Annotated in this window: 40 protein-coding genes and 5 pseudogenes; 26 read left to right on the top strand and 19 right to left on the bottom strand. The window is 37.8% G+C overall.

Annotation, left to right across the window (positions count from 1 at the left end; genetic code table 11):
- The first annotated feature begins 86 nt into the window (after positions 1-86).
- From P20480_RS00560 to P20480_RS19985, 3 genes are all read left to right on the top strand, one after another.
- Positions 87-635 (top strand): GNAT family N-acetyltransferase, encoded by a 549-nt coding sequence (locus P20480_RS00560; protein WP_008133077.1) that lies wholly within the window; start codon positions 87-89, stop codon positions 633-635.
- 198 nt (positions 636-833) lie between these two features.
- Positions 834-1,067, top strand: a complete 234-nt coding sequence (locus P20480_RS00565) for a hypothetical protein (protein ID WP_008133075.1) — start codon at positions 834-836, stop codon at positions 1,065-1,067.
- A gap of 157 nt (positions 1,068-1,224) precedes the next feature.
- Entirely contained in the window at positions 1,225-1,485 is a 261-nt protein-coding gene (locus P20480_RS19985; RefSeq protein ID WP_050547956.1) for a DUF6419 family natural product biosynthesis protein, read from the top strand.
- Between the two features lie 213 nt (positions 1,486-1,698).
- Here P20480_RS19985 and bktB read toward each other — a convergent pair whose 3' ends face one another.
- The 6 genes from bktB to P20480_RS00600 form a co-directional block, all read right to left on the bottom strand.
- Positions 1,699-2,889 (bottom strand): beta-ketothiolase BktB, encoded by a 1,191-nt coding sequence (gene bktB, locus P20480_RS00575; RefSeq protein WP_008133069.1) that lies wholly within the window; start codon positions 2,887-2,889, stop codon positions 1,699-1,701.
- A gap of 386 nt (positions 2,890-3,275) precedes the next feature.
- Positions 3,276-3,878 carry a hypothetical protein gene (locus P20480_RS00580; protein ID WP_008133067.1) on the bottom strand — a complete coding sequence of 201 codons (603 nt, stop codon included), beginning with the start codon at positions 3,876-3,878 and terminating at the stop codon, positions 3,276-3,278.
- A 196-nt stretch (positions 3,879-4,074) separates the two neighbouring features.
- Positions 4,075-4,779: a metal-dependent hydrolase gene (locus P20480_RS00585; protein WP_008133065.1), complete on the bottom strand. Its 705-nt coding sequence runs from the start codon at positions 4,777-4,779 to the stop codon at positions 4,075-4,077.
- A 75-nt stretch (positions 4,780-4,854) separates the two neighbouring features.
- Complete coding sequence (locus P20480_RS00590; RefSeq protein ID WP_008133063.1) at positions 4,855-6,486, bottom strand: sensor domain-containing diguanylate cyclase; 1,632 nt, start codon at positions 6,484-6,486, stop codon at positions 4,855-4,857.
- A complete protein-coding gene (locus tag P20480_RS00595; RefSeq protein WP_050547955.1) occupies positions 6,479-6,946 on the bottom strand; it encodes a type 2 periplasmic-binding domain-containing protein in 468 nt (155 codons plus the stop codon). Before P20480_RS00595 ends, P20480_RS00590 begins: the two co-directional genes overlap by 8 nt.
- A gap of 2 nt (positions 6,947-6,948) precedes the next feature.
- Entirely contained in the window at positions 6,949-8,178 is a 1,230-nt protein-coding gene (locus tag P20480_RS00600; protein WP_008133058.1) for a hypothetical protein, read from the bottom strand.
- 267 nt (positions 8,179-8,445) lie between these two features.
- On the opposite strand from P20480_RS00600, the gene P20480_RS00605 reads away from it, so the two are divergent.
- The 4 genes from P20480_RS00605 to P20480_RS00620 all read left to right on the top strand — a co-directional run bounded on the left by P20480_RS00605 (position 8,446) and on the right by P20480_RS00620 (position 14,173).
- Positions 8,446-9,261 carry an ABC transporter ATP-binding protein gene (locus tag P20480_RS00605; protein ID WP_008133055.1) on the top strand — a complete coding sequence of 272 codons (816 nt, stop codon included), beginning with the start codon at positions 8,446-8,448 and terminating at the stop codon, positions 9,259-9,261.
- Positions 9,261-10,709 carry an ABC transporter permease gene (locus tag P20480_RS00610; protein ID WP_008133053.1) on the top strand — a complete coding sequence of 483 codons (1,449 nt, stop codon included), beginning with the start codon at positions 9,261-9,263 and terminating at the stop codon, positions 10,707-10,709. The genes P20480_RS00605 and P20480_RS00610 overlap by 1 nt, the downstream gene beginning before the upstream one ends.
- Positions 10,706-11,977 carry a DUF3526 domain-containing protein gene (locus P20480_RS00615; protein ID WP_008133051.1) on the top strand — a complete coding sequence of 424 codons (1,272 nt, stop codon included), beginning with the start codon at positions 10,706-10,708 and terminating at the stop codon, positions 11,975-11,977. Before P20480_RS00610 ends, P20480_RS00615 begins: the two co-directional genes overlap by 4 nt.
- A gap of 84 nt (positions 11,978-12,061) precedes the next feature.
- Positions 12,062-14,173, top strand: a complete 2,112-nt coding sequence (locus P20480_RS00620; RefSeq protein WP_008133050.1) for a TonB-dependent siderophore receptor — start codon at positions 12,062-12,064, stop codon at positions 14,171-14,173.
- A gap of 69 nt (positions 14,174-14,242) precedes the next feature.
- On the opposite strand, the gene P20480_RS00625 is transcribed toward P20480_RS00620, so the two are convergent.
- The 3 genes and pseudogenes from P20480_RS00625 to msrA form a co-directional block, all read right to left on the bottom strand.
- The gene (locus tag P20480_RS00625; RefSeq protein WP_008133049.1) at positions 14,243-14,986 is read right to left on the bottom strand and encodes a substrate-binding periplasmic protein; all 744 of its coding nucleotides are present in this window, start codon (positions 14,984-14,986) and stop codon (positions 14,243-14,245) included.
- Positions 14,987-15,119: 133 nt separating this feature from the next.
- The gene (locus P20480_RS00630; RefSeq protein ID WP_008133048.1) at positions 15,120-16,034 is read right to left on the bottom strand and encodes a 2OG-Fe(II) oxygenase family protein; all 915 of its coding nucleotides are present in this window, start codon (positions 16,032-16,034) and stop codon (positions 15,120-15,122) included.
- Positions 16,035-16,211: 177 nt separating this feature from the next.
- Positions 16,212-16,812 (bottom strand): annotated as a pseudogene (gene msrA, locus P20480_RS00635) (peptide-methionine (S)-S-oxide reductase MsrA).
- Between the two features lie 214 nt (positions 16,813-17,026).
- On the opposite strand from msrA, the gene P20480_RS00640 reads away from it, so the two are divergent.
- Entirely contained in the window at positions 17,027-17,221 is a 195-nt protein-coding gene (locus tag P20480_RS00640; RefSeq protein WP_008133045.1) for a CPXCG motif-containing cysteine-rich protein, read from the top strand.
- 57 nt (positions 17,222-17,278) lie between these two features.
- Here the strand turns inward: P20480_RS00640 and P20480_RS00645 are convergent, their stop codons facing one another.
- Positions 17,279-17,479, bottom strand: coding sequence for a hypothetical protein (locus tag P20480_RS00645; protein ID WP_008133044.1), 201 nt, complete (start codon positions 17,477-17,479; stop codon positions 17,279-17,281).
- Between the two features lie 91 nt (positions 17,480-17,570).
- On the opposite strand from P20480_RS00645, the gene P20480_RS00650 reads away from it, so the two are divergent.
- Together P20480_RS00650 and P20480_RS00655 are read left to right on the top strand one after the other, a co-directional pair.
- Complete coding sequence (locus P20480_RS00650; protein WP_008133042.1) at positions 17,571-18,059, top strand: GNAT family N-acetyltransferase; 489 nt, start codon at positions 17,571-17,573, stop codon at positions 18,057-18,059.
- 15 nt (positions 18,060-18,074) lie between these two features.
- The gene (locus P20480_RS00655) at positions 18,075-18,956 is read left to right on the top strand and encodes an alpha/beta hydrolase (protein WP_008133040.1); all 882 of its coding nucleotides are present in this window, start codon (positions 18,075-18,077) and stop codon (positions 18,954-18,956) included.
- A 209-nt stretch (positions 18,957-19,165) separates the two neighbouring features.
- Here P20480_RS00655 and P20480_RS00660 read toward each other — a convergent pair.
- Positions 19,166-20,373, bottom strand: a pseudogene (locus P20480_RS00660) (porin).
- Between the two features lie 518 nt (positions 20,374-20,891).
- Here P20480_RS00660 and P20480_RS00665 point away from each other — a divergent pair.
- The 5 genes from P20480_RS00665 (at position 20,892) to P20480_RS00685 (ending at position 28,364) form a co-directional block, all read left to right on the top strand.
- Positions 20,892-22,481: an ABC-F family ATPase gene (locus P20480_RS00665; protein ID WP_083830945.1), complete on the top strand. Its 1,590-nt coding sequence runs from the start codon at positions 20,892-20,894 to the stop codon at positions 22,479-22,481.
- A gap of 205 nt (positions 22,482-22,686) precedes the next feature.
- Positions 22,687-23,169 (top strand): 5-(carboxyamino)imidazole ribonucleotide mutase, encoded by a 483-nt coding sequence (gene purE, locus P20480_RS00670; RefSeq protein ID WP_006792966.1) that lies wholly within the window; start codon positions 22,687-22,689, stop codon positions 23,167-23,169.
- Between the two features lie 2 nt (positions 23,170-23,171).
- Positions 23,172-24,320, top strand: coding sequence for a 5-(carboxyamino)imidazole ribonucleotide synthase (locus P20480_RS00675; RefSeq protein WP_008133035.1), 1,149 nt, complete (start codon positions 23,172-23,174; stop codon positions 24,318-24,320).
- 259 nt (positions 24,321-24,579) lie between these two features.
- Positions 24,580-25,743 carry an endonuclease/exonuclease/phosphatase family protein gene (locus P20480_RS00680; protein WP_008133034.1) on the top strand — a complete coding sequence of 388 codons (1,164 nt, stop codon included), beginning with the start codon at positions 24,580-24,582 and terminating at the stop codon, positions 25,741-25,743.
- 119 nt (positions 25,744-25,862) lie between these two features.
- Entirely contained in the window at positions 25,863-28,364 is a 2,502-nt protein-coding gene (locus tag P20480_RS00685; protein ID WP_008133033.1) for a S9 family peptidase, read from the top strand.
- 44 nt (positions 28,365-28,408) lie between these two features.
- Here the strand turns inward: P20480_RS00685 and rrtA are convergent, their stop codons facing one another.
- Positions 28,409-28,999 (bottom strand): rhombosortase, encoded by a 591-nt coding sequence (gene rrtA / locus P20480_RS00690; protein WP_008133032.1) that lies wholly within the window; start codon positions 28,997-28,999, stop codon positions 28,409-28,411.
- A gap of 96 nt (positions 29,000-29,095) precedes the next feature.
- Between rrtA and ggt the strand changes: the two genes are divergently transcribed.
- The 3 genes from ggt to P20480_RS00705 all read left to right on the top strand — a co-directional run bounded on the left by ggt (position 29,096) and on the right by P20480_RS00705 (position 33,620).
- Positions 29,096-30,874 carry a gamma-glutamyltransferase gene (gene ggt, locus P20480_RS00695; RefSeq protein WP_008133031.1) on the top strand — a complete coding sequence of 593 codons (1,779 nt, stop codon included), beginning with the start codon at positions 29,096-29,098 and terminating at the stop codon, positions 30,872-30,874.
- Positions 30,875-31,011: 137 nt separating this feature from the next.
- Positions 31,012-32,706, top strand: a complete 1,695-nt coding sequence (locus tag P20480_RS00700; protein WP_008133030.1) for an NAD-dependent malic enzyme — start codon at positions 31,012-31,014, stop codon at positions 32,704-32,706.
- Between the two features lie 188 nt (positions 32,707-32,894).
- Positions 32,895-33,620 (top strand): SIMPL domain-containing protein, encoded by a 726-nt coding sequence (locus P20480_RS00705; protein ID WP_008133029.1) that lies wholly within the window; start codon positions 32,895-32,897, stop codon positions 33,618-33,620.
- Here P20480_RS00705 and P20480_RS00710 read toward each other — a convergent pair.
- Entirely contained in the window at positions 33,608-34,975 is a 1,368-nt protein-coding gene (locus tag P20480_RS00710) for a DUF2254 domain-containing protein (RefSeq protein WP_008133027.1), read from the bottom strand. The genes P20480_RS00705 and P20480_RS00710 overlap by 13 nt on opposite strands.
- Before the next feature lie 152 nt (positions 34,976-35,127).
- Between P20480_RS00710 and P20480_RS00715 the strand changes: the two genes are divergently transcribed.
- From P20480_RS00715 to P20480_RS00730, 4 genes are all read left to right on the top strand, one after another.
- Positions 35,128-35,502 (top strand): MAPEG family protein, encoded by a 375-nt coding sequence (locus P20480_RS00715; protein ID WP_006792956.1) that lies wholly within the window; start codon positions 35,128-35,130, stop codon positions 35,500-35,502.
- 14 nt (positions 35,503-35,516) lie between these two features.
- Complete coding sequence (locus P20480_RS00720; protein ID WP_008133024.1) at positions 35,517-36,152, top strand: sulfotransferase; 636 nt, start codon at positions 35,517-35,519, stop codon at positions 36,150-36,152.
- Positions 36,153-36,258: 106 nt separating this feature from the next.
- A complete protein-coding gene (locus P20480_RS00725; RefSeq protein ID WP_008133023.1) occupies positions 36,259-36,831 on the top strand; it encodes a MiaE family protein in 573 nt (190 codons plus the stop codon).
- 271 nt (positions 36,832-37,102) lie between these two features.
- Positions 37,103-37,888 carry a DNA/RNA non-specific endonuclease gene (locus P20480_RS00730; RefSeq protein ID WP_008133021.1) on the top strand — a complete coding sequence of 262 codons (786 nt, stop codon included), beginning with the start codon at positions 37,103-37,105 and terminating at the stop codon, positions 37,886-37,888.
- A 280-nt stretch (positions 37,889-38,168) separates the two neighbouring features.
- Here the strand turns inward: P20480_RS00730 and P20480_RS00735 are convergent, their stop codons facing one another.
- The 6 genes from P20480_RS00735 to P20480_RS00760 form a co-directional block, all read right to left on the bottom strand.
- The gene (locus tag P20480_RS00735) at positions 38,169-39,128 is read right to left on the bottom strand and encodes a sugar-binding transcriptional regulator (protein ID WP_008133018.1); all 960 of its coding nucleotides are present in this window, start codon (positions 39,126-39,128) and stop codon (positions 38,169-38,171) included.
- Positions 39,129-39,304: 176 nt separating this feature from the next.
- The gene (locus P20480_RS00740; RefSeq protein WP_008133016.1) at positions 39,305-40,315 is read right to left on the bottom strand and encodes an ABC transporter ATP-binding protein; all 1,011 of its coding nucleotides are present in this window, start codon (positions 40,313-40,315) and stop codon (positions 39,305-39,307) included.
- A 10-nt stretch (positions 40,316-40,325) separates the two neighbouring features.
- Positions 40,326-41,156, bottom strand: coding sequence for a carbohydrate ABC transporter permease (locus P20480_RS00745; RefSeq protein WP_008133015.1), 831 nt, complete (start codon positions 41,154-41,156; stop codon positions 40,326-40,328).
- Between the two features lies 1 nt (position 41,157).
- Entirely contained in the window at positions 41,158-42,030 is an 873-nt protein-coding gene (locus tag P20480_RS00750; RefSeq protein WP_008133013.1) for a carbohydrate ABC transporter permease, read from the bottom strand.
- A 138-nt stretch (positions 42,031-42,168) separates the two neighbouring features.
- Positions 42,169-43,476 carry an ABC transporter substrate-binding protein gene (locus tag P20480_RS00755; RefSeq protein WP_008133010.1) on the bottom strand — a complete coding sequence of 436 codons (1,308 nt, stop codon included), beginning with the start codon at positions 43,474-43,476 and terminating at the stop codon, positions 42,169-42,171.
- 107 nt (positions 43,477-43,583) lie between these two features.
- Positions 43,584-44,912 (bottom strand): hypothetical protein, encoded by a 1,329-nt coding sequence (locus P20480_RS00760; protein ID WP_033025922.1) that lies wholly within the window; start codon positions 44,910-44,912, stop codon positions 43,584-43,586.
- Positions 44,913-45,358: 446 nt separating this feature from the next.
- On the opposite strand from P20480_RS00760, the pseudogene P20480_RS18895 reads away from it, so the two are divergent.
- The 4 genes and pseudogenes from P20480_RS18895 to P20480_RS18890 form a co-directional block, all read left to right on the top strand.
- Positions 45,359-45,743: pseudogene (locus tag P20480_RS18895) on the top strand (response regulator).
- 12 nt (positions 45,744-45,755) lie between these two features.
- Positions 45,756-46,661, top strand: a complete 906-nt coding sequence (locus tag P20480_RS00765; RefSeq protein WP_008133000.1) for an AAA family ATPase — start codon at positions 45,756-45,758, stop codon at positions 46,659-46,661.
- Positions 46,662-46,666: 5 nt separating this feature from the next.
- Positions 46,667-47,656, top strand: a pseudogene (locus P20480_RS00770) (DUF58 domain-containing protein).
- Positions 47,653-48,010 (top strand): annotated as a pseudogene (locus tag P20480_RS18890) (transglutaminaseTgpA domain-containing protein); the annotation flags it as partial. The pseudogenes P20480_RS00770 and P20480_RS18890, both read left to right, overlap by 4 nt.

The following is a 48,010-nucleotide window of genomic DNA, read 5'->3' as shown; positions in this document are numbered from 1 at the left end:
AGTTTGTGTGTATTTTGGCATATTACGAATTCAAATTTAGGTTTGTATTAACAAACGCACAATTATAAGCATTGAATAGGAATGAAATGGATTTTCCAATATTAAACACCTCACGCATTGTGCTTGACCAAGTCACAGCAGCAGATTCTATGGCCCTGTTTGAGCTTTTTTCAAACCAGTCTGTTATAAAATATTACGATTTAGAAGCAATGACTGAATTAACCCAAGCGAGCAATTTAATCACGTTATTTAATGATCGTTTTAATGAAAATTTAGGAATACGCTGGGCTATTCGGTTAAAAAAATCTAATAAACTGATTGGTACTTGTGGGTTTAACTCATGGAATGCCAAAATGCAAAGTGCTGTTATTGGTTATGATTTACACCCCGATTATTGGGGGAAAGGGTATGTAACAGACGCAGTAAATTGTATTGTAAAAACAGCTTTTGAAGGTAAATTACCGTGTAGCATACACCGAATACAAGCCGATACTGTTTTAGGTAATGCCGCGTCTGAGGCGGTATTATTAAAAGTAGGTTTTAAAGAAGAGGGTATAAGGCGCCAAAGTGGCTATTGGAAAAAACAATTTCACGATCTTAAATGCTTTGGGTTGTTAAAAACAGAGTACATGTAAATGTTTAGGGACCTAATAAAAGCTTAGTAAGGAACACATATTAAGATTTTTTTAAAGCTATTGTTATTACTGCTTATTGTATATTAATAAGTTAGAGACTTTGTTCGTGCTCAAAAACGAGTAGCCTTTTAAAATACAGACAGCCTACAAGCTAATTTATTTTTAAGTTAAATTTAAAGGAATACAAAGGAAATTTTTATGAAAGACATTAAACGTATTTGGTTTTGGTTTACGCTAGTTGTGTGCCCATTATTAATAATTTTAGGTGTAGCGACTTTTGCACAATTATTAGGGGAGTATGTGTATTCGCCTCAATATAGCCTTTCTTCGTTATCTAGCTTTCAAATTGTGTTTATGGCTGGTGGAATTTGTGCATTTTCTATATTTTTAACCACAATAAAAGAAGCCAAAATACGCTTTTTTACAACATGAGTTCGTTAACATTAGAAATTGCGGATGTTAAGCAGACCCGGCAAAGTTAATTTGGTTTAATCCTCTTTTAATTACTTGGATTAAACGCCACTTATCATTGAGGTTATTATGTTTAAAATAATAATTGGATGTGCTGTTATATTTTCTATTCGTTTGCATGTTACTCGCCGTTGCACCATTTACGCCTGCGATTTTAGGTTCATTTTTTATGTTGTTGTTTGCAGGGGCTATAGGGTACAAAGGCTACCTTCAATCAAGTTTAATATTGCTACTAATTAATACGCTGGCAGTTATTGGCAGCCCAGCTATAAACATTGGTAACAACAATACATTACTGTTTTTACCGGTTTTATTTTTAATATCATTTGGTGGTGCTTTTTTGGGGGTAAGAAAGTTAACTTGTAAACACGGTTTATAAACCGAGTTTTGCCAACGATAATAGTTAAACTATAAGATGAGGTAGCTCTTATTTTTCTGTTTAAAGAGTTTTTAAATAATTAATTTTCGCAAATAAAGACTCAAGAGGAAGTTCGCGAAACATATAGCCTTACACGTTTTTAATTCCTCTCAAAGCAAAGTGTCTTTTGCTCTATGTGAATACAGCTTTTTATTGAACTAACGAGGCCTAAAATTAAATCGCTTCAAAAATGGCTGCTATGCCTTGTCCGCCGCCAATACACATAGTAACTAGCCCATATTTACCGTTAATGCGTTTTAGTTCGTATAAGCATTTTGTTGATAAAATAGCGCCTGTTGCGCCAACCGGGTGGCCTAAGGCAATGGCGCCGCCATTCGGATTTAATTTATGCGAAGGAAAGTTTAACTCGTTCGCTACGCATAAGGCTTGCGCTGCAAAGGCCTCATTAGACTCAATTATATCAATGTCGTCGATTGTTAAGCCCGTTTTTTCAAATACTTGCTGTACAGCTGGAATAGGTCCAGTTCCCATTAATGAGGGTTCAACACCAGCACGAGAATAGCCAATAAGTCGTCCAATAGGTTGAAGCCCTTGTTCGTGGGCTTTTTGTTCAGACATAAGTACAAGCATAGCTGCGCCATCGTTTATACCTGAAGATGAAGCAGCTGTTACTGTGCCATTTTCTTTAAAGTAGGGCTTAAGTGTGGCAAGTTTGTCAGTTGATGTGTCTGCACGAACATGTTCATCTGTATCAAATATTTGGCTCCCTTTACGCGATTTAATTTCGATTGGCACTATTTGAGACTTAAAAAGACCTTTTTCAATTGCTTTAGCTGCTTTAACGTGACTTTGCGCTGCGTAATTATCTTGTTCTTCGCGGCTGATTTTATATTTTTCTGCGACATTTTCTGCGGTGATCCCCATAGGATTGTTATCCCACGGATCTTGTAATGTTGTTGTAAGCTCGTCTAACATTACGCTGTTGCCCACTTTTTGTCCCCAGCGGTTACTTTGAAGTGTATAAGCTGATGTGCTCATACTTTCTGAACCACCAGCAAGGGCTGCATCCACATCACCTAATTGAATTTGTTGTGCTGCTTGTATTATTGCCTCTAGGCCTGACCCACATAAGCGATTAAGTGTAACTGCATGGCTGCTGATAGGTAGCCCGGCATTTAAGCCGATAACACGAGATAGGTAGGCATCTTTTGGGCCATTGTGTATTACCTTACCAATCACGGATGAACCTATTTGGTTTAAGGGAATATGTGCTCTTTTAATGGCTTCTTTAGCGCAAAGCGTACCAAGCTCTGCAGGGGTAAAGTTTTTAAGGGTTCCGCCAAAGCTGCCAATTGCTGTTCTTACGGCACTTAATACAACAACACCGGTGTTAGATTTTGTCATTTTTTCTCTTTATTATTAATCTATTAGCGAAGTAGGGGATGCTAAATAATTAAATTTAGCTTGTATTGGCACTTTAGCATACTAATGAGGTGGGTAAAAAAGCAATGTTATAAATAATAAATAGTGCTACCAATTTAAAGCCTACAGAAATATAGCTTTGTTTACGTTTATATTTTATTTAATAGATTCAGGGTCTCTTTTACAGGCGATTTAAATAAACATGAAGGCAGTTATATTTTTTTAGTCAATTGGATAAATAGGTTTAGAGATAAACAATTTGGAATACGTTGGGCGAATGGGTTAAATGTAAAACATCGGCCCATATAAAATATTAGCCGATGTTTATAACCTATAAATTATATACCTTGCTTGTAAGGTATTAGGCCTTAGTCTGCTTTGCGGTAAAGGCTTATTAAGCATATTGATAAAAGTAATGTTGCAACCATGCCTGAAGCACCAGCAACGCCTGATGGTAGAAATCCATCACGGCCAAAAATAATTAATATAGCATTGGCAAGCATTGCAACACCGCCTGCAAGGGCTGTAAGGCTACCAATGGCTTTGCCACCTTTAGCAATAAAAGATAGGCCAAATACAAGGGCTGCTAAGCCTAATAATAATTTAGCTGCGTAGTAAATCATGAATGATAAAGACACTACACCACCAATTAATGGTTGTGCGCCTTCTACTGCGCCCGCTACTTTTCCAAATGTTGAAAATAAAGTTAGGCCAATACTTACTTGTATTATGTTAAGAACAGCGCTAAATGTGATTGCCGACCAGCCTAGTTGAGATTTTTTTGCTTGCAGCATAGCTGCACCTGAAAATGCAACAAGTACTGTGAACAGCACCGCTTCTAGACCCCATGCATACTGCCTTGAAAAGCTAATTCCGCCACTATAAAGCGCTGTAAAAATAGCCTGTGTTATCGCTAACGCCAACAATAAAGATGCTGCAATTAGGGTGGTGCGTTTATTCGTAAATTCCATTAAGGACCTCTTATAATTTATATTTGACGCTTTAAATGATGCAAAAGCTTTCGAACTTGCAGGTATAAGACAGGTGAAACTATTTAATAATTTCGTTTAAAATTATAAAAATATTTTGTATCAAATAGTGGCAACTAATTTAGCAATGTTATAACTAGTTAAAGTTAGTAACATTGCAAACTGCCCTAATACTAAACTAACTAGATAAAAGCCTAAAATGAGACCAGTCACTCAAGGCCGATATAGTTTGCGCTGTAGGAGGGGCAACATAGATTAAACATGTAATAGCTATAATCGAAGCCAATGTAATTAATTTATTATCAAATTCAGCCACTTTTAGAGCCGATCCAAATGACCGTTTTATTTCCACATTACTTAAATCTACGCTGTAAATTTCATCAAGCAATAAATGAATGAAGCCGCCGAGTAAAATAAACCCACCTGTTAACCAGGCAAAAGTTGCCGAATAAAGGGTTGATTGGTCATTCAATTGCCATGTTACTTGAGTTGTTAACAACGCGCAAAGCAGTATAAATAATAAAGAGTGGCAACTGCCTCTATGTACTGTGATCCATTCAAAAATGGGCCTGACAATATATTTCATAAATCCATACACTAACAAAGGCACTACAATTAACTCGACAAAACTAATTTGAATAGTTAGCTCTGTGGTAATGTAATGCATTACTATTAATACAGTACTTAGCGCAAATAAGTTAAAAATAGTATAGAGTGATGTGGAGTTATCAGAGTCTATGTCTGGTAATAAGCCGCCAATGGAGCCTAAAAACCACAACCAAAGTGCGCCGTTTAAATCAATGTGATCTGCAGATAATAATGTGGCTGAGCTTAAGCCGGTGATGATAACAGCAGTATTTAGATGAGTATTGAAGTTTGCCATTGTATATCTTGATAGGAAAATAGGTTTGCATTTTAGCAATTGAAAACTTAATTATTCAATATACTTAAGAGGATCTTATTTTTTTAACTCGTCATAAAAGGCAACATTTCCGCGGCCTGTTTCTTTTACCTGGTAGAGCATTTGATCTGCGTTGAACATTAATTCAACTAGTTCATTGCCATCGTTAGGGGCCACTGCAATACCTATGCTTGCTCCTACTGCGCATTTTTTAGTTTGAGAAATACTAATGTCCTGCTGTAGCTCATCGATAAGAGCTATGGCTTGGTTCTGTGTTGCGGTTTTATCGTAAGTATTAATTTGCTGCGCAATAATGAATTCGTCACCGCCTAGGCGGATACATATGTCAGTATTGTTATTAAATCGCTTTTTAAAGCGGTTTGCTATCTCTATTAATACTTTATCACCGGCTTCGTGACCATAGGTATCATTAATGGGTTTAAATTTGTCTAAATCAATCATCATAAGCACAAGATGTTGGCCGTGTTTAGCGCATTCACGCAGTGCTTTTTTTAGGCGCTTTTCGCCGGCACGGCGATTAAATAGGTCAGTGAGTGGATCGTGATCGGCTTCAAATTGGGTTTGAAATTCACGTTCTGCTCGTTCGGTCACGTCATGTAAAATCACTTCTACTAATTGTTCTTGATGGGGACTTCGGTTGTTTTGTCTTTGGTCTGTTAACCTTACAAATAAGCAGTGAAACCAAACCGTTTTGTAGCCTATTTTACATTTAACATCTAATGTTGTTTGAGGTGGATTTATATCACTGCGAATATCTAACAGTAGACTTTGTAATTTTTCAACGTTATTTAATAATTCAGGGAAGTGCAAGGTTGATAACTTTTCTTCACCGGGTAGGGTAAAGTAATGTTTAAACGCAGGGTTAAAGGTAGTGATAGTATTTTTATCATTCAGTAAACAAATGCCAGCACTGGCTTGTTCAAATATAAGTCTAAATTTTGCTTCCAGTTCTTGTGTTTTTTTTCGTAGGGTTTGTTCATTGCTAATAGTTAAATGCAGCTCGTGCATTAAAGCATTTATATTTTGTGTTAATCGACTTATTTCATCTCGTTTACCCTGTTTAAAGCTTAACATTTTAAGGGTTTCAGGTTTAGATGGATTAATTTTAGCAAAGCTATCAGTAAGGTTTTGAATAGGTTTCGTAAGCCACCTTTGTACAACAAGCGACACAAAAAAAGCAATGACGATAGATTGTATTAGCATTAATATGAATTCTTTTTTTAGTGCGGCTTGTGCTTGTTGCTGTATAAATTTATCGTCGGGGTATATTGATAAAACGCCTATAAAAGTGTCATCTAGAAAAGGGTGAACAAGCTTAACTAATACTGCTTCTTTTTGTTTATTAATAGTTCCATTTGCAACAAATAATTCCATTTCTCCTTTTGTGTTTGATTTACCCTCTATGCTTGCGCCTTGCACAATATCGTTACTTAGCAAGCCATTAATTATTTCTTGGCTTAATTCCTGATCGTTTAGATAAGCAGCTATAGTCGCTGCTTTTTCAACGGTATGGGCTAACTGCTGGACAAGTAGATAGTTGGTGTTTTTCTTTTCTTTAAGGTCTGAGTAATACGACAGCATTGACGACACTATTGATACAACAATAGCAACTAAGGCAATAGATAAAGCGACTCGTAAGTAGAGTTTTTGGCTAATAATTTTAATCAAACGTGTATACCACTTTTACTGTATCTGTAACGTGCGACAAGGGGATATAGCCAATTGCATATTGCGATGATGCAATTGTTTTTAATGCATCTTCCAAAGAGGCTGATGGTGTGGGGGGCTTTCCTCTGCCCGAAAATAATAACCTGGCCCAATACGCATTTATTTGCTGCTCATCTTTATTAACCAATTTTAAGTAAAAATCGTTTTTGAATGCTGATTTCGCGGGCAGATCGAGTGGCTTTGATATTTCACCATCAGGGAAAGTTGAATATCGGCCCATATAAATATCTATTACTTCTCGTTTCGATAAGGCATTAATAGTATTATTTTTGTTTACCACTACAACAAATTCAGTAGATTCAGTAGATTCAGTAGATTCAGCAGATTCAGCATACATGCTAACAACTAGCAGAAACATGGAAAGTATTAAATTAAAGCAAAGGTTACGAGCGATTATCATAACTAAAAAACCATGCTAGCATTTAAGCTGAGTACATGTACTTTGTGACCTTTATCGACATCTGCAGGATTACTTAAGCTCCATAATCCCGCACCAACTGGTTTTATATCAAAGCGATCTAGTTGAGCTTTTAGAGCTAATCGCTCTGATAGTTGCCATTTTACACCTATGTTTATCGAATGCTGATGTACATAGGGAATCTTAATTGAAGCTTGAGCAGCTAGAGCAAGTTGTTGTATTGGTCTTGATATTTGTTCGGGTGTACCGGGTGAAAAAACAGGGTCAATTACTTTAATTACATTTTGGCGGTTTTTTGCTGCAGAAAAGCTAGTGTAAAATATTGCATTGTTTACTCGGTAACCTGCGCTAATGTAACTGTTGAGTACTGATGGTGCAATTATCCAATCGGACTCTGAAATACCCATTTCAGATTGAATAAGCCAATTATCATAATCGTAAGTAAGCCCAAATGCAGCGTACCTTATACTATTTCCCTCGGTATTAAATTTGTTCGATATTGTTTGCGCTTGTGGCCATATACTTTGCGGCACAGAGTCTAGTGAAGATATAAACTCATCCAATGCTGTTAGTTTGTAATCGCCAAAACCGGACCTTGATAATGAAAAACGCATTGTCCATGCATCTAAAGAGTATGTTGCACTAAGGGTTGTTAAGTTATCAAAATCAATAAAAAAATCGTCATTATAGGCCTTTATTTTTGCTGTAGAGCCACCATAAGCGAGTTTTAAGCGTAAGAAGCCATCGTTAATGGCTTTACTGTATTCAACGTCTATTCCATCAAAATTACCTGCAATGTTTGCAAACGAGTAATACGAATGAGGCGGGCGCACCCACAAGTAAGCGTATCCAACGTAAGGGTACTCAGAGAGTAAGTAAAGGTCGCTGTTTAACCTACCTGCGCGGATGGCCCAGTTACGTGATGGCCGGTAACGTACAAATGCAAGTTCTAAAAAATTATCAAAGCTTTTGAAGGCATGATCTTGTATCACTATTTGAACTACAGAATCCCAGTTATTTGACAAATATATATTTGCCTGGCCACCTAAAATTGAATCACGCGTAGCTGAAAAACCAGACTTGTTTACATTTGAATAATTAGATGCAAAGCCAATATCTGAGTCGTCAGTGTAACTAAGGGCAAAAGATGCAAATCCGCTAAATTGAACATCAATGTCATTTGCATAGCTTCTATCAGTTGCAGATATTGCCATTAATACGATGATAATGAAGCCTATGATCCGCATGTTATCCGGTATTTATTTAATTAAACATAATAAAAAGATAGCACAATATCTTAAATTACCAACTCGCCAGAATGCTAGGGTTGACGGACTGTGATCACCCTTTCAGTGCCATATTATTTTACACGCTCAGCTGCATGAAATATTGATTAAAAATACAATGTTATATTGTTGCAATTAATGGTTGTTATAGTATAACATTCTTCGCATTGAATATTTCTTAAATAGAGTGTGAATGTGACAACACCTACTGCAATTAATAAAACATCACAGATAAAACCTCAACCAACTGAAAATAATAGCAATTCTTTATTAAATAGTACTCATAAAAATAAAGGTGAAGCCATTATTGAAGTGGACTCGCTAAGTTTTAGTATTAAAAATAACGCCATTTTAAAAAACTTAAATTTTACTGTGGGCTCAGGCGAAATTTATGCACTACTTGGCGGTAACGGTGCGGGTAAATCAACCACGTTAAAAACGTTACTAGGTTTTAATAAACCAACGCAAGGGTCGGTAAAAGTAGCGGGTAAAGAGGTGAGCAAAGCACTTGACTCTGTTCGTACTAAAACGGCGTACTTACCTGAGTCTGCAACGTTATACCCGCATTTAACAGCACGCGAAAACGTAAAATACTTTTTATCACTTGCTGATATTAATAAAACAGATGAGCAAATTAATGCCGCGTTTAACCGTGTAGCGCTGCAACAAGCTGCATGGGAGCGTCCTATGCAAACGTATTCTAAAGGCATGAGGCAAAAAACCGCAATTGCTTTGGCTATTTTACGTGAAGCCCCGATATTTTTCCTTGATGAACCTACATCGGGCCTTGACCCTGTTGCCATAGATGAGTTTAACCATTTGGTGCGTGAGCTTGCATTAACGGGTGCCACTATTTTAATGGTTACGCATGATGTATACGGAGCCTGCCAAGTAGCTAACCGTATAGGGTTACTAAGAGCGGGCGAGCTGGTGGGCGAATTTGACGCGCCAGAAAACGGCCGCATTGATACCGAACAAGTGCATGCAGCCTTTGCGCAAAGAGGCGCGTAATGAGTATAAATAACTTTTCAAAGGTGGTTATAGTTGCCAAAGATGAATGGCGCTATTGGCTTCGCTCAAAACTAGCAATGACCGTTTTAGCCATTGGCTTACTGCTTACGCTTTCATCGGTTGTGGTGACCGCAATTACTATGCTTGAACTAAGCCATGATCGCCATGAACTTCAATCAAATGCCGAGCAAAGTTTTATTCAGCAGCCCGATCGTCACCCACACAGAATGGTGCACTATGGGCACTATGCCTTTAGAACGCCTTCACCACTGAGCACCCTCGACCCAGGTATTGACGCATACACAGGTAACTCAATATTTTTAGAAGGGCATAGGCAAAATAGTGCAATGTTTGCCGATCAACGCCAAGGTACAGCGCTTACTAAATTAGGAAGCTTAACGCCAGCTTTTATAGTGCAAACACTAGCGCCGTTACTGCTTATATTAATTGGCTACAGCTCTATTAGTCGTGAGCGTGAATCGCAAACGCTGTCGTACTTATTAGCGCAAGGCATGTCGGGTATTACGCTTATTGCCGGTAAAGGTTTAGCACTGCTTTCGGTAGTGGGCTTGGTTATTGCGCCACTGGCTGTATCGGCTTTGTTTACGGTATCTGCGGGTGAAAGCTTATTAGCAGTTGCCAGTTTTGTTGTCGGTTACGCTTTATATTTAACTGTGTGGGTATTACTGGTTTTACTCGCATCGAGTGTGTTAAGTAAAAACAGTGGTAGTTTTACGGCGCTTGCGTTTGTATGGATTTTACTGTGTATTGTTATGCCGCGCGTAGCAAGTACTACGGCCTCAACGGCTGTGCCATCTGCCGGTAAAATAGAAACCGATTTTGCTGTTAAAGCCGAGCTTAGAAAACTAGGCGATGGCCATAACACGAACGACCCTGCATTTAAGCAATTTAAACAATCACTCCTTAAAAAGTACAACGTAAATAGCATTGGTGAGCTGCCGGTAAACTTTAGAGGTTTAGTAGCCAGTGAATCAGAGGCTAAACAAGCCAACGTACTAAACCAATTTGCTGAGCAACGTATGCAAAGTGAACTTAAGCAAACGCAGGTATCGCGTTATTTTGGTTGGGTATCCCCTATGGTGGCTATTCGCACGCTTTCTATGATTGTGGTGGGTACAAGTATTGAAACGCATCATCGCTTTTTACGCGAAACTGAGCAACTTCGCTTTGATTTTGTGCAAGGGCTTAACAAAATTCATATTGAAGAGCTTGATTACAAAGATGATATGAACCGCAATGCTGATGCCGCAGCCACTAAAAAAGCACGTGTAAGCGCAGAGAACTGGCAAATACTACAAGACTTTAATTTTAATGTAGACAGTGCAGATGTTCGAGCACAAAGAAGTGTACCTGCGTTTTTACAGTTATTACTGTGGATTGTATTACTTGTGGGCGGTATTAAATTTGTAGGAAAACGTTTGTTATGAGCTATTTAATTACACAACTTATGCGTGAATGGGGCTTTTTACTGCGCCAAAAATACGTAGTGGTATTACTACTGTGTAGCCTTGTTTTATCGGGGTTTGCTATTTACAGCGGGTTAAGCGAAGTAAGCGCACAGCAGCAAACAATAGAGCGCTTAAAAGCAGCAGATCAAAGCGACCGCGCCAAAGTACAGAAAAAGCAAAGCGATGCAGGCATGTTGGCTTATTACAGCTTTCATTTAACGTACTCGCAGCCATCTAACCTGGCATTTGCTGCTTTAGGCGAGCGCGATATATTCCCGTGGAAACACCGCATTAATTTATTAGCGCTTGAGGGGCAAATTTACGAAAGCGATGCACAAAATGCTGAGGTGGCTCAAGCCGGTAAAATAGATTTTGTGTTTGTAATTAGTGCGCTAGCGCCACTGGTTATTATTTTGCTGTTTCATGATTTATTTGCAAGCGAGCGTACCAGCGGTAGGCACGATTTATTAGTCACTACAGCTAAGTCTTACTTTGCTTTGTGGGGCGCTCGTATAACCGTAAGGTTTGTAGCAATAACAGTGTGTTTAATGCTGCCATTTTTTGTAGGCGGATTTATAGCTGGGGCAAGCGCGTATGAAGTGGCGTATGTATCGCTGTTGTGTATTGCCTACCTTGCATTTTGGACTGCACTAAGCGTGTGGTGGGGTAAAAATGCCACCAGTGCGCCACGTGTTGCCTCCAGCTTAATTGGTTTGTGGGTGTTGTTTGCTTTTATCATTCCTATTTTAGGCGACCTTGCTATAAACAAGTCAGTGCATTCGCCTAAAGGGGGCGACATTATGCTTACTCAACGTGAAGCTGTAAACGATGCGTGGGATTTACCAAAATCTGCCACTATGCAGCCTTTTATTAAAGAGTACCCAGCGCTTGCACCATATATTGATATGAACAGCGAATTTGAATGGAAATGGTATTACGCATTTCAGCAAATGGGCGATTTAAAAGCGGCAAAGCTTTCAAAGGCCTATCGCGACGCAGCCGCTAAAAAATACGAGTTAGCCGGTTTTGTATCTTGGATTTCGCCACCGTCGTTATTGCAGCGCAGCTTAACCCGTGCTGCCAATACCGATTCAATTGCCGCTTATGCTTATGAGCAGCAAATTAGAGATTTTCATCAACAATTACGCGAGTTTTATTACCCGTGGTTATTTTACAAAGGCGACCCAACTAAAGCAGCCCTTGAAAACATGCCACGCTTTGAAAACACCACACAAAGCGGCAACTAAAAATACAGCGCTAAACGTACCTGTTTAGCGCGATTAAAATTACTACATAACTATAAAATACTTACATTTCTCACAAGGTTAACAATGAAAACCAATACAAAAGGGCTTAAGCTCACCTATTTAAGTACTTGCTTAGTAAGCTTATTTAGCAGCCACGTTATGGCCGCTGAGCAAAACCAGCAAAGTAAAAGCGTAAAGGATGACGCAATTGAAAAAGTAACCGTTGTTTCATCTCGCCAGGCTTATCAAGGTAACTTTAGCCCTTTAGAAACACCGCAGTCAGAGCTTAAAATTGATTTAGAAGCCCTTGAAAACGCAGGCGCAGTAAGCCTTGATCAAGCGCTTGATTTATCAGCCTCTGTTGCGCGACAAAACAACTTTGGTGGGCTGTGGAATAGTTTTTCGTTACGTGGCTTTGTAGGTGACGAAAACCTGCCAAGTAATTACTTAGTCAATGGCTTTAATGCAGGACGTGGCTTTGGTGGCTCACGTGATTTGTCGGGTATTGAGTCGGTAGAGGTTTTAAAAGGTCCGCGCGCGGCTTTATTTGGCCGTGGTGAACCAGGTGGCACCGTAAACCTAGTTACTAAAAGCCCAACGTTTGACACCGCAGGCGAAATTAAGCTCTCTGTAGGTAGTTTTGATACTTACCGCGCCGATGTTGATTACACTACAGCGCTTAACGACGATGTAGCAATTAGATTGGTTGGTTTTTACGAAGACGCCGAAAGCTTTAGAGATACCATCGAAACCACTAAACAAGGCTTTAGCCCATCAATAGTGTGGAATATTAATAATAACAGCCAATTAATATACGAGCTTGAATATAGCGACCAAGAAGTACCGTTTGATAGAGGTGTATTAGCCATAGATGGCGAGCTTGGCCTTATACCTGAAAGTCGCTTTTTAGGTGAGCCGGGCGATGGCCCAATTGAAGCCGATGTATTGGGGCACCAGTTAGAGTATATTCATGACTTTGATGATAACTGGAGCATTTTATTTGGTGCAAACTACCGCGATACTTCTTTAGAAGGCTTTGCAACCGAGACCGGTTTTGCTGGTGTAATAAATGGCGAAGTAAACCGCTTTAGACGCTATCGGGATTACGATTCTACTTATCAAGTACTGAGAGCTGAAGTGAGCGGTAACGTTAACGTAGCAGGCTTTGAAAATCGTTTAATAATCGGAATAGATGGCGATAAATTTGAAAATGATCAATTTGCACTGCGTGTACGTGGCGATCAATACATTAATGTATTTAACCCCGTTTACGGCGCGTACGCATTACCAACGCCCACATCAAATACTGACCGCGTAGAAATTCAAGAATCGGTAGGGGTATTCATTCAAGACCAAATAAGCCTAACCGATAAGTTAGATATACGTATTGGTGCACGTTTTGATGATTACGAGCAGCGCATAAATAACCGCCTAGCTAACACTAACACTAAACAAACGCAGTCACGCGTGAGCCCGCAGTTTGGTGTGGTTTATGAAGCAAGCGATTATGTATCTGTTTATGGTGCTTACGGTGAGAACTTCCGTCCGCTTTCGGGGGCCGATGCTAATGGCGATGGTTTTGAGCCAAACCAATCTACATCTACAGAGGTGGGAGTTAAATTTCCATTAAACGATGGCGCATTATTTGGTACTGTTGCCGTGTTTAAAGTACAGCAAGACAACATGCTAGTAGTAGACGATGCAACAGCGTTTACCTATGCAGCCATTGGCGAAGCGCAAAGTAAAGGCATAGAAATAGACCTAACGGGTGAGCTTACCGATACGCTTGAAGTTTGGGCGTCGTATGCCTATGTTGATGCAACAATCGAAAACTCATTTTTTGATGCTAACTTTGGTTACACAGTAGAAGCGGGCTCATCACTATTAAACGTGCCTGAGCAACAGCTTAGTTTACAGTTAGTGCAATCTGCTGTTCTTTACGGTAAAGCCATTAAGTTTGGTGGTGGTTTATTACATGTGGGCAAGCGTAACGGTTTTTTTGGTACCGACTTTGAGTTACCAAGTTACACAACAGCGCGTGTTTTTGTAAATTACGATGTGACAAACGAAATTGGCATTGCGGTTGAGGTAAATAACCTGTTTGATGAAACGTACTACACAAACTCGTTTGCCGATGCGTGGGTACAACCTGGTACACCAAGAAACGTTAAGTTTTCTGCATCCTATAAGTTTTAAACGTATCCATTAAAACGATAATAAAAAAATAGGCTGCTTATATAGGCAGTCTATTTGTTTTTAAATTAATTATTTTAAGTATCCATCAAAAATTTGCTTGTACTTGCCGGATTCTTTGAGTTTTTGCAGTTGTAAATTAAAGTCATTGCGTACTTTTTTAGACTTAAATAAATATCCATTAGGGCTTTTTCCAAATAAAGGGAACCTATCAATTTTTTGTGTTGTATCAATATCTTTTATATTTGCGCGAAAGTAGTCAAAGCTTTGTTTATCCATTTGTATAACATCTACCTTGTCTAAGTACAAAAATTTAACTTGAAGCGATTGGTCGTGTATTTCGTTATACAATGGATTAGCTTTAGCCATATTTGCATACTCATCTCCTAAGTGAATGGCAGCACTTGGCCATGACAATAGACTATAATTTTTCAAATCGGCTATTTCACTCAATTTAAAGTTGTTTTTACTTAAAGCAAAAGCAAGATTTTCGTATGTATAAGACGCATATGATAAATAACCTTTTAGGATGTTTCCGTTTGCAGTATTTAAATTAATATCTGCTACTACATCGATATTTCCTTTTTTATACTCTTTTACACGCCGAGTGTAAGGATAATATCGAGACTCAATTGTGTAGCCTAAAGGTGTTAAAGCCGCTGTAATAATATCTACTGTTAGACCACTATTTGAATCAGGGAATACGAAAGGGGGAAGTTTTTCACCAAAACCTACTACGAGCGTTTGCTCAGTGATTGATGCATTAACGATGGGTGATAATAACAATGCGGCTATTAAAATGCTGTTTAACGTCATTTCTACTGCAATAAATTAACTATTAATGTTTAAAAGATAGTTATTAACGTGTAAAGCAACAAGTAAAAAGCCCATTAAACTAATTATTAATTAGCTTTAATGGACTGATTGATATCAGTTTTATACAGGGGTATTAAAATGGTGCGTAGCCATCGGGTGTTGTTACTGGCGTAGTCCAGCGCTTTGTAGCATCTATTACTGGGCGTTGTGCGCCTTGAGCTGGTAAACGCCCGCGGTCGCCAAACAACCACAGTACAAAGTTGGTTCTATCGCCACTCGTTATGGGTTTAGCAGCATGTGCCACACTTCCTCTGTGGATCATCGCGATACCTGGCTTAAAACTAAGTTGAGTTACTTTACCTGTAACTAGGTCGTAAAAATCAAGCTCAGAACCGGTAAACTCCTCACCCGGTAAATTTAAATTAATATTTAACGTTACCGCTGATGCATCAGTATGTGGGCGAATAGACGCATCTGTACTTGGGTCGTAGTAAATAGAAAAACCAAATGTTTGCGTGTCGTAACCTGTAATTTCAGGAAATAATAAACGCGCTATAGGGCGCATATAGGTGTTTAGCATTTCGTTATAAAATGTTTGAAAACTAGGGGCTGCTAAATAGCCTTCTGATCGTTTATCGAGCATAACGCCGCGGCGGTTTAATACAATACCGTACGGTGGGCGCATTGGGATGTTAGAGTCCCATACTTGATCAAGGTAGCCACGTAAAACGGTTAGGCGCTCAGGATCAAAAAATTGAAACTGAAACACATCAGGTGCCACTTCCTCTAAAAGCGCTTTTACTAAATGCTCTTTAGATGGATTTTCCCATGCTTGTTGTATGGCTTCGCGTAAATTTTTATCGAGTAACGAATCGTCTAGCGTAAAGGTAGACGCGTCAACTTCGCTTGCTTCCCATTCTTTCCACGCGTCTGAAATTAGGTCGTCGTTGCTTGCCCAAAACTGCTGTACCGAGTGATCACGGTTTAACATTTCTTGGCGTGTTGGTAAATCTAGAGCACGGGCTAATTGTAATTGTTTGGTTTTCATACGATGTAACTCCAGTTATTTAATACAGGTTTAACAATCTAGGAGTTAAGTTTATTGTAGAGTTAAATATTAATAAACTGGACAATAAAATAAACAGTATTAATAAAAAATTAATAATAGCATCGTTTAATGCCTTTTTAAGCGTTAAAAAGGCTGCATTAAATGCAGCCTTTAATTTTAATGCGTAACTCTGTCGCCCCAAATATCTTCTAGGCGACTGTCTCGTCCGCATCGCCAGCGATAAGTGTTATAACGGATAGGGTTATTTTTGTAGTAATCTTGATGGTAACTTTCTTTTCCTTTGATAGGGTAGAACACCGTTGTATTTAAAATTGGCGTAACAACGGTTTGACTAGGAAACTCTTTAATAACACGTTGTTTGGATTGCTCTGCTAATTTACGTTCTTCTTCATTAGCAACAAATATAGCACTGCGATAACTGGGGCCTTTGTCGCAAAATTGGCCTTTCGGATCAAAAGGGTCAATATTAACCCAATAATGATTGAGTATGTCTTGATAGCTTACAATGCTAGGTTTATAGGTAATTTCAACCGCTTCATAGTGTCCTTTATGATTACCATTATATGTAGGGTTTTTAATTTTACCCCCCGTAAAGCCAGATATTACGTCGGTTACGCCTTCAAGTTTCTCAAAGTCTGATTCCATACACCAAAAGCAACCCCCTGCAAGCACTGCTTTTTTTTGTCTCTTCTGCGTAAGAGAGTGTGCTAAATAAAACGAGGGTAGACGCTAACGTTAATGAGAGTGTTTTTTTCATAAAAATATCCACCTTTATAATTAATTTAACTATACGTTTAATTAGACCTATCAAGTACAAAAGGTATTTCATATTTTTATCTAACAAATTTGGTTTTGGTCAAAAGTGTCTAATTTATATTTTAATACTATGTATTCCACTAAAAACGCAGTTGAAAAGTTTAACCGTGTTGATTAAGGTTAATTCATTGATGATGTAATTTACCTGGTGTTAGATGAACCAATTAACTGAGGAATCAATTAGCTGCCCGTATTGCGGTGAAGTTATAGAGGTATTACTAGATGCTGCAGATATTGATGAACAATACATAGAAGACTGCCAAGTATGCTGTAAGCCTATTTCGTTTGTTGTATTTGAAGACGACGGCGAGCTAAAGGTAAATGTATACAGTGAAGACGATACATTTTAAATTGGCGTAAATTATAAAAAAGGCTGCATAACTGCAGCCTTTTTTATTGATGGGGCGTTACTTATTTTGTTCTCGAGCTAGCTGGTTAGGGAGTAGCTCTTCTACTATTTCGCGAGCGGGAAGCGTGTAACGTGTGCCATCAAACATGACTGAGGTAAACTCATTTATATTAGTAATGCCGGTTAGGGTCCAGCCCTCGCCGCGCTTAGGACAATACACTGTTGTGGTAGGTTGTATTACTTTAAATTCGTCACTCATACTTGTGTGCTCGTTATATAATGCTTGTTAATGCACTATGGTAAGTTAATAATGCAGGTTCATAAAGTGCTATTTGCCCTGTATTTAAATCATGTTTGAAAAAATAAATACGCCTCGTATATCGCTGCGTTTAATATCTCATAAAGATGTAACTAGTTTACATGCTATTTTAAATAATCCTCTTGTTAGCCAGTTTAATGACTACACAACACCCATTAGCAAAAGTGATATCAAACAATTAATACAAAATGATATTAGCGGCTATTATGAGGGAGAGGTTATACGCTTTACGATTACCCAGAATACCCTCAATAAAGTAATAGGTAGTTGTGGTCTGTATAAAATTAATAAAGAAGCAAGAACCGCATTTTTGGGTTTTGAATTAGATCCTGAATTTTGGCAACAAGGCTACATGAAAGAAACGCTGAAAACTTTAATCCCAAAGCTTGTTATGCATTACGAGTTAATAATGCTTTACGCAGAGGTTAACAAAGCTAATACAGCTTCGTGCAAGTTGCTTGAGGGACTAGGGTTTACTAATAACGAAAATATTTGGTTTTGTAGTCTTAAAAATAATTAGTAAAAAGAGAGATACATGTCGTTAAAAATTAATAAAAACTATCTAATTAACCTCGTATTAGCTGTCATTACGTTAAGCTTACTTATTTTAGGCGGCCGCTACTACAATCATTATGTATCGGCTTATACAGACATTACACTTGATTCAAAAATTTTAAATGAATCGCGTAAGGTATTTATTAGGCTACCCGTTAACTACGATACCAATAAAGTTTATTCGTTAATAATAAAAACCGATGGTAACTTTAACCTAGATACGTGGAATGAAACATTAGCGTCTTTCTCAAACAAAGGACAGGCCGAACAAGCTATATTGGTATCAATCCCTAACTTGTTTTTTACGGCTACTCGAAATCGTGATTTGGTACCTCCTTATGCTCGCCAAGACGTTAATACCCAAGCGCCTGCAACAAACAATATAGAACCCAACGGAGAAGCAGATAAGTTTTTACAGTTTATAGAATTAGAATTATTACCTTATTTGACTAATCGATTTAAATTAAACAATAACCGTATTTTAAGTGGGTTTTCTGCTGGTGGCAGTTTTGTGCTTTATACGCTTCATGCTAAACCGGATCTCTTTAATGGCTATTTTGCATTTAGTCCTGCCGCCTGGTATGACGATATGACGGTAGTAAACAAAGTTGACTCGTTTTTAAAGGCGTCGAATAAAATGTTTAAAAAGCCAACGTATTTGTTTTTATCGGTAGGTGAGGAAGAGCATCCACTTATGTTAGAGGCGTATAGTAATTTAGAACAAGCATTAAAGGCCAGCCCTAACGAGCACTTAAAGTGGGAATCTATTATTAATCCCAATGCGGAACATAACGATAATCCAAGACTAAGTGTTGCAGATGCGTTAGGTGGATATCAAAAGTTTTTAAATAAAGGGCCTTAATATGTTGCTAAACCAAACGTTGTAAACAGCCTACAAAATATATATTCAGATTTGCTTTAAGTAACTTTATGTAAATCCAGCAAAGAACACATCATACAATATATGGTAAAAGGTAATCTTAGCAGGTGATTGTATATGAAGATAATAAGCAAGAGTGAGGTTAGGGCAGAGCGCCCTAAGTCACTAGACCGCGAAAGGGTAATTGCTTTCTACAATTGATATCTAAATCCAAATGCAATGCCGTCATCTTCCGATAGTTCCATTTGAGCTTGCTGATCTTTATCATTGCTTTCAAAGTCACTAAAATCTTTACGTGCTTCTATATACGCAATTGTGTCTTCGTCAATTAAATAATGAACACCAATAACAGTAAATTGACGTTTAAATACATCGTTCGGATCGGTATTAAAGTTTGGCTGAATAACGTAATCATCGCCTGCATCAAATACGTTGTAGGCAATAAAAGGGCGAACATCGTTATCAAAGCGGTACGATGCAAATGTTTCTATACCTATTCCGTCTTTAATTAAGCGACCCAGATTATCTGTGTCATGATTTTTGTTTTTATTAATATTAGCTGCAAAATAAAGACCTTTTTGATCGACGCGACCCCACATAATGCCTGCACCATATATTAGGTCTTCAACATTTTGTGTGGTGCCATCACCGTAAGTTAAATCAAACTCGCCTCGGTTTACACCGGCTGTAAGCGTTAACATGTCAGTAGGGGTATAAGTAACCGAAGCACCAAAGGTGTAGTTAAATTCTACTTGTTGGGCAGCTGTATTGCCTGCATTCCAAAGCGTTTCGCATTCTTGTTCTGTAATGTCACTAACGTCACAGGTATAAAACTCGCTGTTTTTGAGCTGTGCTTGCAGTGTAAAACTTAAGTCATTGTAGCTACTACGATATTGAATAAGTTTATCGCCTCGGCCCGTACCGTTTACTGCGCCATCGTCTTTATTATAGGTATAAACACCCGCTGCATTACCATCCCATACAAAGCTGTTATTTGTGCCATAAACAACGTCGTACCATGCACCCCATTGCTTACCAATTGTAATTTGGCCGTATTTATCATGCGAAAGGCCGGCATAACCTAAACGGTTATATAAAAATTCATCCTGAATTGATTCAAAGCGATTGTTGTAAATAATATCGCTACTACCTACAGGGTTTACACCCCATTCAACTAGTCCTAGGGCTTTCCAGCCTTGCTTAAGTTTTCGGTCAATTTTAAAATTTATACGTGATGTACCGTTCACGACTTCAGTTTGGTTTTGCGTATTTATTACCTTACGTCTATAAAACCACCTACACTCATTGAATTGCGTTCGTCCGTGTATATGTTTACTTCAGAGAATACTGAAGGGCTAACCATTATTGCTATTAGCATTGATGTTAGTTTCAATTTCATTGTGTGTTTCCTTGTTTGCGATGTGGTCAATCATAAGTGCAGGGCACACTAGCAAACACTTTTGTTTGTCAAAAGTGAAAAAACATCATCGAAATTTTATACATAATAGGTAGACATTCACGCTGAGTTAATTGTGTTTTTAAGTTGTTATGAATGTGTATTTTTATAGTAAATACACAAGTAGTTTGAAAATTTACAACCTTAAAAACATTTAATTATTGTGATGATTTTTCAAGTTAGCTATTAATTATGTTTCTAGTATAAAAACTCTAATTCTTATGTTTTTCAATTAAATAGCATAACCTTACTTAATTTTTAAAAATTTATATGAGCATGGCTTTTAAGCCTTAAATTTAATATTAACCATAAGGTAAATACGAAAATAAAATAAGAAATCTATACTCTTAATCATTAAGTTTTGGTGCTTGGTAAGTTTGATTTGTGATAGAAAAATAGGCCATTTTGGTTTAAACTGCGCGCAATTTAAATACATCCTGTCTCCCTTGGAGGGTAGCGCTATTATTAGTACAGCTAACATCACCATGCAATTTGGTGCTAAACCGTTATTTGAAAATATCTCAGCAAAATTTGGCGAAGGAAACCGTTACGGTTTAATTGGTGCAAATGGTTGTGGTAAATCAACATTTATGAAAATACTCAGTGGTGAACTGGAGCCATCTTCGGGTAACGTAAGCACTGATCCAAATGAGCGTGTTGCTAAACTAAATCAAGACCAGTTTGCTTACGAAGAATACTCTGTAATTGATACTGTGATCATGGGTCACAAAGAGTTATGGGCTATTAAACAAGAACGTGATCGTATTTATTCTTTACCTGAAATGAGTGAAGAAGACGGTATGAAAGTAGCCGATCTTGAAACTGAATTTGCTGAAATGGATGGTTACTCAGCCGAGTCTAAAGCGGGTGAGCTTTTATTAGGTGTTGGTATTGCTACTGAGCAGCACTATGGTCCTATGTCTGAAATTGCACCGGGTTTTAAACTGCGAGTGTTACTTGCACAGGTTCTGTTTTCTGACCCTGATATTATGCTACTTGATGAGCCTACCAATAACTTGGACATTTACACCATCAAGTGGTTAGAAGATGTATTGAATCAGCGCGATTGTACTATGATCATCATCTCGCATGACCGTCACTTCTTAAACTCTGTGTGTACACACATGGCCGACATAGATTACGGTGAGCTACGCATTTATCCTGGTAACTACGACGAATACATGTTTGCAGCAACGCAAGCACGTGAACGCCTATTAAGTGAAAATGCAAAGAAGAAAAGTCAAATTGCCGAGCTCCAGCAGTTTGTATCACGCTTCTCGGCGAATGCTTCAAAAGCTAAGCAAGCCACATCGCGTGCTAAGCGTATCGATAAAATTCAGTTAGACGAAGTAAAAGCATCATCTCGTCAAACACCGTTTATTCGTTTTGACCAAGAAAAACAGCTGTTCCGTAACGCGCTAGAAATGACAAGTATCAGCCAAGGTTTTGAAGACAATACTTTATTCTCAGGCCTTGAAGGTTTAGTAGAAGTTGGCGAACGTATTGCCATAATTGGTGAAAACGGCGTAGGTAAAACAACGTTACTTAACACGTTAGCAGGTAAACTTGCACCAAAGGCAGGTGAATTTAAGTGGTCTGAAAACGCTAACATTGGCTACTATGCGCAAGACCACGCTGACGAATTCGAAAAAGACATGAACTTGTTTGAGTGGATGGAGCAATGGCAGCAAGAAGGCGACGATGAACAAGTTGTTCGTAGTTTCTTAGGACGTATGTTGTTTTCACAGAACGATATTAAAAAGTCGGTAAAAGTAATATCAGGTGGTGAGCAAGGCCGTATGTTGTTTGGCAAAATTATGATGCATAAACCAAACATACTTTTAATGGATGAGCCAACCAACCACATGGATATGGAATCGATTGAAGCACTAAACTTAGCGCTTGAAGCATACGAAGGCACTTTACTTTTTGTATCGCATGACCGCCAGTTTGTTTCTTCTGTTGCAACCCGTATATGGGAAATTAAAGACGGTAAAATAATCGACTTTAGAGGTAATTACTCTGAGTACCTAGCAAGTAAAGAAGCGTAATTACGTTGTAATTTCAGATTTACAAAAAGCCATGTTTAACATGGCTTTTTTTGTTTTTGTTGCGTGTTAATTATTTATAAAAAATTAGCCTTTAATCTTCATTTAATACCATTCGAACCTCGCAAATTAAACGTGTTTGGGTATAATACCCGCCTAAAACCGGACATAAGTCCGCTATTTTAAAATACATTACTGAGGAGTATTTATGACTGTTGGCATTATTATGGGTTCTAAGTCAGATTGGCCAACCATGGAACACGCTGCACTGATGCTAGAGCAGTTTGGTATTAAGTACGAAACCAAAGTTGTATCTGCACACCGCACTCCTCAATTACTTGCTGATTATGCAAGCTCTGCTGCAGAACGTGGAATTAAAGTTATTATTGCGGGCGCAGGTGGCGCAGCCCATTTACCGGGTATGGCAGCGGCTTTTACATCTGTTCCTGTTTTAGGCGTTCCTGTGAAATCAAAGGCATTAAATGGTGTTGATTCTCTATTGTCAATTTGCCAAATGCCAAAAGGGGTAGCAGTAGGTACCTTAGCAATTGGTGAACCAGGTGCTGCAAACGCAGGCTTATTAGCCGCACAAATTTTAGGGTGCCATAACCCCGACATTTTTGAAAAAATCGAAGCGTTTCGTAAAAATCAAACAGACACAATATTAGCCAACCCAAACCCTGCAGAGTAACAATGAATATTTTAATTTTAGGTGCCGGACAACTTGCACGTATGATGAGCCTTGCAGGCGCACCGCTTAATTTGAATGTAGTTGCCTACGATGTGGGAACTAAACAAATTAAGCACCCGCTAACGGGTGAGATTTACACAACTACACTTGAACAAGCTATTAGCGACGCTGATGCAATCACGGCAGAATTTGAGCATATTCCTGATGATGTATTAACGCTATGTTGCAACAGTAATAAGTTTTATCCGGGTAAAGCCGCGATTAAAACGGGTGGCGATAGAGCACTAGAAAAAGCGTTACTTAACAAAACCGGTGTTGAATGCGCGCCTTATCAGTTAATTACAGAAAAAGTACATTTGGAGTTGGCCGCTAAAAACCTGGGTAAGCCACTTGTTATAAAAACCTGCCAAGCAGGGTACGATGGTAAAGGGCAGTGGCGTTTAAAATCTGATGATCAAATTGATGAAATTTGGTCTGAAATGGCTGAGTTTATAGCATCGGGAACACAAGATGCACCGCATACTATTATTGCTGAAAAAATGATCCCGTTTGACCGAGAAGTGTCGATTATTGGCGCACGAGATAATCACGGTAATGTTGCAATTTACCCATTAACAGAAAACGAGCACACCAACGGTGTGTTAACACTGTCGGTTGCGGGTAAAAATAACCAAAATGTTGAAGCTCAAGCAAACGATGCATTTACAAAAATTGCAAACGAACTTAACTATGTAGGTGTATTGGCCATTGAGTTTTTTGATGTAATGGGCACGCTATTAGTTAATGAAATTGCACCGCGTGTACATAATTCAGGTCATTGGACTCAGCAAGGTTGCCATTGTTCGCAATTTGAAAATCATATGCGTGCCGTTGCAGGTTTACCACTTGGTAATACTGAGCTTAAACATATTACGGCTATGATCAATGTACTCGGACAAGCAAGTATCCCTGCTGAGGTACTTACATTACCCGACGTGACAAGTCATTGGTACGGTAAAACGGCGAAGCCAGGTCGTAAAATGGGTCATATAAATGTATCGGCTCATAATATGAATGACCTGTCAGATAAGTTAAGCCAATTAACTGATTATTTACCAGAACACGATTACCCGGGAATTTTAAAAACGGCAGAAAAGCTTATTCTAAGTTAGGGTTGGTTTTTTGAATGGCTAAAGCTTTATGGTCCAGTAGGTTATGATTAGGGAAGCCTTCTTACTGTTTTGCACATGGATGTTATTTAGGGATTGAGCAGATCTTAGAAGCAGTTACTGTCCGACTAGTTCAAAACTATACGAATAAAAAATGAAATAATAAAAGCCGAGTAAACTACGGCTTTTTTTGCTTGAAAAAACAAAAACAGGTTACATTATTAAATAATCAAAATTGCTTTTCTATAAGTAGGATAATTAAATGAAATTTGATCTAACGTTTGGTGCGTTGCTAACAGCTGCTTCATTGAGTCTCAATGCGTACGCAACCGATACAATTCGTGTTGCAACGTTTAATGTAAGTATGGATGCCACAAATTACACCGCCAAAGGCGAGCCTATTAAAAGTGATGCCTTAGTCAACGCGCTTACCTCAAACACACAACAGATTAAAAATATTGCAGAAATTATTCAGCGCGTTCGCCCTGATATTATTTTACTGAACGAATTTGATTTTGTTCCTAAAGAGCAAGGTATTGATTACTTTAAAACGCATTACTTAGCCGTAAGCCAAAACAAGCAAAAAGCCATAGATTATCCTTATTCTTATATAGCCCCCGTCAATACTGGACTTGCGACTGAGTTTGACCTAGATAACGATGGTAAAAAAAATAAAGTAATGGGTGATGCCCAAGGCTTTGGCTTTTTTGAAGGGCATTATAGTATGGCCATATTATCGAAATACCCAATTGATTTTGACAAAATCAGAACGCTTCAAACTTTTAAATACAAAGATATGCCTAATGCAAAAATGCCGTTAATGCCAAAAACAGGCGAGAATTGGTATAACGCTAAAGAGTGGCAAGCTCTTAGGTTAAGTTCTAAATCGTTTTGGGATGTACCCGTTGTTATTGATAATAAAGCAGTGCATATATTGGCGTCTCACCCTACGCCTCCTGTGTTTGACGGCGAAGAAGATAGAAATGGTAAACGTAATCATGACGAAATTAGATTAATTGCTGACTACGTAGCCAATGCAGAGTACCTATATGATGATAATGGCAACAAAGGTGGGCTAGATGCTCAGTCACGTTTTGTTATTTTAGGGGATTTAAACGCAGCACCAGAAGGTGATAAAGCGCGTTTAGAAACAACAGATCAATTGCTAAAAAATCCATTAATTAATGCACAGTTTGTACCTAAAAGTGCAGGCGCTAAACAGCAATATGAACTTGCCTATGCACAACACTTTACTGCCAATTGGCAAGCACGAGTAGACTATGTATTGCCATCAACTTACGGTTTAGATATTAAAGAAGGTGGGGTATTTTGGCCAGTTAAATCAGACGAACAATATCGCTTAATTAAAGATAGAAGTGCATCAAGCGATCATCGCCTAGTATGGTTAGATTTAGTGATTAAATAATTAAGGCTTAAGTAAACTGAGCTTTACCCTGTTAAATGGCTATTTATCTTAAAAAATTGCATTAACTTTAGTGCTTCTGCTTAAATACCCGTTAATTATAATAACGGTATAGAAGCACTATGATTTTTAATTTTTCTTCATCTAAAACGTTAGTAGCATTAGCTGTTGCCTCAAGCGTAATGCTTGCGGGTTGTAGTGCAACTGCAAACACAGCCTCTACAAATAATGTTTTGGAAAAAAACAAAGTTGAAGCGGTGGTTAGTACACCTGCCGATGTTGGTTCAAAAAAAATAACTTTAAAACAAGCAATGGCCGATCCTGATTGGATAGGCAACCAACCACAAAATGCCTTTTGGGCTGCTGATTCAGCAACAATTATTTATTCTCAAAAGCAACAAGGTAGCACATTACGTGACTTATTTAGCCAGTCTGTAACGTCACAAACCGCAGAACAAATAGCATTAAATAAACTACATACACTGGGTGCTAGAAACGCGGTTTATTCAAACGACAAAGCTCTGCAAGCCTACGTTTTTAAAGGCAATGTGTTTGTAAAAAATATTAAAACTAACACACTGCGCCAAATAACCCATAGCACAGCTAACGAATCTAATCCGCAGTTTTTAAACGATGGTACATTGGCTTATCGCCAAGGAAATATATTTTTTAAAGTTGATTTAGTAACGGGGTTAACACAAGAAATTGCTAACTTAAAACTTGCTGATAAACCAAAAGGAATTAGCGAGCCAAGTTCGTACATTGCAAAAGAGCAGCATAAGCTTATTGAATACATTGCTCTTGAACACAAAAATAAAAAAGACCAACACGCACGTAACGCGCAAATAAACGAACTAAATAGCTCTGTAGCAAATACAAGTTATTATTTAGGCAAAGATAATAAAGTTGATAACGTAGAACTTTCACCCAATGGAGATGCGTTACTAGTTGTCGTAAAAAAACAATCAAGTTGGCGAAGTGACACCGATATAATGCCACATTATGTGACTGACGACGCCACCATAGCACCTAAAAAAGTTCGCCGTCGCATAGCTGATGCAAAAGAAGAAACATCGCAAGTTATATATATTAATTTAAATGATAAGACACAAAACACACTAGCGTTTGATTCGCTGCCAGGTTTTGATGAAGATGTATTAGCAAGTGTAAAGCAAGAAAATTATGCACGATTAGGTAAAACCTACGAATCAAAGAACTCACCACGCGCTATTAATTTGATCACAAATTGGGGATTAGGACAAAGCCCAATAGTTTGGAATAACGATGGTTCGCAAGTTGCTATTATGCTTGAAGCGTGGGACAACAAAGATCGCTGGATTGCGACCGTAGATTTTGAAAACAATAAACTGGTGTCGCAGCATCGTTTACATGACGACGCATGGATCGCTTATGCATTTAATAATTTTGGCTGGTTGAATAACGCAAACACGCTTTATTACCTTTCAGAAGAGTCTGGGTACAGCCAGCTTTATAAAAAACCATTAAACGGTAACGCCGTTGCGTTAACTCAGGGTGAGTTTGAGGTATCAAACCCAACAGTTACAAGCGATGATTCTGCTATTTATTACAAAGCTAATGTTGAACACCCTGGTCTATACGAAATTTTCCGTGTAGATCCACAAACAGCTAAAAGTGAAAAAATTACTGATCTAAATGGCATGACCGACTACACGTTAAGTCCTGATGAAGAAAAATTACTGCTTGTTCATTCAAAAATTACTATGCCTAGCGAGCTATATATTGCGGATGCTAAAGCAAATGCAACGCCAACACGTTTAACTAATACAGTATCAAGCACTTTTTTATCTAAAAAATTAACTGCACCAAAAATAGTTGCAGTGCCGTCTAGCCATACTGATGCGCCAATATATGCCAAGGTATACTACCCAGCTGATTACGTAGAGGGCGAAGGTGGTAAAACACGTAAAGCAGTTATTTTTAATCACGGTGCAGGTTATTTACAAAACTCACATATGGGTTGGTCTGTGTACTTTAGAGAGTTTATGTTTCATTCATTATTGGCTGATGAAGGTTACGTGGTAATGGATATGGACTACCGTGCATCTAAAGGGTATGGCCGCGACTGGCGTACAGCTATTTATCGTCAAATGGGCACACCAGAAACGCAAGATTTAGCTGATGGTGTTAAATGGATGGCTGAAAATGCTAACGTCGACACGCAAGCAGTAGGCACCTACGGTGGTTCTTATGGTGGCTTTATGACCTTTATGGCATTATTTACTGCACCAGAATTGTTTCAATCAGGTGCAGCACTTCGCCCGGTAACTGATTGGGCACACTACAATACTGCTTATACTGGCAATATTTTAAACCATCCAGATGTAGATCCGATTGCATACGAGCGTAGCTCACCTATTTACTTTGCAGAAGGTTTAAATAAGCCACTGTTGATCAATGCACCAATGGTAGACGATAACGTATTTTTTCAAGACTCAGTACGCTTAGTTCAGCGTTTAATTGAGCTTGAAAAAGAAAACTTTGAAACGGCTATCTTCCCAGTTGAACCACATGGTTTTGTGCAACCGTCAAGTTGGTTAGATGAATACCGCCGTATTTATAAACTATTTAAAGACACCCTTTAAATAAACTATGTAAAACGCCACTTTGGTTAAAGTGGCGTTTTTATTTAACCTTTGGCTCTATTTTTATAATATTTAATAACAAGCTCGATGCCTAACAATGATCCACCAATAGCACCAATTAAATGAGCATCTATTGCAACGGTCGAATTAATAAGCTCGCCAATATCAGCACTTGGACCACTCAATTGCTCATATGCTATTTTTACCCACACACCGATGAATAATAAATACCCCGATTTAAGCCCTTGTGTAATATCTTTTACTGCGCCCCAAATAATAACACCGTGTAACAGCGCGCTTAAACCTGTATAGATATGTATGTCTGGGCAATAAAAATACACGCCTAAACCGCACCAAAGCGCTAAAGTGATTGTATTTAGAAAGTACCGGGTAGTGGTAGTATACTCACCATGCAATAACCAAATTAAAAAGATCCCGCTTATATTTAACCCCAAATGGGCCCAATTTGCGTGTACAAATTGGCTAGTAAAAATACGCCAAAGCTCACCTTTGTTAACTAATGTTCGGTTAAATTCTAGTAAATTATTTAAATCAAATGCAGCAAAAATAGTGCTAAAAAGTATCAATAATAAAGGTGGTAAAATATAACGAGGCTGTATAGGTAAATTAAGCATTTTATTGTATTTTTTAGTATTAATTTTTGCATATTGTGCACGTTTAACTTTAAGATGCCAATTACCTATTGTAATTAAGTGTTTTTAGTATTTTTTATGCATTTTAAACTTAACTCATTATTTGCTATCGGCTTAGGTGTACTCTCTTTGCCGGTGCTGTCAAAAGAACCCACAAAATTAGAAGTTCGCGAACCTGAAGCTACCACATCAATTAGTTCTAAGCAGATTGTTGTAGGTGACAAATACATGGTTGCCGCGGCAAATTCGTATGCATCTCAAGCGGGACAGCAAATATTAGCAAAAGGCGGCAGTGCAGTTGATGCAGCAATAGCCACTCAACTTGTTTTAACACTTGTTGAGCCTCAGTCATCGGGTATTGGTGGCGGTACATTTATGATGTACTACAACAAAGCAAATAATAAGTTAACCAGCTTTGATGGAAGAGAAACGGCCCCTAAAAATGCGAATGAAAATTTATTTTTAAATAAGCATGGCAAAGCGGTCAAATGGATTGAAGCCGTTGTAGGCGGTCGTTCTGTAGGTGTACCTGGTGTTCTACATGCCTTTGCAAATGCGCATAAGCACTATGGTCTATTACCTTGGGAACAGGTATTTAAACCGGCTATTGAACTTGCTGAACAAGGGTTTGTTGTATCGCCTCGATTACATGGTTTGTTAGCTCGCCAGCTAAATCCAGGTGTTATGAGTATGCCAGTTATAAATGAATACTTTTACCCAAATGGTAAACTCATTGAGGCCGGTACCGTTAAAAAAAACCAGCCGCTTGCTGATTTATACAAAGCCATAGCTAATGAAGGCATTGATGCGTTTTATAAAGGTGAAAACGCAAAAAAAATGGTAAGTGCGGTACAAAATTCAAAAATTGCACCCGGTAAATTATCTCAGCAAGACCTTGCACAATACAAAAGCAAAGAACGCGATGCTGTTTGTATAAAATACCGTGTTTATAACGTATGTTCTATGGCACCACCAAGTAGTGGCGGTGTGGCTGTTTTACAAATACTAGGGTTACTAGAGCATACAAATATTTCTGCCTTAAAGCCTAACAGCGAACAAGCAATTCACTACTTCAGCCAAGCGTCGCGTATTGCCTTTGCCGATAGAAATGTATACATGGGAGACCCAGATTTTACTGAGGTACCAACTCAAGCGCTATTAAACAAAAGCTACATTAAATCACGTGCAACACTCATAACCGAAAAAGATCAGCATGCAGTTGCCGGCGACCCCGTTAACTACTTAAGTTATGCACAAGATGATTCGTATGAACTCCCTTCAACATCGCATGTCTCTATTGTTGATAGCTTTGGTAATGCAGTATCAATGACCAGCTCAATAGAAATGGCATTTGGTTCTACTGTTATGGTTAATGGTTATATTTTAAATAATCAGTTAACCGATTTCTCACTTTCTCCTCGTAAAAACGGTAAGTTAGTTGCTAATCGTGTAGAGCCAGGAAAACGCCCGCGCAGTTCTATGTCACCGGTTATGGTTTTTAATGAAGATGGTAGCTTACGTTTAGTTGTAGGATCTCCTGGTGGTAGCCGCATTATTGACTACGTCGCTCAAGTAGTTGTTGGCGTTTTAGACTGGAATTTATCGGTGCAAGAAGCTATTAACCTGCCGCGTACTACTAATCGTAATGATTACACCAGCCTTGAAAAAGGCACCGTTATTGAATCACTTGCACCAGCACTCACTTCACGTGGTCATAAAGTGCGTGTGTTAGACCTAAATTCAGGTTTACATGGTGTAGAAGTGAAAAATAATAAGCTGTATGGCGCAGCCGATCCGCGCCGTGAAGGTGTTGCGTTGTCTGATTTAACTAACAATAACGCCACTTTCAAATTTTAAATTATGTATAATACAAACACGACCTATGTGCGTGTTTGTATTCTCAATGGTCTGACAAGTACTATGTTCATTGCATTTAAATTCTGAGCATTGATAATGACAGATCATAACTTAAGACTCCATTAAAGCCTGGAAATATGACAACAAATACTGATCCTAATTACTTATATATTCATCACTCTGGCCCTGGCCTTATTGAAACGCCATTACTAAACAAGGGCAGTGCGTTTAGTAAAAAAGAGCGCGAAAATTTTAACCTTGCAGGTTTACTTCCTCCACGCTTTGAAACCATCGAAGAGCAAGTTGAACGTTGTTATCAGCAATACTCAAGTTTTACCGACAATTTAAATAAGCACATTTATTTACGTGCCATTCAAGATAACAACGAAACGCTTTATTACCGCTTAGTGCGCGATCATCTTGAAGAAATGATGCCAATTATTTACACCCCTACGGTGGGTGATGCCTGTGAAAAGTTTTCGGATATTTACCGCAGCGCACGTGGCTTGTTTATTTCGTACGAAGACCGTTACCAAATTGACGACATTTTACGTAATGCCACAAAGGGTAAAGTAAAAGTCATTGTTGTGACCGATGGTGAACGTATATTAGGACTAGGCGACCAAGGTATTGGTGGCATGGGTATTCCTATTGGTAAATTGTCATTGTACACCGCGTGTGGTGGCATAAGCCCAGCATATACATTGCCAGTTATGCTTGACGTAGGGACCAACAACGAAAAGCTTTTAAATGACCCTATGTATATGGGCGCACGCCATAAACGTATAGCTCAAGACGAGTACGATGAGTTTTTAGATCTATTTATTAAAGCGGTCAAACGCCGTTGGCCAAATGTATTGCTTCAATTTGAAGACTTTGCACAACCTAATGCTATGCCGCTTCTTAAGCGCTATCGTGAAGAAATTTGTAGCTTTAACGATGACATTCAAGGCACTGCATCAGTAACAGTTGGCTCTTTATTAGCTGCGTGTCGTGTTAAAGGCTCAACTCTTAGCCAACAAAAAGTTGTATTTGTTGGTGCAGGCTCTGCGGGGTGTGGTATTGCTGAGCAAATTATTAGCCAAATGGTATTTGAAGGTATCTCTGAAGAGCAAGCACGTAGCCAAGTATTTATGGTTGACCGTTTTGGTCTGTTAACTAATGGCATGGAAGGTCTACGCGACTTCCAACAAGCTTTAGCGCAACCAACAGACGCGCTAAATGATTGGACTTACAGTGGTGAATACGCGTCATTGTTAGATGTAATGCATTGTGCAAAACCAGACATACTTATTGGTGTATCGGGTCAGCCGGGTTTGTTTACAGAGCAAGTTATTCGTGCAATGCATTCAACGTGTGAACAACCTATAATTTTCCCGTTAAGTAACCCGTCTAAACAGGTAGAAGCACACCCAGAAGACGTCATTAAATGGACTGATGGTAAAGCATTAGTTGCAACAGGTAGCCCGTTTGATCCCGTTGAATATAATGGTGAAACTTTCCCAATTCCACAGTGTAACAACAGTTATATTTTCCCTGGTATTGGTTTAGGCGTTATTGCAGCTAAGGCTACACGCATTACAGATGCCATGCTTAGCGTGTCGAGTGAAATGCTTGCTGAGTCTTCACCGCGAGCAAACAGCGGAAAAGGCAGCTTATTACCAGCATTAACAGAAATTGAAACGCTTAGTAAACGCATTGCATTTGCTATTGCTAAAAAAGCGATTGAAGAGGGTGTTGCATTGGAAATTTCTGACGATGCTCTGTGGGCAGCCATTGATAAAAATTATTGGTTACCAAAATACCGTAACTACAAACGTTGCAGCGTTTAAGTAGTATAAGTAGTATAAGTAATTTTATGTAACCCTGCGTTACAACACATAACAAAAAACAAGGCGCTTGCCTGTTTTTTTATGCTTGTTCATTTATTGTTAACCCATTAGGCTCTTTAATAGAGCTAATGCAAATCCGCGATCATACTTAATTAAGCAAATTAGTATAAAACAAAAAGGATTCTATGATGAACACACTAAAACTTTTTCTCGGCAGCACCATAGCATTAAGCATACTTAGTTTTAATGCCGTTGCCAGCCCAACACCCGATGCACCACACATATATGTGAAAGGGCAAGCGACACTTACCACCATGCCTGATTATGTACAAATGAGTGTGGGTATCACTGAGGTAAATAAAGACCTAATAGCTGCAAAAAACAAAGCCGATATCACTATGGCAAAAGCCATCAAATTAGTAAAAACGTTAGGCGTTAAAGACACTGACATTAACGCAGGGCAAATTAATATACACCGCGATACCCAATACAATCGCCAAACTGGACAGCAAGAATTTATCGGTTTCAAAATTACCCGAACTCTAACGGTCAAACTTACTGATATAAGTAAATACCCTACGTTATTACAAAGTTTGGTTAATAACGGCATAAACCAAATTAACAATACCCAATTTTTAGCTAGCAACTATAACGAGCTTCATAAAAAAGCTCAAAAAATGGCAATACAAGATGCTAAAAAAGCGGCTGAAGAATTAAGCGACGACTTTGATATTTCGTTAAAAGGACTATATAGCGCATCGTTGAGCCCACTTAATGTTCAAACTCAGCCCTATATGCGTGCAAAAGAAATGGTAATGGCGGATAGTGCACCCGGTAATTATGTCCCGGATGCTTATCACAGTGGAGAAATTAAGGTAACAGCATCTAGTTACGCTATTTATTACATTGAGTAGGATTTATTTTGGTGGTGCTCAAAATGTGCCACCAATTGACTACCTTGTTGTTCATTAATGCGTGTTATGGAATTTAACATATTACAAATTTCGCGCCTGTCGTACTCGTTAGTCACATTCATGTTTATGTCATCAACAATAGCGAATAAATAATTAAATAAGCTTTCGCGTGCTTTTTCATTATCGCGAGCAACAAATAAAATATTTTTAAATGCTTCTAATACATTCGTCATTACGTAGGCGTCACCTTTTGCATAATGACGAAGCGGCGAAAAGTTATCATGGAGTAACTCATCAAAACTGGTTTCATGTAAATATAAAAGCGGTTTTTTTTCACTGTGTTTAAACGAATAATTTATATCGTTAAGAGATAGGCGCTCAATCAGTAAAATACTCAGCATATCAATTGATTTAACAGCGGTACCTGGATCGTTAATGCCAGGGCTCATTGCTTTTACTGCTATTTCAGATATTTGTGTTAAACCATAGCGGTAGTGGTCGCTAATGTACTCTTCTATATAAAAAATAAAGCAATCTAATATTTTTTCTAAAAGTTCTTCATCGTGGGTTATATCGACATTACATTTTAAAAATGGATAACCTTTTACTGTAAAATATCCTTGGTTAACAGAAATATATAAGTTTATATCGTGCTCTTTTAAAATTGCACACAGTTTATCTGTTTGCACACCCTTATAATAACCCTCTGTTTTACTGCTTATGGAGTGCCATGTTGAAAAATCAGGAAACTCACTAACAGGGGCCTCTTTTTGTCTTTTGATGATCGCCTTAATTTCTTTTTTAGTCTGGCTAAACAAACCATTGAGGACATTATCAACTTGGATAGCGCGTGAAATAGAATGAATAAAAAATACAAATAACCCTAATGAAATCAAACCAAAAATTAAAGCAAATAAAACACCTATAGACGGAATTGCAGTGCTGCCGCCTTCTAACTTATTAATATTTATAAGCATGATAATAGAGTAAATGATACTGCCTAAGTAAAAGCCGAGCACCATTTGATGAGACTTTCTAGTAATTAAACCGGGCACAACGCGAGGCGATAGACTCGCGCTAGCCGAGTTTAAAACCACCATAACCATAGAAAAACTAAATACAGTCAATGAGATAATACTACCTGCAAGCGTACTTAAAATTGTTCGCGCATTTTCTGCGCTATCAACCAAAACCACTGAGATAAAAGACTTCAACTGCTCAACAGGGGCTAAATATTCAACCGACATTGTAATGATGGCAAAAAACAAAAAACCAACAGAAAGCACAGAAGGGTAAAAGCCAATGCTGTTTATCATTTCACGATAACTATCGGCCACTTTGCGAGGAACAAACATATAATCCCTATGATTGCGTATAAAATATGGCTATCACCTTATCATAGTTGAACTTTAAACTTGTGATAAAGCCGTTAATTTATATGTTATTATCTGCACAGCTTAACACTGCGCATACTTAATGCGTTTAAAAAAACTAATAGGAACACACTGTGATTATTTCAACATACGCTGCATTGCTCGCTTTTTTTTATATTTATTTAAGCTTTAATGTCATAAAAGTTCGTAGAGCAGAGCAAATATCATTAGGTGATAACGGTAATTCAGTTTTACAACGTGCAATTAGAGCACATGCAAACTTTATGGAATATGTACCTTTTGCCGTTATTTTATTATTTTTAGCTGAATACCAAGGTCTAGCCAGTCATTATTGTCACCTTTTAGGCGCATCTTTGTTAATTGGTCGATTTTTTCATAACCTAGGTATAGTAGAAAAAAACTTAAAGTATCGTCAAATAGGGACTGTAGCTACTTTTCTGGTTATGATAATAAGCGCGTTTGTATTATTACTCACTCGTAATAGCTAATTAAAGTACAGTACATGACTAAAATATTTGTAATAGGCTTACCGAGAACTGGCACAACTAGTGTGTGCCACGCACTACTAGAATTAGGATTACCCACCGCACACACAGCATACACAAAAGCTAGCTTTGACCATGCAAAAGCTATTGCCGACACCCCCATATTTACTGATTATAAAATGCTTGATAAGCATTACCCAGGATCTAAGTTTGTACATTTGGAAAGAGAAATTGATGTTTGGTTGCCATCCATTAGGCAACTACTCACACGTATGCATACTAATTTAACACGTACAGATGGCGGTTTTAATATTCATATAAAACGTTGTTACTTTGATGTTTTTTCTAATTTATCTCTCGAAAACATTAGTGATGATAGTTACTTAGCAGACTGTTACAAGCGCCACCTAAATGCTGCACAGTATTATTTTGAAAAAAGACAAGCTGACTTTTTATCGATTGATATTGCAAAGGCGGGGAGTTATCAAAAAGTATGTGATTTTTTGAACATACAAAGTGATAAAACTGATTTTGATAAAATGAATATTGGCGGAAAAGTCACCGCATGGAACGATATTAAACACCCGTTAAAAATAGAGTCGACAGCAAAAGGGCGCATAGATAAACATTTACCTTACACCTCTCAACTGTAATTATCTAAATTAAGCCTTAAGAGCATTGCTTTACTAAAACCTATTGCGAGATTTTTATTTTCAAATACGTTAAAATTCCCGCATTATTTTTTAAGTAGTATTTATTATGTTTGAATTAAAATACCAAACGCCATTTGAATGGACCGAGGCTGTACTTGCCGACTTTAACACCTTTTTGCAAGATCATGCGGCTGCTGAAAAAAAAGCATCAGGTATGGCTATTTCAATGCTTTCTCATTACCCAGACAAGCGTAAACTTGTAAAAGCAATGACCGATTTAGCACTTGAAGAGCTTATTCATTTTAAACAAGTACTCAAGCTATTAACTGAACGCGACACAACACTGGGTGATGACCAAAAAGATCCGTACATAAAGCAAATTCGTGCTTTATTTAGACACGGACGTGATGGCTTTTTAATGGATAGGTTACTAGTTGGCGGTGTAATTGAAGCTCGTGGGCACGAACGTTTTTCATTAGTTGCGCAAGCATTACCTGAAGGTAAAGAAAAAGAGTTTTATGTAGCCATTGCTAAATCAGAAGAAAAGCACAAAAACTTATTTGTAGAGCTAGCCTACGAATACTTTGACAAAGAAGAAGTAGACGTGCGTTTAGAAGAGTTATTAGTTGCTGAGGCTGAAATTTGTAAAAGCATTCCATTTACAGCGGCGCTTCATTAATCTTATTTATTAAATTATAAAACGCAGGCATTTGCCAGCGTTTTTTTATGCCTAGGATTTATTTAAAATGCATAAATAACTATTGGTAGGGTGTTTATTACCTTTTTATTAAGCGATTAACTAGAACGAATAAATTAACAATTAAACACAATACTTAAGTGCTAAATATGCATATATGCAATTAACTTATTGAATATATGTATAAAGTTAAATATATCTGTAACATAAACTTGTTAGGTTTTTATCCTCATTTATACAGGGTAAAACAACAATGAAATCATTTATAAATATATCACTAACCTTAACAAGCTTATTACTAGCTTCAACTGCCAATGCTGCCAATGCTGCCAATTGCTTAGAAGGTTGTCCAACAGGATTAAACAACGGTAAAACAATTGAACGTAGTATTTATACTTTAAAAAATAACCGTTACACAAAATTTGCAGACTGGGTAGCATACCAAGTAACGCCCAATACAATGAGCGGGCCATCAAGATCAAGGAGTTGGAAATCAGACCCTGATTTATATTCCCATTATACGCTTGAACCCAGTGACTATACCGATGCATATGCAACAATTAATACTGACCGGGGGCATCAGGTTCCATTGGCATCTTTTAGTAATACAGCTGATTGGCGTTTAACAAATTTGCTTTCTAATATTACACCACAATCTTCAGCATTAAACCAAGGGCCATGGGTTAGGCTTGAAACAGCGGTAAGAAATCATGTTGATGATGGAAATAACTTATACGTAGTTACTGGTCCAATGTACGAATATTACTTTGCAGATTTACCACGAGCAAATGAAAACCATACTATACCAAGTGGTTATTTTAAAATTGTAATGAAGCAATCTGGTAACACCATTAAAGCATCAGCATTTATTATGCAGCAAAGTGCTGGCCGCAGAGATAATTTTTGTAATACCCAAGTAAGTATTGATGAAGTTGAAAGTAGAACTGGCATTAATGTTTTACCTAATTTAACGAGTAATCAGGCACAAACAATAGAATCATCCGTATTTGGTTTAGCAAGTGAGTTAGGCTGTAATTAAAATATCTACATGATTAGCGATATAAGTTTATGCCGTTAATCATGATTTAAAATAAATAATAGTGAAATAGAGCGTTTTATACGTTAAATAGATAAGCACTTTACCTTACTAAGTAATTAAAATACTGTATTTAACATAATATAAATTATAGGTAGTTAAATGTTGTTTAATAAGAGCGCATGAATGCACTCTTATTATGTCCAATACTAGACGGTATCGGACATTAGGTCGTTTTGTTCGCTATAAAATTTTGTAATACACAATGCAATGTTCAAATAACTCAATCAATGCTGAGTAAACGTTCTGCGGTATATTCGTTAGTGATTAAACCACTAATCATATTTGATCTTACAGCGCCTAGTATAGCCAACACTTTTTCTTCACCTGCAGCTATTGCATAAATTTGTTTGTTTTCATTTGTTACTAATGGCGTACTCGCAACGCGTTGGTTTACAGTGCAATCTAGCAATTTACCATTTTTATCATAAACCCAGCTGATCATTTCGCCAACGGCGCCTAAGTCTTGAAGCTCTTTTAACTCATTAGCGTCAACAAAACCATCTATGTGTAATGGTGACTTTTCACCTAAACTACCAATACCAACAAAAGTTACGTCTGCATTTTTAGCAAGCTTCAGGTTAGCAGTTATATTATGTTGTGCATGTAGTTGGTTTTTTTCTTCAATACTGCGCGGTAAAACTGGCAATGGCATCGGATAATGTTTTGCATTAGTGTGTTCAGCCATTCTAACTACAACATCGTAAGGCGAAGCCGAACCATCTAACGCCATGTTACCTAACATAGCCACTATTTTATGTTGTGGGCAATCAAGTATTGGTAGTTCATCAACAATAGCACGCAAAACTCTACCTGTTCCCATTGCCAATACTTTTGGCGTTTCTGATTTCAAATGGCGCTGTATCTCAGCGGCACCAGCTTGTGCAAGTCCAACTGTAGATGATGGTTCAGAAGGATCGCTTGGCACCACTTCACATGATGCTAAACCAAATCGGCTTTTTAATTTTTGTGCTAAATCCATACATTTGGCAATGGGGTGATCGAGTCTTACTTTTATTAGGCCTTGGCTAACTGATAAAGCAACCATTCGCTGTGCTGACTGACGAGATACATTAAGCTTTTTCGCTATTTCGTCTTGAGTTTGGCCGGCGACATAATATAACCACCCCGCTCTTGCTGCATCATCAAGTTTTCTTATTTCTGTGTTCGATAATTTTGCCACTTAAACCTCTGTAATTAAGGAGTAACTTGTGTTTGATATTATTAATGGCTTCAAACTTATGCTTTAATGCAAATATATCATTTATTTATATAATGCCGAAGCCAATAATGAGCTAATAACCAATACCTTAAAGTTAATTATGACTAAATATGGTATTGGCTCTACTGCTTTCAAACTTAGTTGCTAGCTTTAATCGTTACCCCGTTTTTATCAAACCTGTGTACTTTATTTTCTTGCGCAGTTAAAAATACAGAGTCACCGTATTGGAGCGAGCAATCACCGTCAGCTTTTACTGTCACTGTGCTGCCATTTGTAAGTGTTACATGTAAAAAGCTCTCAGACCCTAAGTGCTCAATTACCCCTACTTTACCTGACCACGTGCCTGTATCTTGCGATATTATAAAGTGCTCTGGACGAACACCTAAGCTTGACGCTCCATTAGTGTCACCATTTGGAATATCAATAAAGTTCATTTTTGGTGAACCAATAAAACCCGCCACAAATTTATTTACTGGGTGTTGATAAAGCTCCAATGGAGTACCTACTTGCTCGATAATACCGCCATTAAATACGGCAATTCTGTCGGCCATTGTCATTGCTTCAACTTGGTCGTGAGTTACATAAATCATTGTAGTGGCTAAGCTTTTATACAGCTCTGAAATTTCAAGACGCATATTTACACGCAATGAAGCATCTAAATTTGATAGTGGCTCATCGAATAAAAATGCAGAGGGTTGTCTAACAATTGCGCGCCCTATTGCTACTCGTTGACGTTGACCACCTGATAGCTGTCCTGGTTTTCGATCTAGATAATCAGTTAAATTAAGAATTTTAGCGGCGTTAGCGATTTTAGTTTCTATTTCTGCAGCGCTTACTTTAGCGCGCTTAAGTGGAAAAGCAATGTTATTGCGAACGCTCATATGTGGGTACAACGCATAAGATTGGAACACCATTGCTAAGCCTCTTTTAGCAGGTGGTGTATGTGTTGCATCTTGCCCATCTATTTCAATATTTCCGCTTGTTGTGTCTTCAAGCCCCGCAATCATGCGTAGTAATGTTGATTTACCACAGCCTGATGGCCCAACGAAAACAATAAATTCACCGTCTTTAATTTCTAAATCTAACGGTTTAATAACGTTTACGTCGTCAAAGTTTTTAGTGACTTGTTTTAGTGTGATGCTGCCCATGTGTGTTCTCCTACTTTACTGCGCCAAAGCTTAAGCCGCGCACTAATTGTTTTTGACTAAACCAACCAAGAATTAAAATTGGCACAATGGCCATGGCAGATGCTGCCGATAATTTGGCGTAAAATAACCCTTCAGGGCTTGAATAACTGGCTATAAATGCAGTTAATGGAGCAGCATTTGCTGCGGTTAATATTAAAGTCCAAAATGCCTCGTTCCAGGCTAAAATTACATTTAATAATAATGTTGAAGCAATGCCAGGTAAGGCTATAGGCAGTAATACATGAAATATTTCTTCACCAATCGTTGCACCATCCATGCGTGAAGCTTCTAATATTTCACCCGGTATTTCTCTGAAGTAGGTATAAAGCATCCAGATCATAATTGGTAAATTTATAAGGGTCATGACGATAACTAAACCTAGTTTTGTATCGAGTAAACCGAAGTCGCGAAATAATAAGTAAATAGGTATTAGCACCCCTACCGGCGGTAGCATTTTGGTCGAAAGCATCCACATTAGTAAATTTTTTGTTTTTTTACTTTGAACAAAAGCCATAGACCATGCAGCCGGAACAGCGATTAATAAACCTAATAAACTTGACCCTAATGAAATAACAACCGAATTCCAAAAATGCGTAAAGTATGGTGAGCGTGATAATACATCTGAGTAATTTATTAGCGTCCACTCGAATGCAAACAAAGTGGGTGTAGCTGATATAGCCTCAGATTCTGTTTTAAAACTTGTGATCAACGTCCATAAAATAGGGAAGAAAATCATTGAACTGACTGTCCATGCCGCTATGGTATAAATAAGTGTTGAACGTGTGTTATTTTTAATACTCATTTTACCCCTCCAAGTTTTTGCCAATTAAGCGCATTAAAAATATTGCTACTATATTTGCAATGATCACGGCAACTATGCCACCTGCCGAACCACCACCTACATCAAATTGCAGTAATGATTGGGTATAAATTAAATAAGTAATATTTGTTGATGAATAACCTGGCCCACCGCTTGTTGTAACCAATATTTCAGCAAATATAGAGAGTAAAAAGATGGTTTCAATTAATATCACCGCAGTCACAGCGCGAGATAAATGAGGTAAAACAATATAGAAAAACTTACTAAATGGGCCAGCACCATCTAAATCAGCGGCTTCTAATTGTTCGCGGTCTAGTGACTGAATTGCTGTAAGCAAAATCAGTGCTGCAAATGGTAACCACTGCCAAGACACAATTATAATGATAGAAAATAACGGCATTTGAGCAAAAAAGTCTATTGGCTCAAAACCTAACCAAATTGCAAAGTGAGCAAACAAACCATTTACAGGGTTCATAAGCATGTTTTTCCACACTAAGGCTGAAACCGTTGGCATAACAAAAAATGGCGCAAGTACCATTATACGAACGTAATTACGTCCCCATATTGCTTGGTCTAATAAAATAGCCAAACCTATACCACCACAAATGGTAATGAGTAACACGCCAGTAACTAAATAAAGCGTGTTAAAAAAAGATTCAAAAAACGCCGGATCAGTTAAAAAAAACTCATAGTTTAAAAAACCTACAAATTCTTTATCTCCAGGAACCAATAAATTGTAATCAATGAATGAAAAATACAATGTCATACACAGCGGAACAATCATCCAAGCGAGTAACAATGTTACGCTAGGAAGAAGCATGAACCGAGCAAGCGTACGCGAGTTAGTTGTTGCCATAACGGTGACCTTAAAAAAGCCAATTCTATTTACTCACTATTAAGTGAAAATCAGAAACCCTTAATAATATGTAAAATCATAAATAGAACTGACATAAAATACAGGGCAAGTTGAGAGCTTGCCCACCTATAATTGATACTACTTAGGGTAACGCGCTTTGCGCATGGCTCTTTCAACTAAACGTTGAGATGAGCTTAACGCTTGTTTAACGGTCATTTGCCCAGTTAAAGCGGCTGAAAATTGTTGCCCTACTGCTGTTCCTATCCCTTGAAACTCCGGAATAGCAACAAACTGAATACCAACATAAGGAACAGGTTTTACGGTTGGGTTTTTAGGATCTGCGGTTTCGATTGAATCTAACGTTATTTGAGCAAAAGGCGCTGCTTCCATATACTGAGAGTTACTGTATAAAGATTTACGAGTACCCGGTGGCACTTTTGCCCAGCCTTTTTTATCGGCTACAAGTTGAGTGTATTCTTTAGATGTTGCCCAGCTGATAAATTTCATTGCAGCATCTTGTTTTTTACTGCTTGAAGGAATGGCTAGTGTCCACGACCATAACCAATTACCACGTTTACCTAGTCCGTTGTCAGGTGCGAGTGCAAAACCAACTTTATCGGCTACTTCAGAATCTGTTTTGTTTGTAACAAATGCGCCAGCTACTGTTGCATCAATCCATATACCACACTTACCGGTTTGAAATAATGCTAGATTTTCGTTAAAGCCATTAGCTGACGAACCCGCAGGACCTGATTCATTCATAACATCAACATAGTACTGAAGAGTTTTTTCCCATTCAGGTGTATTAAACTGAGGCTTCCAGTTTTCGTCAAACCAACGTGCACCGAATGAGTTAGCCATTGATGTAATAAGTGCAATATTTTCACCCCAACCGGCTTTACCACGCAAACACATACCATAAACGCCATCCTCTTTACTGGTCATTGCTTTTGCTGCTTTTCTAATAAAGTCCCAAGACGGTGCTTTCGGCATGGTTAACCCAGCTTTTGCCATTAAATCAGTACGGTACATAACCATTGAGCTTTCGCCATAAAAAGGAGCGGCGTATAGCTTATCGTTAACGGTAAGGCCGCTTCGAATAGCGGGTAGTAAATCATCTAAATCGTAATTTTTGCCAAGGTTATCTAACTCTGTTAACCAATTCTGTTTACCCCAAATTGGTACTTCATAAGTACCGATGGTCATAACATCATACTGACCACCTTTTGTTGCCACGTCTGTTGTTACACGTTGGCGTAAAATATTTTCTTCAAGTGTTACCCACTTCAAATCTATATCAGGGTTTTGACTGGTGAATTCATTGCTTAGTTCTTTCATGGTGATCATGTCACCATTATTAACAGTAGCAATTGTAATTGTTTCTTTTGCGTAAGCGTTGCTCATTGCCATGATGCCACAGGCAAGCATTAATAATTTATTTTTCATTTTAAATACCTTATCTCTAACATTAAAAGGTGCACTTGTACTTAATAAAAGTGAATTAAAATAGCTTTAATTACGTGAATATTAAGTACTAAGTTGCTGAATATAAGTTAAAATTTAACTGAAATCTCAGATGTGAAACCGTCAAAACCAGCGCCTATTTGGCCTGCAGAGTTAACGCCTTCTTCTTGATTTACATATTCCACTTTTAATAACGTTTTATCGTTAAACCAGTAGCCCGCAGCAACTTGAATACGCTCTACTGTATTGTCTGTTTGCTCAATTAAATCAGATGTATTTTCTGCTTCTGAATAACGAGCTGCTACATATAACTGTTTAGGGATAAGGTATTGTTGTGCTTCAAAAACAAAATATTCTACTGATGTATCACCTTTGATTACACTGTTTGAATCGTACGTTGTGCCATTAGCGTCGGCTACTCCATCGGTACCAAAGTATGTAATTCCTGCAACTGCATTGCCCGCAGCATCTGCAAATGTGTAATCATCTGATGATTTACCAACCATGAACACTAAACTTGTTTCGTCAGATGGTTGGTATGCTAGATTTAGTTGTATGATTGACTGCTCTAGTCCGGGCATTGCACCTACATGCGTGTCACGTTCATTTGATGGTGAGGCAGAAAAGTTATAGTTTTCACCATCGCCAAAACGATAGTTTGTTGTAGTTACTCCGTCTAAACTAGCTACACCATTTTCAAAGTTTAACTGGTCGCCTTGATTGGCCTTGAAAAGATTTAAACCCGCTTTGAAACCACCTTCAAATTCTAATGTGCCTTGTAAACGGTAATTGTAACCACGGTCTTCTTGGAATGCTTCGCCAAAGCTTGAGGTTGTTATATGGCCAGCCACATTGTATGAGCGAAGAAAACCGCCGTCGTAAGTTTTTGTGTAACTAAGTTGCGCGCCGTTTTCAGCTGTAGCGTAATCAGTTATTCCGTTACCAATTAATGCATTACCTTGGTTATCTGCTCCATCTTGGAATCCTTTGAATTGAAACGGTGATGCACCAATGTTACCAAGCCTAAGGGTCAGATTCTCATCTTCTTTTGGTGTACCATAAAGGCCAAATAAATCAAACTCAACACCGGCAAAGTCATTATGAAATGAAAAATCACGGTCGCCGCCACCAAAATCATTTGGTTCTTCAGCTATATCAATATCAGCTGTAATAAATTCGTTAATATGAAATTTAAGCTGTAAATTTGCTCTTACACGGCCAAATCCAGATTCTTGTACTTCATCTTCAGGACGAAACGCCCCCTCTTTTGCTTGAATAGACTGGAAATTTTGCATTAATAAAAAGTCGACATCAACGCGGTCTAAGTAGTCAGAAACATCAGCTTGAGCTGACATAGAAGTAGCCATTGCAGCTGTTAATAGTGAGATTGCGAATTTTGTATTTTTATTTTTTAACATAATAAGCTCTTCGTGTTGTGTAGTGTTTAGTGTGAGTGTGTAGAAAAGCATTATGAGCATTGGGTGTGACCTTATATTAAAATCCACCAATGAGCATTAGCTCAACTGCTGAGCGTAATCACAGAATGATTTTAATAGGTCAACGATTTTTTATTACAAAACATTTACAAAATTAGAATTGTTAATTTAAAATCTTTAGTATCAATAGCTTGTAAATTTATTAGGTGTGGTTGAAAAAACGAGTGTGCGGGTGTTTATAAAATGGATAACTTTTAAATTAATTAGAAAGTAGTAGAATTGAGTGTTGTTTTGATATTTTTCAAGCAGAATACAAAATCAACAAAAGTATGGATGTATTGTGATTTTTTAAGCAACGTTCTTGAGGTTATTAAGGTCATAGCTTAATATTAATGTACTTAAGAAGTATTAAAAGAAGTAACTTACATATGGAATTTGTTCGCCCTTTAGAGCCTATCCTCATCATTGACGATGTTAAAGAAATCCGTGATTACCTAAACCAAATATTAACCGAACTGGGTTATGAAGATATTTTAGAAAGCACGGATTTTAGCTCTGCCAAGCCAGTTATTGATAAAAAATGCCCTAGTGTGATTTTTTTAGTATGTAGACTTACCCGACTCTGATGGGACTGATATTTTAGAATTTATTAATATAACCTACCCAAACGCACATGTAGTTATGTGCTCAGGTCATAACAGCTTAGAAAATGTTCAGAATACTTGGGAGCTTGGAGCTAAAGGGTTTATAGCAAAACCTTTTAATGCAAAAAAAGTTGATACCGTAATGAAACGTCTCGAACACATAGAATAATAAAAGGTTAGCATGCAAAGCTCCGTTAAAGCGATTATTGAAGACTTATCAGATGTTATTTTTGGAAAACAAAAACAGATAAAATTAGCACTAACCTGCTTGTTTAGCGAAGGACACTTACTAATTGAAGACTTGCCTGGCATGGGAAAAACCACGCTTTCTCATGGTTTAGCGGCAGTACTTGGCTTATCTTACCAACGAATTCAATTTACAAGTGACTTACTACCTGCCGATATACTCGGTACAAATGTATTTAATAGTAACGATCACAGCTTTACGTTTCATAAAGGCCCTATTTTTAGTCAAGTTGTATTAGCTGACGAAATAAACCGTACAGGGCCAAAAACACAAAGTGCATTACTTGAGGCGATGGAAGAACAACAAATCACTGTTGATGGCAAAAAGTATAGCCTTCCAGATCCATTTTTTGTTATTGCTACGCAAAATCCTTTATACCAATCGGGTACTTATCCGCTACCGGAATCTCAGTTAGATCGATTTTTAATGCGTATAAGCCTTGGTTTTCCTCAAAAAGAAGCTGAAAAACGTTTAATTTTAAATATGCAAAAACGCGATTACAGCCAACTTCCTAAACGGATAGATAAGCAGCAATTAAAACAAATTCAGGCACAAATTAGTGAAGTTACACTTAGTACTCCCGTTGTTGATTACATTATAGAGCTTGTTAATTATACAAGAAGCAGCAATGCGTTTGCGTCTTCATTATCACCTCGAGCAAGCATTGCGTTAGCTAAGGCTGCTAAATCATGGGCTTATATTGATGGACGCGATTATGTAATTCCTGAAGATATAGAAGCAGTTTTTACAAGTGTGTGCCAGCACCGCTTAGGTTTGCATAATGAATCGGGTGAAGCTCAAGTGAATGACATTTTAAATGCTGTGCCGGTTCCGGTGTAGCTTTTATGCCATCTAAAAAATCAAAACGCCCCAACATATTTGCATCTTTAAAACATACTGTTTTTGATAAATTTTTAAAACATAAACACCAAAAAATTCAATTACGTTAGAGCACAACACAATCTATGTTTTGCCATCATCCCTTGGGTGGTTATTTTATTATTGTGGCTATTTTAAACTTTGTAATGGGTATAAATTATCAAAATAATTTAATTTTGATCATGTCGTATCTGATGTTCGTGGTCATTGTACTAGCTGTTTTTATGGGATACAGCAATGCGAAAGGCTTAACTGTGACTTTTGATAAAGTATTACCTAGTTTTTCTCCACAACAACCCATTTTAAAATTGAACTTACATAGTAATTCAATCTGCCAATCGCTTTCTATTACCTATAACAATGATTTAAAAGCAAGTACACATCATGATGAAATTTCAAATAAATCGATTAGTAGCAGTTTACCGCTTCCGTATGAATCACGAGGTTGCTACAAATTAGAACGAATAAAAATAGCCAGTAACTATCCTTTTGGTTTGGTATCTGTATGGAGCTATTTACAAGTACAAACTAAAACTTATGTTTACCCTGCGCACGAATACGTATTAAGCGATGCACACATTTCTTCAGAAGATGAAAATACACAAAATGGAATGACAAAAAAGTCGGGAACTGAAGAATTCGACAATCTATTAATTCATCAACCCGAAATGGGCTTAAGCAGAATATCGTGGAAACATTTCGCTAAAACAAAGCAATTATTAGTTAAAGACTTTGTAGATTTTAAAGCGACTGATGCTTTGTTTGATTTTAATTTAATGAGTGGAGCTACAGAGCAACGTCTTAGCCAGTTGTGTTATTTAGTGTGTGAAGCCACTGAGCACAACACCCCTTTCATGTTAAAACTGCCAAGCACTTTAATCAGTATTAATACTGGCCAAGCCCATAAGCAACACTGTTTAGAATGCTTAAGTTCATTTGCAGGTGAAAAGCAATGATTGAACTTAAAAATGAAAAAGTAATTAACTTCTCTTTGTGTTTTATTTACGCCTGTTTAGTTCTATTTTTTACAGCACACCTGCCACTCCCTTTTATTAGTGTATTAGCTGGCTTATTCCTATGGAATGCAGTTATTACAGCCCAAAATATCGTAAAGCCCAATGCATGGCTTGCAAACATACTAGCCGCTGGTGCTTTGGGTTTAATGATATTTACAATAGGAATGTCCGATACTGTAATATTGTTTGTGGCCATGTTGTTGTTATCAAGCTTATTTAAACTTTTACAAGCTAAAAATAAAAAGACATTATCAGGTAATTACAACCCTTACTTTTTTTTTCATTGTCGTCGGT

The sequence above is a fragment of the Pseudoalteromonas sp. BSi20480 genome, assembly GCF_000241365.1.
Classification (GTDB): domain Bacteria; phylum Pseudomonadota; class Gammaproteobacteria; order Enterobacterales; family Alteromonadaceae; genus Pseudoalteromonas; species Pseudoalteromonas marina.
Note: the sequence above shows the minus strand (reverse complement) of the source record. Positions and strands in the feature narration are given on the sequence as shown.

Coding starts and splice junctions, on each gene's coding strand:
- P20480_RS00560 (WP_008133077.1), top strand. CDS start 87: ATGGATTTTCCAATATTAAACACCTCACGCATTGTGCTTGACCAAGTC.
- P20480_RS00565 (WP_008133075.1), top strand. CDS start 834: ATGAAAGACATTAAACGTATTTGGTTTTGGTTTACGCTAGTTGTGTGC.
- P20480_RS19985 (WP_050547956.1), top strand. CDS start 1,225: ATGTTACTCGCCGTTGCACCATTTACGCCTGCGATTTTAGGTTCATTT.
- bktB (WP_008133069.1), bottom strand. CDS start 2,889: ATGACAAAATCTAACACCGGTGTTGTTGTATTAAGTGCCGTAAGAACA.
- P20480_RS00580 (WP_008133067.1), bottom strand. CDS start 3,878: ATGGAATTTACGAATAAACGCACCACCCTAATTGCAGCATCTTTATTG.
- P20480_RS00585 (WP_008133065.1), bottom strand. CDS start 4,779: ATGGCAAACTTCAATACTCATCTAAATACTGCTGTTATCATCACCGGC.
- P20480_RS00595 (WP_050547955.1), bottom strand. CDS start 6,946: ATGATAATCGCTCGTAACCTTTGCTTTAATTTAATACTTTCCATGTTT.
- P20480_RS00600 (WP_008133058.1), bottom strand. CDS start 8,178: ATGGCAATATCTGCAACTGATAGAAGCTATGCAAATGACATTGATGTT.
- P20480_RS00610 (WP_008133053.1), top strand. CDS start 9,261: ATGAGTATAAATAACTTTTCAAAGGTGGTTATAGTTGCCAAAGATGAA.
- P20480_RS00615 (WP_008133051.1), top strand. CDS start 10,706: ATGAGCTATTTAATTACACAACTTATGCGTGAATGGGGCTTTTTACTG.
- P20480_RS00620 (WP_008133050.1), top strand. CDS start 12,062: ATGAAAACCAATACAAAAGGGCTTAAGCTCACCTATTTAAGTACTTGC.
- P20480_RS00625 (WP_008133049.1), bottom strand. CDS start 14,986: ATGACGTTAAACAGCATTTTAATAGCCGCATTGTTATTATCACCCATC.
- P20480_RS00630 (WP_008133048.1), bottom strand. CDS start 16,034: ATGAAAACCAAACAATTACAATTAGCCCGTGCTCTAGATTTACCAACA.
- P20480_RS00640 (WP_008133045.1), top strand. CDS start 17,027: ATGAACCAATTAACTGAGGAATCAATTAGCTGCCCGTATTGCGGTGAA.
- P20480_RS00645 (WP_008133044.1), bottom strand. CDS start 17,479: ATGAGTGACGAATTTAAAGTAATACAACCTACCACAACAGTGTATTGT.
- P20480_RS00650 (WP_008133042.1), top strand. CDS start 17,571: ATGTTTGAAAAAATAAATACGCCTCGTATATCGCTGCGTTTAATATCT.
- P20480_RS00655 (WP_008133040.1), top strand. CDS start 18,075: ATGTCGTTAAAAATTAATAAAAACTATCTAATTAACCTCGTATTAGCT.
- purE (WP_006792966.1), top strand. CDS start 22,687: ATGACTGTTGGCATTATTATGGGTTCTAAGTCAGATTGGCCAACCATG.
- P20480_RS00675 (WP_008133035.1), top strand. CDS start 23,172: ATGAATATTTTAATTTTAGGTGCCGGACAACTTGCACGTATGATGAGC.
- P20480_RS00680 (WP_008133034.1), top strand. CDS start 24,580: ATGAAATTTGATCTAACGTTTGGTGCGTTGCTAACAGCTGCTTCATTG.
- P20480_RS00685 (WP_008133033.1), top strand. CDS start 25,863: ATGATTTTTAATTTTTCTTCATCTAAAACGTTAGTAGCATTAGCTGTT.
- rrtA (WP_008133032.1), bottom strand. CDS start 28,999: ATGCTTAATTTACCTATACAGCCTCGTTATATTTTACCACCTTTATTA.
- ggt (WP_008133031.1), top strand. CDS start 29,096: ATGCATTTTAAACTTAACTCATTATTTGCTATCGGCTTAGGTGTACTC.
- P20480_RS00700 (WP_008133030.1), top strand. CDS start 31,012: ATGACAACAAATACTGATCCTAATTACTTATATATTCATCACTCTGGC.
- P20480_RS00705 (WP_008133029.1), top strand. CDS start 32,895: ATGAACACACTAAAACTTTTTCTCGGCAGCACCATAGCATTAAGCATA.
- P20480_RS00710 (WP_008133027.1), bottom strand. CDS start 34,975: ATGTTTGTTCCTCGCAAAGTGGCCGATAGTTATCGTGAAATGATAAAC.
- P20480_RS00720 (WP_008133024.1), top strand. CDS start 35,517: ATGACTAAAATATTTGTAATAGGCTTACCGAGAACTGGCACAACTAGT.
- P20480_RS00725 (WP_008133023.1), top strand. CDS start 36,259: ATGTTTGAATTAAAATACCAAACGCCATTTGAATGGACCGAGGCTGTA.
- P20480_RS00730 (WP_008133021.1), top strand. CDS start 37,103: ATGAAATCATTTATAAATATATCACTAACCTTAACAAGCTTATTACTA.
- P20480_RS00740 (WP_008133016.1), bottom strand. CDS start 40,315: ATGGGCAGCATCACACTAAAACAAGTCACTAAAAACTTTGACGACGTA.
- P20480_RS00745 (WP_008133015.1), bottom strand. CDS start 41,156: ATGAGTATTAAAAATAACACACGTTCAACACTTATTTATACCATAGCG.
- P20480_RS00750 (WP_008133013.1), bottom strand. CDS start 42,030: ATGGCAACAACTAACTCGCGTACGCTTGCTCGGTTCATGCTTCTTCCT.
- P20480_RS00755 (WP_008133010.1), bottom strand. CDS start 43,476: ATGAAAAATAAATTATTAATGCTTGCCTGTGGCATCATGGCAATGAGC.
- P20480_RS00760 (WP_033025922.1), bottom strand. CDS start 44,912: ATGTTAAAAAATAAAAATACAAAATTCGCAATCTCACTATTAACAGCT.
- P20480_RS00765 (WP_008133000.1), top strand. CDS start 45,756: ATGCAAAGCTCCGTTAAAGCGATTATTGAAGACTTATCAGATGTTATT.